51 protein-coding genes, 2 pseudogenes and 1 riboswitch are annotated in these 55,666 nt (G+C 72.9%); of the genes and pseudogenes, 23 read left to right on the top strand and 30 right to left on the bottom strand.

Annotated elements, in window-relative coordinates:
• Positions 1-254 precede the first annotated feature (254 nt).
• From MET2598_RS0107645 to thiC, 3 genes are all read right to left on the bottom strand, one after another.
• Positions 255-512 (bottom strand): hypothetical protein, encoded by a 258-nt coding sequence (locus MET2598_RS0107645; protein WP_018260422.1) that lies wholly within the window; start codon positions 510-512, stop codon positions 255-257.
• Positions 513-609: 97 nt separating this feature from the next.
• Positions 610-735 carry a hypothetical protein gene (locus MET2598_RS43350; protein ID WP_265576625.1) on the bottom strand — a complete coding sequence of 42 codons (126 nt, stop codon included), beginning with the start codon at positions 733-735 and terminating at the stop codon, positions 610-612.
• Positions 736-824: 89 nt separating this feature from the next.
• Positions 825-2,708, bottom strand: coding sequence for a phosphomethylpyrimidine synthase ThiC (gene thiC / locus MET2598_RS0107635; protein ID WP_012333012.1), 1,884 nt, complete (start codon positions 2,706-2,708; stop codon positions 825-827).
• Between the two features lie 57 nt (positions 2,709-2,765).
• Positions 2,766-2,873: riboswitch (TPP riboswitch) on the bottom strand.
• Between the two features lie 134 nt (positions 2,874-3,007).
• Here thiC and MET2598_RS0107630 point away from each other — a divergent pair.
• Together MET2598_RS0107630 and MET2598_RS0107625 are read left to right on the top strand one after the other, a co-directional pair.
• On the top strand, positions 3,008-3,376 hold the full coding sequence (locus tag MET2598_RS0107630) for a restriction endonuclease (protein ID WP_018260421.1): 369 nt from the start codon (positions 3,008-3,010) through the stop codon (positions 3,374-3,376).
• Positions 3,377-3,473: 97 nt separating this feature from the next.
• Complete coding sequence (locus tag MET2598_RS0107625) at positions 3,474-4,565, top strand: acyltransferase family protein (protein ID WP_012333014.1); 1,092 nt, start codon at positions 3,474-3,476, stop codon at positions 4,563-4,565.
• Positions 4,566-4,594: 29 nt separating this feature from the next.
• Here the strand turns inward: MET2598_RS0107625 and MET2598_RS0107620 are convergent, their stop codons facing one another.
• Positions 4,595-5,053 carry a GatB/YqeY domain-containing protein gene (locus tag MET2598_RS0107620; RefSeq protein WP_012333015.1) on the bottom strand — a complete coding sequence of 153 codons (459 nt, stop codon included), beginning with the start codon at positions 5,051-5,053 and terminating at the stop codon, positions 4,595-4,597.
• Between the two features lie 165 nt (positions 5,054-5,218).
• Between MET2598_RS0107620 and carA the strand changes: the two genes are divergently transcribed.
• On the top strand, positions 5,219-6,436 hold the full coding sequence (carA, locus tag MET2598_RS0107615) for a glutamine-hydrolyzing carbamoyl-phosphate synthase small subunit (RefSeq protein WP_012333016.1): 1,218 nt from the start codon (positions 5,219-5,221) through the stop codon (positions 6,434-6,436).
• Between the two features lie 75 nt (positions 6,437-6,511).
• On the opposite strand, the gene MET2598_RS0107610 is transcribed toward carA, so the two are convergent.
• Positions 6,512-7,564, bottom strand: coding sequence for an NAD-dependent epimerase/dehydratase family protein (locus MET2598_RS0107610; RefSeq protein ID WP_012333017.1), 1,053 nt, complete (start codon positions 7,562-7,564; stop codon positions 6,512-6,514).
• A 177-nt stretch (positions 7,565-7,741) separates the two neighbouring features.
• Between MET2598_RS0107610 and motA the strand changes: the two genes are divergently transcribed.
• From motA to MET2598_RS40820, 9 genes are all read left to right on the top strand, one after another.
• Positions 7,742-8,614 carry a flagellar motor stator protein MotA gene (motA, locus tag MET2598_RS0107605; protein ID WP_012333018.1) on the top strand — a complete coding sequence of 291 codons (873 nt, stop codon included), beginning with the start codon at positions 7,742-7,744 and terminating at the stop codon, positions 8,612-8,614.
• A gap of 2 nt (positions 8,615-8,616) precedes the next feature.
• Positions 8,617-9,528, top strand: a complete 912-nt coding sequence (locus tag MET2598_RS0107600) for a flagellar motor switch protein FliM (protein ID WP_012333019.1) — start codon at positions 8,617-8,619, stop codon at positions 9,526-9,528.
• The gene (locus MET2598_RS0107595; RefSeq protein WP_018260419.1) at positions 9,509-9,847 is read left to right on the top strand and encodes a hypothetical protein; all 339 of its coding nucleotides are present in this window, start codon (positions 9,509-9,511) and stop codon (positions 9,845-9,847) included. The genes MET2598_RS0107600 and MET2598_RS0107595 overlap by 20 nt, the downstream gene beginning before the upstream one ends.
• Positions 9,848-9,976: 129 nt before the next feature.
• Positions 9,977-10,276, top strand: coding sequence for a flagellar motor switch protein FliN (gene fliN / locus MET2598_RS0107590; protein ID WP_236728893.1), 300 nt, complete (start codon positions 9,977-9,979; stop codon positions 10,274-10,276).
• 15 nt (positions 10,277-10,291) lie between these two features.
• Positions 10,292-11,329, top strand: a complete 1,038-nt coding sequence (locus tag MET2598_RS0107585; RefSeq protein WP_012333022.1) for a flagellar motor switch protein FliG — start codon at positions 10,292-10,294, stop codon at positions 11,327-11,329.
• 58 nt (positions 11,330-11,387) lie between these two features.
• The gene (gene flhB / locus MET2598_RS0107580) at positions 11,388-12,452 is read left to right on the top strand and encodes a flagellar biosynthesis protein FlhB (RefSeq protein WP_018260418.1); all 1,065 of its coding nucleotides are present in this window, start codon (positions 11,388-11,390) and stop codon (positions 12,450-12,452) included.
• Complete coding sequence (locus tag MET2598_RS0107575) at positions 12,452-12,895, top strand: hypothetical protein (RefSeq protein WP_236728679.1); 444 nt, start codon at positions 12,452-12,454, stop codon at positions 12,893-12,895. The genes flhB and MET2598_RS0107575 overlap by 1 nt, the downstream gene beginning before the upstream one ends.
• Positions 12,896-13,135: 240 nt before the next feature.
• On the top strand, positions 13,136-13,810 hold the full coding sequence (locus MET2598_RS0107570) for a response regulator transcription factor (RefSeq protein WP_012333025.1): 675 nt from the start codon (positions 13,136-13,138) through the stop codon (positions 13,808-13,810).
• Between the two features lie 132 nt (positions 13,811-13,942).
• Positions 13,943-14,143, top strand: coding sequence for a hypothetical protein (locus MET2598_RS40820; protein ID WP_157182101.1), 201 nt, complete (start codon positions 13,943-13,945; stop codon positions 14,141-14,143).
• A 207-nt stretch (positions 14,144-14,350) separates the two neighbouring features.
• Here MET2598_RS40820 and MET2598_RS0107565 read toward each other — a convergent pair whose 3' ends face one another.
• From MET2598_RS0107565 to fliF, 6 genes are read right to left on the bottom strand one after another with little or no spacing between them, the layout of a single operon-like run.
• Complete coding sequence (locus tag MET2598_RS0107565; RefSeq protein WP_026190581.1) at positions 14,351-14,905, bottom strand: transglycosylase SLT domain-containing protein; 555 nt, start codon at positions 14,903-14,905, stop codon at positions 14,351-14,353.
• Positions 14,856-16,871, bottom strand: coding sequence for a flagellar hook-length control protein FliK (locus MET2598_RS0107560; protein ID WP_026190580.1), 2,016 nt, complete (start codon positions 16,869-16,871; stop codon positions 14,856-14,858). Before MET2598_RS0107560 ends, MET2598_RS0107565 begins: the two co-directional genes overlap by 50 nt.
• The gene (locus MET2598_RS0107555) at positions 16,868-18,205 is read right to left on the bottom strand and encodes a chemotaxis protein MotC (RefSeq protein WP_018260415.1); all 1,338 of its coding nucleotides are present in this window, start codon (positions 18,203-18,205) and stop codon (positions 16,868-16,870) included. The genes MET2598_RS0107560 and MET2598_RS0107555 overlap by 4 nt, the downstream gene beginning before the upstream one ends.
• Entirely contained in the window at positions 18,202-19,542 is a 1,341-nt protein-coding gene (locus MET2598_RS0107550; protein WP_018260414.1) for a MotB family protein, read from the bottom strand. Before MET2598_RS0107550 ends, MET2598_RS0107555 begins: the two co-directional genes overlap by 4 nt.
• Position 19,543: 1 nt before the next feature.
• Positions 19,544-20,206: a hypothetical protein gene (locus MET2598_RS0107545; protein ID WP_018260413.1), complete on the bottom strand. Its 663-nt coding sequence runs from the start codon at positions 20,204-20,206 to the stop codon at positions 19,544-19,546.
• Positions 20,206-21,924: a flagellar basal-body MS-ring/collar protein FliF gene (gene fliF, locus MET2598_RS0107540; protein ID WP_018260412.1), complete on the bottom strand. Its 1,719-nt coding sequence runs from the start codon at positions 21,922-21,924 to the stop codon at positions 20,206-20,208. The genes MET2598_RS0107545 and fliF overlap by 1 nt, the downstream gene beginning before the upstream one ends.
• A gap of 341 nt (positions 21,925-22,265) precedes the next feature.
• Between fliF and rimO the strand changes: the two genes are divergently transcribed.
• Entirely contained in the window at positions 22,266-23,591 is a 1,326-nt protein-coding gene (gene rimO, locus MET2598_RS0107535) for a 30S ribosomal protein S12 methylthiotransferase RimO (RefSeq protein ID WP_018260411.1), read from the top strand.
• A gap of 20 nt (positions 23,592-23,611) precedes the next feature.
• Here the strand turns inward: rimO and pncA are convergent.
• Together pncA and MET2598_RS0107530 are read right to left on the bottom strand one after the other, a co-directional pair.
• Positions 23,612-24,242, bottom strand: a pseudogene (gene pncA / locus MET2598_RS38790) (bifunctional nicotinamidase/pyrazinamidase).
• A complete protein-coding gene (locus MET2598_RS0107530) occupies positions 24,239-25,213 on the bottom strand; it encodes a quinone oxidoreductase family protein (RefSeq protein WP_012333034.1) in 975 nt (324 codons plus the stop codon). Before MET2598_RS0107530 ends, pncA begins: the two are co-directional and overlap by 4 nt.
• Before the next feature lie 121 nt (positions 25,214-25,334).
• On the opposite strand from MET2598_RS0107530, the gene MET2598_RS0107525 reads away from it, so the two are divergent.
• Positions 25,335-26,543, top strand: a complete 1,209-nt coding sequence (locus MET2598_RS0107525; protein ID WP_018260410.1) for a UbiH/UbiF family hydroxylase — start codon at positions 25,335-25,337, stop codon at positions 26,541-26,543.
• A gap of 283 nt (positions 26,544-26,826) precedes the next feature.
• Positions 26,827-27,885: a patatin-like phospholipase family protein gene (locus MET2598_RS0107520; RefSeq protein WP_018260409.1), complete on the top strand. Its 1,059-nt coding sequence runs from the start codon at positions 26,827-26,829 to the stop codon at positions 27,883-27,885.
• A 74-nt stretch (positions 27,886-27,959) separates the two neighbouring features.
• Here the strand turns inward: MET2598_RS0107520 and MET2598_RS0107515 are convergent, their stop codons facing one another.
• Positions 27,960-28,391 carry a CBS domain-containing protein gene (locus tag MET2598_RS0107515; protein WP_012333037.1) on the bottom strand — a complete coding sequence of 144 codons (432 nt, stop codon included), beginning with the start codon at positions 28,389-28,391 and terminating at the stop codon, positions 27,960-27,962.
• Between the two features lie 142 nt (positions 28,392-28,533).
• A complete protein-coding gene (locus MET2598_RS0107510) occupies positions 28,534-29,355 on the bottom strand; it encodes a rhomboid family intramembrane serine protease (protein ID WP_018260408.1) in 822 nt (273 codons plus the stop codon).
• Positions 29,356-29,820: 465 nt separating this feature from the next.
• On the opposite strand from MET2598_RS0107510, the gene MET2598_RS0107505 reads away from it, so the two are divergent.
• On the top strand, positions 29,821-30,411 hold the full coding sequence (locus tag MET2598_RS0107505) for a PAS domain-containing protein (RefSeq protein WP_012333039.1): 591 nt from the start codon (positions 29,821-29,823) through the stop codon (positions 30,409-30,411).
• An 82-nt stretch (positions 30,412-30,493) separates the two neighbouring features.
• Positions 30,494-31,123, top strand: coding sequence for a PilZ domain-containing protein (locus tag MET2598_RS0107500; protein ID WP_012333040.1), 630 nt, complete (start codon positions 30,494-30,496; stop codon positions 31,121-31,123).
• Between the two features lie 32 nt (positions 31,124-31,155).
• On the opposite strand, the pseudogene MET2598_RS38785 reads toward MET2598_RS0107500, so the two are convergent.
• From MET2598_RS38785 to MET2598_RS0107485, 3 genes and pseudogenes are all read right to left on the bottom strand, one after another.
• A pseudogene (locus MET2598_RS38785) lies at positions 31,156-31,379 on the bottom strand (transposase); the annotation flags it as partial.
• Between the two features lie 122 nt (positions 31,380-31,501).
• Positions 31,502-33,178, bottom strand: a complete 1,677-nt coding sequence (locus MET2598_RS0107490; protein WP_012333041.1) for a formate--tetrahydrofolate ligase — start codon at positions 33,176-33,178, stop codon at positions 31,502-31,504.
• A gap of 179 nt (positions 33,179-33,357) precedes the next feature.
• Positions 33,358-34,713: an aspartate aminotransferase family protein gene (locus MET2598_RS0107485; RefSeq protein ID WP_018260406.1), complete on the bottom strand. Its 1,356-nt coding sequence runs from the start codon at positions 34,711-34,713 to the stop codon at positions 33,358-33,360.
• A 155-nt stretch (positions 34,714-34,868) separates the two neighbouring features.
• Here MET2598_RS0107485 and MET2598_RS0107480 point away from each other — a divergent pair, with 155 nt between their 5' ends.
• The 3 genes from MET2598_RS0107480 to MET2598_RS36125 all read left to right on the top strand — a co-directional run bounded on the left by MET2598_RS0107480 (position 34,869) and on the right by MET2598_RS36125 (position 36,329).
• On the top strand, positions 34,869-35,171 hold the full coding sequence (locus MET2598_RS0107480) for a hypothetical protein (RefSeq protein ID WP_020493641.1): 303 nt from the start codon (positions 34,869-34,871) through the stop codon (positions 35,169-35,171).
• Between the two features lie 245 nt (positions 35,172-35,416).
• On the top strand, positions 35,417-35,647 hold the full coding sequence (locus MET2598_RS0107475; RefSeq protein ID WP_150108840.1) for a DUF6894 family protein: 231 nt from the start codon (positions 35,417-35,419) through the stop codon (positions 35,645-35,647).
• A 115-nt stretch (positions 35,648-35,762) separates the two neighbouring features.
• Positions 35,763-36,329, top strand: coding sequence for a hypothetical protein (locus tag MET2598_RS36125; protein ID WP_012333045.1), 567 nt, complete (start codon positions 35,763-35,765; stop codon positions 36,327-36,329).
• A gap of 31 nt (positions 36,330-36,360) precedes the next feature.
• Here the strand turns inward: MET2598_RS36125 and MET2598_RS0107460 are convergent, their stop codons facing one another.
• The 8 genes from MET2598_RS0107460 to MET2598_RS0107425 all read right to left on the bottom strand — a co-directional run bounded on the left by MET2598_RS0107460 (position 36,361) and on the right by MET2598_RS0107425 (position 44,257).
• Positions 36,361-36,792 (bottom strand): VOC family protein, encoded by a 432-nt coding sequence (locus tag MET2598_RS0107460; RefSeq protein WP_012333046.1) that lies wholly within the window; start codon positions 36,790-36,792, stop codon positions 36,361-36,363.
• 70 nt (positions 36,793-36,862) lie between these two features.
• The gene (locus tag MET2598_RS0107455; RefSeq protein WP_012333047.1) at positions 36,863-37,852 is read right to left on the bottom strand and encodes a branched-chain amino acid ABC transporter permease; all 990 of its coding nucleotides are present in this window, start codon (positions 37,850-37,852) and stop codon (positions 36,863-36,865) included.
• Between the two features lie 41 nt (positions 37,853-37,893).
• Entirely contained in the window at positions 37,894-38,781 is an 888-nt protein-coding gene (locus MET2598_RS0107450) for a branched-chain amino acid ABC transporter permease (RefSeq protein ID WP_012333048.1), read from the bottom strand.
• 110 nt (positions 38,782-38,891) lie between these two features.
• Positions 38,892-40,097 (bottom strand): ABC transporter substrate-binding protein, encoded by a 1,206-nt coding sequence (locus tag MET2598_RS0107445; protein WP_012333049.1) that lies wholly within the window; start codon positions 40,095-40,097, stop codon positions 38,892-38,894.
• A 286-nt stretch (positions 40,098-40,383) separates the two neighbouring features.
• Complete coding sequence (locus MET2598_RS0107440) at positions 40,384-41,124, bottom strand: ABC transporter ATP-binding protein (RefSeq protein ID WP_012333050.1); 741 nt, start codon at positions 41,122-41,124, stop codon at positions 40,384-40,386.
• Positions 41,117-41,905 carry an ABC transporter ATP-binding protein gene (locus MET2598_RS0107435; RefSeq protein ID WP_012333051.1) on the bottom strand — a complete coding sequence of 263 codons (789 nt, stop codon included), beginning with the start codon at positions 41,903-41,905 and terminating at the stop codon, positions 41,117-41,119. The genes MET2598_RS0107440 and MET2598_RS0107435 overlap by 8 nt, the downstream gene beginning before the upstream one ends.
• 114 nt (positions 41,906-42,019) lie before the next feature.
• Positions 42,020-43,369 (bottom strand): MFS transporter, encoded by a 1,350-nt coding sequence (locus MET2598_RS0107430; protein WP_012333052.1) that lies wholly within the window; start codon positions 43,367-43,369, stop codon positions 42,020-42,022.
• Positions 43,370-43,711: 342 nt separating this feature from the next.
• Complete coding sequence (locus tag MET2598_RS0107425; RefSeq protein WP_018260402.1) at positions 43,712-44,257, bottom strand: gamma-glutamylcyclotransferase; 546 nt, start codon at positions 44,255-44,257, stop codon at positions 43,712-43,714.
• Between the two features lie 82 nt (positions 44,258-44,339).
• Between MET2598_RS0107425 and MET2598_RS0107420 the strand changes: the two genes are divergently transcribed.
• Together MET2598_RS0107420 and MET2598_RS0107415 are read left to right on the top strand one after the other, a co-directional pair.
• Positions 44,340-45,437 (top strand): DUF2125 domain-containing protein, encoded by a 1,098-nt coding sequence (locus MET2598_RS0107420; RefSeq protein WP_018260401.1) that lies wholly within the window; start codon positions 44,340-44,342, stop codon positions 45,435-45,437.
• 55 nt (positions 45,438-45,492) lie between these two features.
• A complete protein-coding gene (locus tag MET2598_RS0107415) occupies positions 45,493-47,346 on the top strand; it encodes an aminopeptidase P family protein (protein WP_018260400.1) in 1,854 nt (617 codons plus the stop codon).
• 149 nt (positions 47,347-47,495) lie between these two features.
• On the opposite strand, the gene MET2598_RS0107410 is transcribed toward MET2598_RS0107415, so the two are convergent.
• The 4 genes from MET2598_RS0107410 to MET2598_RS0107395 form a co-directional block, all read right to left on the bottom strand.
• Positions 47,496-50,678 carry an efflux RND transporter permease subunit gene (locus MET2598_RS0107410; protein WP_018260399.1) on the bottom strand — a complete coding sequence of 1,061 codons (3,183 nt, stop codon included), beginning with the start codon at positions 50,676-50,678 and terminating at the stop codon, positions 47,496-47,498.
• Between the two features lie 8 nt (positions 50,679-50,686).
• Entirely contained in the window at positions 50,687-51,982 is a 1,296-nt protein-coding gene (locus MET2598_RS0107405) for an efflux RND transporter periplasmic adaptor subunit (protein ID WP_018260398.1), read from the bottom strand.
• Positions 51,979-52,596, bottom strand: a complete 618-nt coding sequence (locus MET2598_RS0107400) for a TetR/AcrR family transcriptional regulator (RefSeq protein ID WP_018260397.1) — start codon at positions 52,594-52,596, stop codon at positions 51,979-51,981. The genes MET2598_RS0107405 and MET2598_RS0107400 overlap by 4 nt, the downstream gene beginning before the upstream one ends.
• Positions 52,597-52,728: 132 nt before the next feature.
• Positions 52,729-53,901, bottom strand: coding sequence for a DUF2778 domain-containing protein (locus tag MET2598_RS0107395; RefSeq protein WP_018260396.1), 1,173 nt, complete (start codon positions 53,899-53,901; stop codon positions 52,729-52,731).
• Positions 53,902-54,424: 523 nt separating this feature from the next.
• On the opposite strand from MET2598_RS0107395, the gene MET2598_RS38075 reads away from it, so the two are divergent.
• A partial coding sequence (locus MET2598_RS38075; protein ID WP_442919005.1) for a PAS domain-containing protein occupies positions 54,425-55,666 on the top strand: 1,242 nt, incomplete at its 3' end.

Below are 55,666 nucleotides of genomic sequence, written 5' to 3'. Positions count from 1 at the left end.
TGGTGCGGCGCACGCTGCAATCATCCGAATGGGTGGTGCGGCGGAACGCTGCAAGAGGGGAACTTTCCGCTGGGTCTCCGGCGCTCGGCACGACGCGATCCCGGCGGAAGGCGGCTCCCGGGGAACCGGATCCGGAGGTCCGGCGGCCCGCGAGGGCGGGTTCCACCGACGTCACCATCGGGCCCGCCGGACAGGCGCGGCCCGCCGAACAGGCGCAGGCCCGCCGGACAGGCGGGCCCCTCATGCCGGTCCGCTCAGCCGAGGATGGCGAGGAGCACCGCCGTGCGCACAGCGAGGTGGCGGGCGGTGCGGCTCACCTCGGCGTCGTAGGCGACCATGTGGGCCCAGGGATGATCGAGGACGGCCGCGGCGATGTCGAGGATGACCCCGTCGGCGATGGTGCGGGGTCCCGGCGCCGGCGCGGCGAGGAAGTCCGAGACGGCGGCGTCGATCTGGTCACGGGTGATGAGGTCCGCCTTGCACAGGTCGGAGAGGGTGGGGGGTGTCGGCATCCCGCCCACATAGCGCGTCCGTACGGCCGAGCTATGCGCCCGCGGGCGGCCGGCCCTGCGGGAAGGGCTCTTCCCGGCCGCCGCGGGGCGGCGCGCCTCACTCGGCCAGGAAGGCGACGAGCGAGAAGAGCCCCGCGATGGCGAGGTTCGCGGCAGCCAGGATCGTCAGAAGCAGCATCGGAGCATCCCCCCGGTCATCGACCTTCGCCGGAAGAACGCGCACGCCCAAGCTCGGGTTTCCGCGCCGGATGCGGGCGCCGCGCCGTCGCGGCGCCGGATGCGGGCGCCGCCGCGTCGCGGCGCCCGCCGCGCTCACTCCGCGGCGTCGACGTAGAGCTTGCCGCCCTCGGCCAGGAACTCGGCCGACTTGGCCGCCATGCCGGCCGCCCGGTCCGCCTCGCTCATCGCGGGGGCGGCGCCCACCACGGTGCCGGCCGCCTCCATGGCCAGCACGTCCGCCCGCAGGTCCTGCGTGATCTTCATCGAGCAGAATTTCGGGCCGCACATCGAGCAGAAATGCGCGACCTTGTGGGCGTCCTTGGGCAGCGTCTCGTCGTGGTAGGCGCGGGCCGTGTCCGGGTCGAGGGAGAGGTTGAACTGGTCCTCCCAGCGGAAGTCGAACCGGGCCCGGGACAGGGCGTCGTCGCGCAGCTGCGCGGCCGGGTGGCCCTTGGCGAGGTCGGCGGCGTGGGCGGCGATCTTGTAGGTGATGACGCCGGTCTTCACGTCGTCGCGGTTCGGCAGGCCGAGATGCTCCTTGGGGGTCACGTAGCAGAGCATCGCAGTGCCGTACCAGCCGATCATCGCCGCGCCGATGCCGGAGGTGATGTGGTCGTAGCCGGGCGCCACGTCGGTGGTCAGCGGCCCGAGCGTGTAGAACGGCGCCTCGCCGCACTCGCGCAGCTGCTTCTCCATGTTGACCTTGATCTTGTGCATCGGCACGTGGCCGGGGCCCTCGATCATGACCTGGCAGCCCTTCTCCCAGGCGACCTTGGTGAGTTCGCCGAGGGTCTCGAGCTCGGCGAATTGCGCCGCGTCGTTGGCGTCGGCGATCGAGCCGGGCCGCAGGCCGTCCCCGAGCGAGAAGGAGACGTCGTAGGCGCGCATGATCTCGCAGATCTCGTCGAACCGCTCGTAGAGGAACGATTCCCGGTGGCCGGCGAGGCACCAGCGGGCCATGATCGAGCCGCCGCGCGAGACGATGCCGGTGACCCGCCGCGCGGTCAGCGGCACGTGGGCGAGCCGCACGCCCGCATGGATGGTGAAGTAGTCGACCCCCTGCTCGGCCTGCTCGATGAGCGTGTCCCTGAACACCTCCCAGTCGAGTTTCAGCGGGTCGCCCCCGACCTTCTCCAGGGCCTGGTAGATCGGCACGGTCCCGATCGGCACCGGCGCGTTGCGCAGGATCCAGCCGCGGATGTTGTGGATGTTGCGGCCCGTCGACAGGTCCATGACGGTGTCGGCGCCCCAGCGGGTCGCCCAGACCATCTTCTCGACCTCCTCGGCCGCCGAGGAGGTCACGGCCGAGTTGCCGATATTGGCGTTGATCTTGACCAGGAAGTTGCGGCCGATGGCCATCGGCTCGAGTTCGGTGTGGTTGATGTTGGCCGGGATGATGGCGCGGCCGCGGGCGATCTCGTCGCGCACGAATTCCGGGGTGATGAAGGGCGGAATCGCCGCGCCGAAGCTCTCGCCGTCGGCGAGCTTGGCCTCGGCCTGGTCCAGCATCGCCCGGCGGCCGAGATTCTCCCGGTGGGCGACGTAGATCATCTCCTCGGTGACGATCCCGGCCCGGGCGAACTCGTACTGGGTCACCATCTGGCCGGGAGCGGCCCTGCGGATCGTGCGCGCGGCCGGGCAGGGGGCGACCAGCCTGTCCTCGGCCGCGAAGCCGTTATCCTCCGGCTTGACCGCGCGGGGCGTCACCGCGGCGTAGCCGCGGCCGGCGATCCAGGGATCGCGCAGCTGGGGCAGGCCGGCCGCGAGGTCGACCTTGGCGTCGCTCTCCGTGTAGGGGCCCGAGGGATCGTAGACGCGCACCGGCGCCTCGGCCGGATCGCTGAGGGCGATCTCGCGCAGCGGCACCCGGATGTCAGGCCGCCCCTCGGGACTGGCATAGACCTTGACGGAGCCGGCGATCGGTCCCGTGGTCACGCTCTGCGGCAGGCCTTTGGGGGGAATGACGGGGGCGTTCATGGATCTCTCCCGGTTCGAGGAGATCCGGACAGTGACCGTGGCGTACGGGGGAGCGTCTCGCGTGGTGGTTCCCGTCCCTCCGCCGGTATGACCCGGATCAGGTTCAAGGGTCAGGGCGCACGAAACCCACTCTCAGCCCCATGCGGGGCCCCCCTCGGAACGCCCGAACTGTCTGCGCCGCCGACGGGTTTGTCAATTGCGCGCGATCCGCCGCAGCGCGCGGCCCTCGCCCGCCCGCCGGGCGCATCCCAGATCGGGGCGGCGCGAGGGGCCGGGGGCGGCGGGCGGGGGAGGACGGGGTGGGACGGCGAGGCCGGCGCTGGCGGGGCGACGATGCGGCGACGCCGGGCGCCTCCGCCCCCGCGACATGCCCCCTCTGCGAGCGGCCGATCCCGCCCGGCGCGCGCCAGAGCCGCCACCACCTCACGCCGAAGCTCAAGGGCGGCACCCACGGGCGGACCGTGCAGCTGCACCAGATCTGCCACTCGGCGATCCACGCCCGCTACAGCGAGGCGGAGATCGCCCGCCGCCTCGCCGACGTGGAGAGCCTGCGCGCCGATCCGGAGATCGCCCGCTTCCTCGCCTGGGTGCGCACCAAGCCCGACGATTTCCACGCGGCGACGCGGCTGACGCGCGCGCGGCGCGCCACAAAGCGCGAGCCCCGTTAACCTGCCGTCAAGGCTTTCCCGCGCTCGGCCCGCGCCGAGACGCGGCCTTTACCGCCGATGGGCTCAACTCGGCGGCGAAGACAGCCAGGAGGCCCCGATGTCCGCCCCCTCCCCCGCCGCGCCGTCCCGCCTCGCCTGGGTCGACGTCGCCAAGGGCATCTGCATCCTCCTCGTGGTGATGATGCACGCGACCCTCGGCACCGGCGAGGCGATGGGCGGCGAGGGCTTCCTCCACCCGGTCGTGGCCTTCGCCAAGCCGTTCCGGATCCCGGACTTCTTCCTGCTCTCGGGCCTCTTCGTCGGGCGCGTCCTCGACCGGGACTGGCGCCTGTTCGCGGACCGGCGCGTCGTGCACTTCGCCTATTTCTACGGATTGTGGACGCTGATCCAGTCGGCCGCGAAGTACGGCCAGATCACCGCGGGGGCGGGCCCCGGGGCCTTCCTGCTCCACCTCGCGCACGCCCTCGTCGAGCCCTACTCGACGCTGTGGTTCATCTACCTGCTGGCGCTGTTCTCGGTCGCGACCAAGCTCCTGCGGCGGGTGCCGTGGCCGGTCCTGCTCGGCGCGGCGGCCGCGCTGGAGATCCTGCCGATCGAGACCGGCTGGCTGGCGGTGGACGAGTTCTGCGCGCGCTACGTCTACTTCCTCGGAGGCGCGCTGTTCGCCGAGCGGATCTTCGCCCTGGCCGACTTCGCCCGCCGCCGCCCGGCCCCGGCCCTGGCGGGGCTGGCGGCCTGGGCGCTCCTCGACGGCGTCCTCGCCTTCACACCCTCCGGGCTGGCCGGGCATCCGACGCTCGCGAGCCTGCCGGTGGTGGGTCTGCTGCTCGGGGCGGCCGGGGCGCTCGCCATCGTCGCGGCGGCGGCCCTCCTCACCCGGGCCGGCGGCCCGGTCACGGCGGCGCTCCGGCACTGCGGCGAGCGCTCGATCGTGATCTACCTCGCCTTCTTCCTGCCGATGGCGGCGACCCGCATCCTGATCGCGAGGACCGGGGTGATCGCGGATGTCGGCCTCGCCTCGCTGGCGGTGACGGTCGCGGCCGCGAGCGTGCCGCTCCTCATCGCGCGCGCGGTGCGGCACACGCCCCTGCGCGTGCTGTTCGTGCGGCCCCGGGCGTTCCGGATCGTGCCGGACCGCCCGGAAGCGGACGGCCCGGCGGGCGCGATCGGCTCCCTGCGCGGCGCCTGACCCCGGCCGCCGGGGCGGTCGGGGGCCCGTCAGCCCCCCGCCAGCATCCCCTTCACGAGCCCGCTCGCCCTGGCAAAGTCCATCCGTCCGGCATATTTCGCCTTCAGGGCGCCGATCACCCTGCCCATGTCCTTGGGGCCGGCGGCGCCGGTCTCGGCGATGGCGGCCTCGATCGCGGCCCGGGTCTCGGCCTCGTCCATCTGCTGGGGCAGGAAGGTGGCGATGATCGCCGCCTCGGCCCGCTCGGCGGAGGCGAGTTCCGGGCGCTCGCCCTGCTCGTAGAGCGCGGCGGATTCGTTGCGCTGCTTGATCATCTTCTGCAGCACGGCGAGGATCTCCTCGTCGGCGAGCGGCCCCTTGCCGAGGCCGCGGGCCTCGATGTCCTTGTCCTTGAGGGCGGCCTGGATGAGGCGGACGGTGGCGAGCTTCGCCTTGTCGCCGGCCTTCATGGCCTCCTTCATCTCGGCGGTGAGGCGCTCGCGCAGCATGGTGGTCGGATCTCCGTTTGGAACGAGGAACTTGAGCCGCCGGCGCGGGATCCCCACATTGACCCGGCGAGGGGGCGCCCCTTAAAGACGCCCTGCCGGACACTTCCCGCGCGCGCCACCCCCCGGGCGGTCGGCCGTCCGCGCGACATAAGCGAGATCACGATCATGCTGCAAGACGACGCCGCGGGCGCCCCCGCGTCCTCCGACGGCTGGGCCGAGCCCGTCGCCACCGCCCTGCTGGTGCTGGCGGACGGCACCATCCTCGAAGGCTTCGGCATCGGGGCGACCGGCGAGGCGGCGGGCGAGGTCTGCTTCAACACCGCCATGACCGGCTACCAGGAGATCCTGACCGATCCCTCCTACGCGGGCCAGATCGTCACCTTCACCTTCCCGCATATCGGCAATGTCGGCACCAACGACGAGGACCTGGAGAGCCTGGAGCAGGCCCCGGCCTCGGGCGTGCGCGGCGCGGTGATCGCCGCCGCGGTGACGAACCCGTCGAACTGGCGCTCGTCCGACCACCTCGACGGCTGGCTGCGGGCCCGCGGCATCATCGGCATCACCGGCGTCGACACGCGGGCGCTCACCGCGCTGATCCGCGAGCGCGGCATGCCGAACGCCGTCATCGCCCACGACCCGCAGGGGCGCTTCGACCGCGAGGGCCTGAGGGCCAGGGCGCGGGACCTGCCCTCCATGGAGGGGCTCGACCTGGTCCCGCCGGTGACGAGCCGCGCCACCGCCGCCTGGGGCGAGACCGTGTGGGAGCGCGGCCAGGGCTACGGCCGGAAGGCGCCCGGCGAGGGCCTGCGGGTCGTGGCGATCGATTACGGGGTCAAGCGCAACATCCTGCGGCTGCTCACCCGGGCGGGCTGCGACGTCACCGTGGTGCCGGCCACCGCGACGGCCGAGGACATCCTGGCCTTGAAGCCCGACGGGGTCTTCCTGTCGAACGGCCCGGGCGACCCGGCCGCGACCGGCGCGTACGCGGTGCCGGTAATCCGCCAGCTCCTCGACCGCAAGGTGCCGACCTTCGGCATCTGCCTCGGCCACCAGCTGATGGGCCTCGCCCTCGGTGGCAGGACCGTGAAGATGGGCCAGGGTCACCACGGCGCGAACCACCCGGTGAAGGACAAGACCACCGGCAAGGTCGAGATCGTGTCGATGAATCACGGATTCGCGGTCGATCCGCAGAGCCTGCCCGGCACGGCGGTCGAGACGCACGTCTCGCTGTTCGACGGCTCGAATTGCGGGCTCGCGCTCACCGACCGCCCGGCCTTCTCGGTGCAGTACCACCCGGAGGCCTCGCCGGGACCGCGCGACAGCCACTACCTCTTCGACCGCTTCGTCTCGCTGATCCGCCAGGCGAAGGGCGGCAACGCCTGACCGGCGGGCCGCGCCGCCGCCATGCCGACGGTCATTTCCGATGGCCGTTGGTTCCGTTCTCGACGTGCCGCCACGCTATTCGCTCGTGTCGACCCTTCGAGAGGCTCGAAGGCCCGCGGCGTCAGCGTCCGGGCCGTTCGCATGATACGCCCGGTACCAGTCCACGAAGGCGGCGACGCCCTCGCGCAGGGGCGTCGCGGGCGCGTAGCCGATGAGGTCGCGCAGCAGGCCGGTCTCGGCCTGGGTGAGCGGCACGTCGCCGGGCGGCAGGTCGCGCAGCAGGCGCGTCGCCCGCCGCCCCAGCGCCGCCTCCAGGCCGTCCAGCAGGTCCGACACGGTGGCGGGGTTGCCGCCCCCGATATTCACCACCCGGAAGGGCGCGACGGGGCTGAGCGAGTCGGATTCCGAGACCGGCGCGCCTCCCGGCGGCCGGTCGATCAGCCGCACGATGCTCTCGATCAGGTCGTCGATGTAGGTGAAGTCGCGCGCGGCCCGGCCGTGGTCGAACACCTCGACCGGCTCGCCCGCCAGGATCCGCTTCGTGAAGACGAACACGGCCATGTCCGGACGGCCCCACGGCCCGTAGACCGTGAAGAACCGGAAGGCGGTGGTCGGGATCCGCCACAGATGCGCGTAGGCATGCGCCATGGATTCTCCCGCCACCTTGGAGGCGGCGTAGAGGCTGACCGGCCGCGCCACCGGGTCGGTCTCGCGGAAGGGGACGCGGTCGTTGCCGCCGTAGACCGAGGAGGTCGAGGCGAGGAGCGCGTGGCGCACCGGATGCGCCCGCAGGCCCTCCAGCACCTCGAAGGTGCCCACCACGTTGGCGGCGACGTAGCTCGCCGGGTTCTCGAGGCTGTAGCGCACGCCCGCCTGGGCGGCGAGGTGGACGAGGATGTCGGGCCTCGCCTGGTCCATCACGCGGGCGAAGAAGCCGGGCTCCTCCAGGAGGCCGACGTGGTTGGCAAAGCCCGGCCCTTCGAGGGCGCGCAGCCGCGCCCGCTTCAGGCCGACGTCGTAATAGTCGGTGAGGCCGTCGATCCCGGTGACGCGGTGTCCGTCGGCGAGGAGGCGCCGGGCGAGGTGGAATCCGATGAAGCCGGCCGCCCCGGTCACGACACAATGCATCTCGACTGATCTCCGTGCGGCCCGGCGCACCTTGCGCGCGGCGCGGCATTCGTCAACGCTCCGGGCCCCGATCCCGCACCCGGGTCGCCCGCCCGCCATCCTCCCGCTCTTCAGCCCCGCGCAAGCCTGCGGTCCTATCCCACGACCATCGGCGACTGTCCCAGGGGAGCGAGGATCGTGGGTGTACTGATCGGCTTGGTCATCGCGCTCGGGGCGATGATCGGCGGGTTCCTCGCCGAGGGCGGGCACCTCGCGGTGATCTGGCAGCCCTGGGAATTCGTCATCATCGGCGGAATGGCGATCGGCACCTTCGTGATCGCCAACCCGATGAAGACGGTGGTCGATTCGGGCAAGGGCCTGCTCGAGGCGGTCACCGACCGGGTGCCCAAGCGCAAGGATTACCTCTCGCTCCTCGGCCTGCTCCACGCCCTCATGCGCGAGCTCAAGGCCAAGCCGCGCAACGAGGTCGAGCCGCACCTCGACGACCCGGCGAACTCGTCGATCTTCAAGAACTATCCCGACATCCTGAAGAACCTCGAACTGACGATGTTCATCTGCGACTACGCCCGGCTGATCCTGATCGGCAACGCGCGGCCGCACGAGATCGAGGCGCTGATGGACGAGGAGATCGGCACCCACAAGCGGGACGCGCTCAAGCCCTACGCCTCGATCAGCACGGTCGCGGAGGCGCTCCCGGCCCTCGGCATCGTGGCGGCGGTGCTCGGCATCGTGAACGCCATGGGCGCCCTGGACCAGCCGCCGCACGTGCTGGGCCACCTGATCGGCGCCGCGCTGATCGGCACGCTCGGCGGCATCACGCTCTCCTACGGCATCCTCGCGCCCCTCGCCAGCAAGGTGAAGATGGTGCGCGACAAGCAGACGAGGGTCTACGTCATCGTGAAGCAGAGCCTCATCGCCTACATGAACGGCGCCCTGCCGCAGATCGCGGTCGAGCACGGCCGCAAGGGCATCTCGCTCGCGGACCGCCCGACCATCGACGAGGTCGAGACCGCCACCGTGGGCGGCGGCCAGCAGCGCGAGGCGGCCTGACCATGATGGACGTCCGCGACCGCCTGCTCGACGCCTCCGGCCTGTCCCCGGACAGGCTGCCGATGCTCAACGTCATCTTCGACCGGCTGGCCACCGCCTGCGCCGACAACCTCAAGCACCTCGCCGTCTCGCCGATCTTCTACTCGCTGATGAGCGTCGAGAGCGGCCTGTTCGGCGACCTGCTCGAGCCCTACGAGGCCAACGCGGTGGTCGGCATCTTCTACTCGCCGCAATGGGACGGGCACCTCCTGGTCGGGCTCGACCGCGACTTCGTCTTCACCATGGTGGAGGTGCTGCTCGGGGCCGACGGCTCGGAGCCGCCCGTCGAGGAGGCGCGCAACTTCTCCAGCATCGAGCTGCGCATCGCCCAGATGACCTTCGAGCAGATCGGTAAGGCGCTCGAAGCCGCCTTCGCGCTGGTCTCGGTGGCGACGCTGAAGCTGGAGCGGACCGAGACGCGCATGGACTTCGCCATCATCGGCCGGCGCTCGAACAAGGCGGTGGCGGCGAAATTCCTGCTTCAGGCACTCAACCGGGGCGGCGAAATGTTCCTCATCATCCCGCAGGCGGTGCTCAACCCGATGCGCCAGAGCCTGTCCAAGGTCCTCACCGGCGAATCGACCAGCCGGGACCCGCGCTGGGAGAAGCAGATCTCGACCGAGGTCCGCAAGACGGAGGTCACGCTGCGGGCGGTGCTGGAGGAGCGCACCCTGACGCTCGGCGAGATCGCCGACCTGAAGGTCGGCCAGGTCCTCACCCTGGACGCGACGCCGCGCAGCCGGGTGAAACTCCAAGGCAACGATCAGGCGCTCTTCTGGTGCCAGGTCGGCCAGGCGAACGGCGCCTACGTGCTGCGCGTCGAAGACCAGATCGATCAGGATAAGGAATTCATGGATGGCGTCCTCGCTCGTTGACGGCGTCCTGCTCGGCGCCCTCGTGCTCACCTGCCTGTGCGTCGTGCCGATGTACCTCAAGCTCAAGCGCCTCGACCGCGTCCAGGCCGAGTACGGGCGCGCCTTCGCGCAGACGAGCCAGGCCCTCACCCAGGCGGGCGAGGCTTTGCGCGGCTTCACCGGCGAGGGCCGGGAGATCCTGGAGGCGCTCTCGGCCAAGATCGACGAGGCCCGCCGCACCCTCGCCGACCTCGATGCCCGGCAGCGCCCCCCCTCCCCTCAAGACCTTCGCCAAGATCTCCGCCCAGACCGCCGCCAAGACCGCCGCCCGGCGCCCTGACGGACGCCGCGCCGCCCCCGACCCCACGCCCCCGCCGCGAGACCCGTTCCGATGAGCAAGAACCCGTTCGACGACGCCCCCGACCTGTCGGCGAGCCACGCCGAGGCCCTGTTCGGCACGGCCGCCACCATGGCGCCGCCCCGGGCGGAGGAGACGGTCGGCGCCGGCCGCAACCTCGACTCGGTGCTGCGCATCCCGGTCCTGATCCAGGTCGTCCTCGGCTCGGCCACGATGCCGGTCGCCAACCTGATGAAGCTCGGCCGCGGGGCCATCGTCCCCCTCGACCACCGGGTCGGCGAGCCCGTCGACATCATGGTCAACGGCCGGGTGATCGCCCGCGGCGAGGTCGTGGTGGTCGAGGAGGACAATTCCCGCTTCGGCGTCTCGCTGACCGAGATCGTCGGGCCCAGCAGCAACGAAGCCGCGTAAGGCGGAGAGGGCGGGATGACGGCGGCACCCCTGGCGGTTCGAGGCGGCGCGCCGCGCCGCCTGCGTGCGGTGGACGAGGTCGCGACGCTGCTGCTCGCCATGGGCAAGCCGGCGGCCGGCCGCCTCCTCAAGTACTTCGACGAGGACGAGATCAAGCTCATCACCCGGGCGGCGGTGAAGCTCGGCCCCGTCAGCGCCGACACCCTGGAAGGCCTCGTCGACGCGTTCGTGTCCGAATTCTCGCAGGGCGCGAACCTGCTCGGCACCGTGCAGGAGGTGGAGAAGCTCCTCAGCGGCCTGCTTCCCCCCGAGCAGATCGCCGACATCCTCGCCGAGGTGCGCGGCAACAACTCGAAGCGCTCGGTCTGGGAGCGGCTGTCGGGCGTGTCCGAGACCGTGCTGGCGAGCTACCTCGTCAAGGAGCACCCGCAGACGGCGGCCCTGATCCTGTCCAAGATCAAGCCGGCGGCCGCCGCCAAGGTGATGACCCACCTGCCCCAGCCCCTGCGCAACGGATTGATGCGGCGGATGCTCGCCTTCAAGCCGATCGTCGACGACACGCTGCGCTCGATCGAGAAGATCATCAACGACGACCTGATGGTGAACTTCGCGCGCAACGCCGGCGCCGACACCCACGCCAAGATCGCCGACATCATCAACAAGATGGAGCGCGAGCACATGGACGACGTGCTGTCGAGCCTGTCGGAGTCGCGGCCGAAATCCGCCGAGATCCTCAAGGGCCTGCTGTTCACCTTCGAGGACATCGTCAAGCTGGCACCGCGGTCGCGGACCGCCCTGTTCGACGCGGTGCCGAACGACCGCCTCGTCCTCTCCCTCAAGGGCACGCCGGCCGATTTCCGCGACACGGTGCTCTCCTCGCTCTCGGCCCGCGTGCGCCGCATGATCGAGCACGAACTCAACGGCGGCGAGCCGGCGGCCCAGCGCGACGTCCTCGACGCCCGCCGCGCCATCACGGACCTCGCCCTCGACATGGCCGGGCGCGGCGAGATCGAGATCAACGGCGAGGGCGAGGATGACACCTTCATCCGCTGACGGCCGCACCGTTCGCCCGCCCCCTCCCCCGACCCGCGGCGCGGGAGCGTGACGCCGCATGGCCGACGAGACCGATCAGGAGAGCAAGACCGAGAGCCCGACCGAGCGCCGCGTCCGCGAGGCGATCGAGAAGGGCGACGTTCCGGTCTCCCGGGAGGCGTCGGTGCTCGCCTCGGTGATCGGCCTGCTGATCGCCCTGACCCTGTTCGTGCGCGGGCAGGCGGCCACGCTCGCCCGCGAGTTCGTGCCCCTGATCGATCAGCCCCGGGGCTTCACCCTGGAGAATGCGCGCGACGCCACGCTGCTGCTGCAGAGCGTCGCCATCGCCGCCGGCCGCTTCCTGCTGCCGGTCCTGGCCATCCTGGCGGTCTGCGGGCTCGCCGCCTCCATGCTGCAGAACCTGCCCCGCTTCGTCGGCGACCGCATCCAGCCGAAATGGTCGCGGGTCTCGCCCGCCTCCGGCTGGAGCCGCATCTTCGGCCGCTCGGGCCAGGTCGAGTTCCTGAAATCGCTCTTTAAGTTCCTCACGATCACTGTGGTCTCCCTGCTGCTGCTGCGCTCCGAGCGGCACAAAGTGCTGAACGCCATGACCGTCGATCCGAGCCAGGTACCGGAACTGATCCTGTCGATGGCGATCCGCCTCGTCTCGGCGGTCAGCATCGCCACGATCGTCCTCGTCGCCGCCGACCTGATCTGGGCCCGGCTGCGCTGGCAGCGCTCGCTGCGGATGTCCCGCCAGGAGATCAAGGACGAGCACAAGCAGATCGAGGGCGATCCGCTGGTCAAGGCCCGCCTGCGCTCGCTGGCGCAGGACCGCACCCGCAAGCGGATGCTGGCGGCGGTGCCGCGCGCGACCGTGGTGATCGCCAACCCGACCCACTTCGCGGTGGCCCTGCGCTACGAGCGCGACGAGAACCCCGCCCCGCTGGTCGTCGCCAAGGGGCAGGACCTGATCGCCCTCAAGATCCGCGAGATCGCCGAGGCCAACGGCATCCCGGTGATCGAAGACAAGCCTCTGGCAAGATCGCTCTATGATAGTGTGCAAGTGGATCAGTTGATCCCGGCTGAGTTTTACCGCGCTGTGGCTCAGATCCTGTTCTACGTGTTCGCGAGGTCGCGATGATGGCCCAAGCCTCTGACATGCCTGCCGGGATGCCGGCCGCGGCCAGCCTGCTCCAGGCGGCGGAGTGCATCTTCGCGCACGAGATCCGCGACTTCATCGCCGAGTTCTGCCTGCTCGACGGCGGCGTGCTGATCGGCTGGGTGCGCGACGACCGCCACGGCAACATCGCCGACCTCGTCGCCTCCTCGGCCGAGCCGTTCTTCAAGGAATCCACCCTCACCTACGCCGACGCGGCCGACGTGAGCTTCTCCTGGGGCCGCTCGCCCACCGTCGTCCTCGACATGGAGTTCGGCAGCGAGGCGATGACGGTCTTCTTCAAGCTCGTCCTCGACGGCACCTACGTGGGCGTGGCGATCGACCGGATCCTGGCCGGCCCGGGCCTCGGCCTCGACCTGGAGCGCTTCGCCGAGGTGCTGACCCGGGCGCGGCTCGCGCCCGCCTGAGCCCTGGGGCGATGCCCCTGTGGCAGCTTTGCCCCGTTGTTGCATCGCTGCCATTGACCGAATCACCCACCCCGGACATGATCGTTCAAGAAGGGTTTGCAGCCTCCTTCGACCGACCATTTCCCCGCCGGAGAAGTTCTCGCCGTGGCCGCCCCAAAGGGGCCGGGCCCGCGTGCCGAGCTGCCGCCGGGACATGGACGGAGGATGACTGCCGAAAACGATGCACCGGGTCCCCGATCCATGTACATTTTCGTCGATGACCGGCCGACGGTGACGAGCGGCTACGCGGCGAGTTTCGAGCGGGAGGGCGTTTCGTCCCTCGGGCTGATGGGCGAGGAGTTCAAGAACTGGTTCAGCGCCGCCTCGGCCTGCGACCTCGACGCCATCCAGGGCTTCCTGCTCGGGGATTTCGCCGACCGCATGGCCTGCGCGAGCCTGATCCGGCGGCAGTCCCGCGCGCCGATCATCGCGCTGAGCGACGTGAGGACCCTCGAGACGACCCTGCAGCTCTTCACCGCGGGCATCGACGACGTGCTCGGCAAGCCGGTGCACGTCCGGGAGATCCTGGCCCGCTCCGAGGCGATCTGGCGCCGGGTCAACGGCGAGACGCAGCCGGCCGGCGAGCAGGGCGAGCGCCTGAAGGTGCATTTCGACGGGCGCGACCCTGAGGTCGACGGCGAGACCCTGCCCCTGCCCCGGCGCGAGCGCAGCATCCTCGAGTACCTCGTCCGCAACCGCGGCCGCCGCCTGACGAAGGCGCAGATCTTCAACGCGATCTACGGCGTCTACAGCAACGAGGTCGAGGAGAGCGTGGTCGAGGGCCACGTCAGCAAGCTGCGCAAGAAGCTCCGGGAGCGGCTCGGCTACGACCCGATCGAGGCCAAGCGCTACATCGGCTACACGTTCGTCGGCTGAGCGCGGCCCCGCGCGAAGGGGTCTCGCCTGATCGGTTCAGCGCCGCGATCCCGCAAGGCCGACATCGGCTGCCCGGGCTCTGGCCGCGCGGGTCCGGCCTGGGGAGGGGAGCCTGGGGACCCCGGATGGGCGATGACGGCATCGGCGGGTTTTCATGCCGGCCCGATCACCGGGAAGCCGCGCGACGCCGATCCCGCGCCGATCCGACCGGAAGCCCCGGAAGTCGAGGTGACCGCCAAGCTCCGTCCGATTCTGCGCGGATCGGGCGGAAACCCCATCACGCGCCGTGCGGTCCGCGTGCTTGGCGCCCGCGGTGATCCGGGATCGGCTTGACCCAAGCGGATCCCGGATCACGCGCCTGCGCGGCGCCTGAGCGCGGCGCCTGGGCGAAGCCGACATCCGCATGGCCGAAACGGGAGATGGCGAAGCCATCAACCGGATGGCGTATGACGGACCGCGTCCGCCAGCACCCCGGGCCCGGTCCTCCGGGCTCGCCGCGCGTGAGGGGAGCGCGCCGCTCGCGGGCGCGCCGGGCGGGCCCTACTGGCAGAAGGCCCGCGCCTGAGGCGTCCAGGTGCCGAAGCCGGTCGCCACCATGTTGGTGATGACTTGGCAGACATACTGCTTCTGGGCGGGGTTGTTGTTCGGGCCGGCGTGATAGCGCGCCACCGCGAGCGTCCAGGTGCCCTCGCGGGCCTTCAGCTCCTTGAGGAACTGCGTCGCGTATTCGACATTCGCTTTCGGATCCAGCATCGCCTCGACGGAGCCGAACTTGGCCCCGTGGAAGTGATGGTTGATCTGCATGCAGCCGAGATCGATCAGCCGGGCGCCGCGGCGCCGGGCCTCGTCGAACTTGGCGCGCACGTCCGCGACGCTGCTGCCGAAATACGGCTTCCCCTCGATGTTCATGGCGAAGGGCTGCAGCGAGCCGCGCTTGCCGCTCTCGGTGAGCCCCACCGCGTAGAGCATGCCGAGCGGCACGCCGTGCCGCGTCGCCGCCTGCGCCATCTCGCGCTCGCAGACATTGGCGGCGACCGGCCCGGCGCTAGAGATAAACGCCGCTGCGGCCAGAATTGGACTGCGAACCCGTCTCATCCTGCGTGTTCCCTCGCGCTCCGGCGCGCTGGTCGGCACCCGCCTCCTGGTGGCGGCGGGCCGGGTGGTCGGACCCTTCGGCGAAGGAAGGCTGTCCGCCGCCCGGCGCGCCGAACCCTCCGCTCCCTGCCGGGGACGCGAAGCCCTGCGGGCCGCTGCCCCGGGAATCCGCCGCCTGGATGCCGATGCTGTCGGGCCGGTATCCGGCCTCCCGCAGCAGCCCGGCGAGGAGGTCCGCATCCTTGCGCAGCATCTCCGCCGTCTCGGCACGGCTGGTCTTGAGACTCATGTCGAGCTGCCCGTCGCGCAGGCGCATCGTCACCGTGACCGAGCCGAGATCGGCCGGTCTCAGCTGGAGCGTCAGGATGCGCAGCGGTCCGGCCGCCATCGCGGTGCTCGGTCCGCCCTGCGCGTCGAGAGAGGCCACGAGGTGCGGCAGCGTGGCGGAGGGCAGGGCGCCCGAGGGCGGCGCGCCCGGAGGAGGTGCGGATGACGGCCTCGCGGCCGCACCGGCCGCATTCACCGGCAGGGCGAGCGCCCCCGGATCGCCCGCGTCGCCCGGGCGCGGCGCCTCGGCCGGGAACCCGGAAGCCGGCATTCCCGCGGCAGGTTCGGCGGCCACCGTCGGCGTCCCGGCATGCGCGCGGATCGGCGCACGGGCCTCCTGGCGCCCGCCCTCGGCGGCCGCCGGCGCGACAGGACCGGCCTTGGCCGGCCCGGGCGCGTCCGTGCCGCCGAACCCGTCCCCTGCCCGATCGCCGACGGCCCGGTCCTCGCCCGTGGCGCCGGAGTCGCGGCCGGCCCGACCGCCGGGCCCGAGGGGCCGCGGGGCGATCCCCGCCCGGGCCGACGGGCCCGCCACCGGCTGCGACGCGGCGGGCGCGGAAGCTGCCGGCCGCGCGCCCGCGTCGCCCGCCGGAGCCGACGCGAGGGCGGCCTGCGGCGACGAGGAGGATCCCGCCGCCTGCCTGCTCGCGGGCAGCTCGGGGACCGGCGCCGCGGAGGCCAGGAGGGCGGCCGAGCCGGCCGCATCCGGCCGGGGCGCCGTCGCGGGCGCTGCCGCATCGCGGGCGGGTGCGGAGGAATCCTGGACCCGGTTCGGCCACCCGGTCGTCGCGGTGGCGCTCGGCGTGGCGAGGGCCCTCGCCGGCCCCCCTGCGGCCCAGGTCGGGTCGGTCGAAGGCGCGTCCGCGCGCTGCGGGCGCGACGGCCCGCTCGCCGCCCCGGTCGGACCGGAGGGCCGCGGGGCGACCACGCCGGCGCGTCCGCCCGCGGCACCGGACGCAGCGAGGGCGTCGGGCCGGAGCAGGCGCGGCGCGGCCTCCCCGGCCGGAGGCGGCTCGGCCTCCTGGGTGAGGGCGGCGAGCGCCGCGACGGGATCCCCGCCGGCCTCGGGCCCGGCCGCCAGCAGCTGCGGCATGACCGGGTTGAAGTGGGTTTCCTGCGCCAGGACCGTCGCAGGCGGCAGGACGGTCGCGACCGGCGCCGGCCCGGTGCCGGGCGCGAGCAGCGCCGGAGGCTGAGCGGGGACCGCCGGCGCAGCCGTCTGATCCGCGGCGGCGACCGAGGCGGACGCGCCGAACGCGCCGAGCTGGGCCGCGAGGGCGGCCACGGCTTCCTGCGCGAGCGCGGCGGTGAGGGCATTCGCGACATCCGGCCGCTCCGGCGCCGTCGCGGGTGCGGGGCCCGGGGCCTCGGTCGAGGCGGCGCCGTCCCCCTCGCCGGCCGCCAGCGCGCTGAGGCGCTGCAGGAGCGCGGCGGCCCGTTCCTGCTTCGGCGGCGCCGGCGCGATGAGGGCGGCCGGGCCCCGGGCCGGCGCGTCGCGGCGCTCGTCCAGGGCATCGAGCACCGTGTCGAAGCTGTCCTGGCCGGAGGGGGCCCGGCCGTCCCCGTCCGAGGATCCCCGGCCGGACGTCGCGTCGACGGCGATCCGGATCAGGCCGTGGAGGCTGTCGAGGGCGTTCATGGGCGCGTCCTCCGCATCATGTCGTCGATCTGTTCGATCGCCTCCTGGGCGCGGGCGATCGTCTTGGCCTGGGGGACGGGCCGCTTGCCGTCGGCGGCCTCCTCGGGAGGAGTCGCGGGAGCGGGCGGCAGGTCGCGGCGGATCTGCGCCGCCGTCGACAGGGCGGCGTCGAGCAGACCGGCATCCGCGCTCGGCAGGGCCGCGCGGTCCAGGCTGCGCAGCACCGCGTAGGCGCCGTCGAACCCGTCCGGCGTGGCGATCGCGGCCGCCGCCCGGTAGAGCCGGGCCTGGGCCGCCCTCACGCTGCCGGCCTCGACCAGGGCCGCCGCGCGGTTGGCCGCGAAGACCGCGGCCCGCATCTCCCCCTGCTCCACCGCCGCCCGGGCGACGAGCAGGTAGAGGTCGCCCCGCCCCTCGGGCTCGATCTCGGCCAGCATCGCTTCCAGGCGCCCGATCCGGACCGGGTCGTCGCCGTATCTGAGGCGGGTGAGCGCCGCGGCGAAGCGCTGGCGGAAATTGCCCGCGTAGACCGAGTGCCGGAAGCGCCGCAGGTACTGGATCGAGAGCGCCTCGAAGCGCGGGATGTTGCCCGCCGGGGCGAGGACGAACACCTCGCGGCGCAGCGCCCCCTCCTCCACCAGCGTGCCCGGGGCGAGCAGCCGGGCGAGATCGAGGAGCCGGAGCGCCTGATCGGGATTCTCGCGCACCACCAGGGCGGATTGCGCGAGGGCGACCTGGCCGGCGAGGCTGGCCGGAAGGGTCTGCGCGTCGAGCTTGGTGAGCACCGTGCGGGCGTCCCTCTCGCGCCCCTCCAGGAAGGCGAGGGCTCCCTGCAGGAGCGGCGCCTCGGAATCCGGCAGGCTGCCGGCCTCGATCACGCGCCGGAGCACGCCCGGCCCGCCGCCGGCGAGCGCGAAGGTCACGGCGGCCTGCACGTTGGCGGGCTTGCCCCAGGTCTCCGGTTCGAGCCCGATCAGGCGCTGCTCGATATGCGCGATGAGCTGGCGCTGGGCGAGGTGGGCCTGGGTGCCGCCGCGGGCGATGCGGTCCTGAAGGAGTTGCAGCGTGCGCACGAGCTCGACCGGCAGGCTGCGCGGCGCGACCGGCAGCGGCTCGACGACCGCCGTGGCGGCGGAACCGCCGTGCCCGCCACCGCCGCCCGCCGCCGGAGGGCTCGCCGCGTGGCCGGAACCGGCTGCGCTCTCGGCCTTGCCGTCGCCGTGGCCGCCCGCCCCGCCCCCCTCCGCCCGCGCGGCGCCGGCGAGGACCAGGCCGCAGAGCAGGGCCAGCGCGACGGGCCGCCCGAGGGCGCGCGGGACCCTCTGGCCCGTCACTCGGGCTTCTCCCGCAGCAGGATCTCGATGCGCCGGTTCTCGGCGGCCATCGGATCGGAGGGATTGCGCGGCTGCCGGTCGGCGTGGCCCTCGATCCGGACGATGCGGCGCTCCGCGACACCGCCGCGGATCAGCATGTAGGCCGCCATCTGCGCCCGGGCGCTCGACAGGCGCCAGTTGTCGTAGCTCTCCGACTTGAACGGGCGCGCATCCGTGTGGCCGCGCAGGACGATCTGGCCCGGCCGGCTGCTCAGCACCTTGGCGATGCGCTCCAGGGCCTTGACCACCTTCGCCTGCGGCTCGGCCGAACCGACGTTGAACATGCTGAAATTGAGCTCGTCCGTGATGCTGATGAGCGTGCCTTCGCCGGTGCGGCGCACCTCGACCTTCGGGGCCGGTGCTCCGGTCGCGAGGGGCTGGACCGCCTTCAGGACCTCCGCCTTGAGCTCGGCCAGGGCGGCGTTCTCGCCCGGCTCCGCGGCCTTGGCGTCGACCGGCGCGACGGCCGCGGGCTTGACCTCCGCGGGCTTGACCTCCGCGGGCTTGGCCTCCGCGGGCTTGGCCTCCGCGGGCTTGGCCTCCGCAGGCTTGGCCTCGGCGGGTTTGGCCTCGGCGGGTTTGGCCTCGGTCCGCTCCGGCTTCGCGCCCGGCGGCTTGAGCAGGTCGGCGATCTCCTTCGGCACCAGGTCCAGCCCCGTCCGACCCTCGCGCGCCGCATTCGGCAGCGCCGCCCTGGCATCGACGCGGCTGGGGGTCTTCGCCACGGTGTTGATCGGGCCGGGCGTCTCGCTGCGCGCCTGCGGCAGCGGGGCGACCTGCCAGTAGAGCGGGTCGAAGGGGTCGCGGGCCGCCTCGCCGCCGGTCACGCCCGGCTTGCCCTCCTGGACGGTGACCGCGTCGGCCGAGGAGGCGTCGCCGGGCCGCTCCGCATCGGCCTCGGCGGCGAGCTTCGCCAGGACCGCGTAGGGATCCTGGAACAGGGCCGCCTCCTTGGCGCGGCTGGCGGAGCCGCTCGTCGAGGAATCCTTGCCCTTGCCCTCGCCGCCCTTGCTCTCGCCGGTCTTGCCGGGCTCGCCGCTGTCGCTCGGCGCGTTGGTCGGATCGCGCAGCCCCTTCTTCTCGGGGGACATCTCGGCGAGGCGGATCGGGTTGAAGTAGTCGGCGATCGCGCTCTTCGTCTCCTTGCTGGTCGAGTTGACCAGCCACAGCACCAGGAAGAGCGACATCATGGCGGTCATGAAGTCGGCGAGCGCGATCTTCCAGGCGGCGCTGTGATGGCCGTCCTCGTCGTCGCCGCGGCGACGGACGATGATGATCTCGTGGGCCTCGTCCGCCATCTCAGGCCTCCGTCACCGCCGCCGAGAGCAGGCCGGTCCAGGCGGCGAGCTGCGACTCGATCACCGCGTCCTCCGCCGTCACGGTCACGTCCGCCCCCTGCGCGGGCGCGAAGGCGATCCCCTGCGCCTGCGGGCCGAGCGCCGCCGCGAGCGCGTCGAGCAGGTCCTGCGGGCCGCTCACCCGGACGGCCGGCTTGGCGGCATCCGCGAGGAGCCGCGCGATCGCGTCGCGCAACTCGGCGACGGCGCGGGCGCGCACCGCCTCGCCGAGAACCGGCAGGAGCAGGTGGGCCAGGCGCGCGGCCAGCCGGGCCTCGATCTCGCCCGTCGCCCGGATCAGCGCCGCCGCGAGGACCTGGCCCTCCTCCTCGGCCCAGGCCCGGCGGGATTCGCGCATCTGCGCGTCGGCGACGGCCTGGGATTCGGCGAGGGCGGCTTCCAGGGCGGCGGCGGTCTCGGCCGCCGCCTGGGCCCGGCCGAGCCTCCGGCCGCGCTCCTCGGCCTCCCGCAGCAGGGCCTCGCGGTCCTCCGCCGGGGGCGGGGGCGGGGGCGGCTCCGCCGAGCGGCGCGCGGAGCGCAGCAGGACGGCGAGGGGCTCGGCCTCGCCGGCGGCGGAGGTCTCCGCCGAGAAATCGGGCAGGTAGCGGGCGAAGATCGCGGTCATCAGGCCGGCTCCTCACGCATCAGCCAGCGCTTGAGGATGTTGGCGGCCTGCTCCTCGTCGAACTCGATCATCTGCTCCAGCTTCTTCTGCGGCGAGGAGTTCATGCGGTTGGTGAGATCGTCGATCAGGCTCGCCATGACGGGCGGGCCGAGCTGCGCGGGCCCCGGCGTGCCGCCCGCGGCCGCGAGGGCCGCCGCCTCCGGCGAGCCTTCGAGCAGGCCCGCGGCGGCACTCCCGGCCTCGGCGCCCGGCAGCGCCGGCACCGCGCCCGCCGCGCCCTCGGCCGCGAGGGCCGCGATCTCCTGCTCGGCCGCCGGGACTTCCAGGATGGCCCGGAGGGCCGGGCGCAGGCCGAACCAGATCAGCAGGGAGGCGACGACCAGGATGGTGGCGGCGTTGATCAGCGTCGCCGACTGGCGCATCAGCACCTCGGTCAGGCTGAGCGGCGGCACCGGCTCGAGGGGCGCCCCGTCGTTGACGAAGCCCACCGCCGCGACCTTGACGTGGTCGCCGCGCTCCTTGCTGAAGCCGGCCGCCGAGGCGACGAGCTGCTCGATCTCGCCGATCTGCTGGTCGATCGCGGCGGGCGGCGCGTTGGGGCCGGCGAGCGAGGACAGGCGAGACTTGTTCACCAGCACCGCCACCGAGATCTGCTTGATCCCGTAGCCGTCGCTCACCGTCTGGATGGTCTTCGAGGAGATCTCGTAATTGGTGAGGTCCTCGCGCTTCTGGGTCTCGCTGCTCGACGTGTCGTTCCCGTCCGAGCGCGTGCGCTGGTCGGGCAGGTTCTGCTGGGCCGTGGTCGGCCGCTGCGAGGAGCGGTTCTGCGAGTTCTCGGTCTCCCGCGTCGCCTTGACGGAGCGCTCGACCCGCTGGTCGGGGTTGAAGATCGTCTCGTTGGTGCTCGTCTTGTCGGTGTTGAGCCGGGCCGCGACGCTGACCTCGAAGTTGCCGACGCCCAGATAGGGCGTCAGGGTGCGGCGGATGTTGTCCTGGATCTCGCGGTTCACGAGCTTCTCCAGGTTCGCCATCTTGCCGGTCGGGGCGTTGCCGACGTCGTCGCCGGAGAGGAGCAGCGTCCCGTCGGTGCCGATCACGGTGACGCGCTCGGGCTTCATGCCCGGGATCGCCGAGGCGACGAGGTGGCGGATCGCCTGGGCGCCGCTGCCGTCGTCGGCCGGCTCGGTGCGCACCACCACCGAGGCGGAGGGCGGCTGCTGCTCGCGCCGGAACGAGCCGCGATCCGGCAGCACGATGTGGACCCGCGCCGCCTTCACGCCCTTCATGGTCTGGATGGTGCGGGCGATCTCGCCCTCCAGGGCGCGCACCCGCGTCACCTCCTGCATGAAGGAGGTGAGGCCGAGGGAGCCGAGGTCGTTGAACAGCTCGTAGCCGGATTTCGAGCTCTGCGGCAGGCCCTTCTCGGCGAGCAGCATGCGCGCCTGGGCGGTGTGCCCGTAGGGGACCAGCACGGCGGTGCCGTCGGTGCTGACGTCGAAGGGGATGTTGGCGTCCTTCAGCACCGAGCCGATGCGGCCGACATCGTCGCGGCTCAATCCCCCGTAGAGGGTCTCCTGGGCGGGGCGGCTGAGGTAATAGGCGCCGAGCCCGACCGCGAGGAACACCGTCAGCCCGATGATGCCGAGCGCCGCGAGGCGCCGGGCGCCGAGCTCGATGATGTTGTTCCAGAGCCTCTCGGCCTGTTCGCGACCTGACATCGATGAACCGCCCTCGGGGTGAGACGATGGGAGCCTGATCGCGCCCCATGTTGGGGGTCAGCCTTGTGCGGAGGTTGCGCGGATCCCCCGGCGGCAGAGGGCGGCCGGCGGGTGCGCCCCGCCGGGGCTTGCCACGGGCCCTGCGGGGCTTGCCGCGGCCCTGCGGGGCTTGCCGCGGCGGCCCTGCGGGGCTTGCCGCGGGCCTGCGGGGCCCGCCGCGCGGGTGCGCGCTCGGGCCTCGCGTGACGCGCGCGCGCCCTCGTGCTATGGCGCCGCCCCGAACACCCTCCCTCCCCCGATCAGGCCTGCTCGCGCTCCTCCCGCCGCGGGGCGGGCGAGCGATGCATCCCCTGATGAGTGCTGCCCCCAAGATCTCCTTCGTGTCGCTCGGCTGCCCGAAGGCCCTCGTCGATTCCGAGCGGATCCTCACGCACCTGCGCGCGGAGGGGTACGAACTCGCCCGCAAGCACGACGGCGCCGACGTCGTCATCGTCAACACCTGCGGCTTCCTCGATTCCGCCAAGGCGGAATCCCTGCAGGCGATCGGCGAGGCGATGGCCGAGAACGGCCGGGTGATCGTCACCGGCTGCATGGGGGCGCAGCCCGAGGAGATCCGCGAGCGCTACCCGAACCTGCTCGCGGTCACCGGCCCGCAGGCCTACGAATCCGTGGTCGCGGCCGTGCACGAGGCGGTGCCGCCCGCGCACGATCCCTACCTCGACCTCGTGCCGCCCCAGGGCGTGAAGCTGACGCCGCGCCACTACGCCTACCTGAAGATTTCCGAGGGCTGCAACAACCGCTGCACGTTCTGCATCATCCCGTCCCTGCGCGGCGACCTCGTCAGCCGCCCGGCCGGCGACGTGCTGCGCGAGGCCGAGAAGCTGGTGAAGGCGGGCGTCAAGGAACTCCTCGTCATCTCCCAGGACACCAGCGCCTACGGGGTCGACCTGCGCTACGCGGCGAGCCCCTGGCGCGACGGCGAGGTGCGGGCGCGCTTCGTCGACCTCGCCCGGGCCCTCGGCGAGCTCGGCGCCTGGGTGCGCCTGCACTACGTCTATCCCTACCCGCACGTGGACGAGGTCATCCCGCTCATGGCGGAGGGCAAGGTGCTGCCCTACCTCGACATGCCGCTCCAGCACGCGAGCCCCTCGGTGCTGCGGCGCATGCGCCGCCCCGCCAACCAGGAGAAGATGCTGGAGCGCATCCGCGGCTGGCGCTCGGTCTGCCCCGACCTCGCCATCCGCTCGACCTTCATCGTCGGCTTCCCGGGCGAGACCGAGGCCGAGTTCGAGGAGCTGCTGTCCTGGCTCGCCGAGGCGAAGCTGGAGCGGGTCGGCTGCTTCCCCTACGAGCCGGTCCGGGGCGCCGCCGCGAACGAGGTCGCGCCCCCGGTCCCCGACGAGGTCAAGGCGGAGCGCTACCGCCGCTTCATGGAGGCCCAGGCCGCCGTGTCGCTGCGGCTGCAGAGGGCCAAGGTCGGCAAGCGCCTGCCGGTGATCATCGACGAGGCCGGGCCGACCGTCGCCAGGGGCCGCTCCAAATCCGACGCGCCGGAGATCGACGGCAGCGTCCACGTCGCCTCCCGGCGCCCGGTGCGGGCGGGCGACATCGTCACGGTGAAGATCGAGCGCGCCGACACCTACGACCTGCACGGGATCGCGGTCTGAGCCGCGAGAACCGCGGCGGCTCAGCCGCCGATCGCCGCGAGGGACACCCGCGCGACACCCGCGCGCCATCGCCTCCCAGGCGCGCGCGAGCGAGCCCGCCTGATCGATCCCCCGGCAGGCCTCCTCGACGACCACGGCCTCGAACCCGGCCGCCCGCGCGTCGAGGGCGCTCCAGCCGACGCAGAAATCCGTGGCGAGCCCGCACAGCACGACCCGCGCGAGGCCGCGCTCGCGCAGGTAGCCCGCGAGCCCGGTCGTCGTGCGCCGGTCCGCCTCAAGGAAGGCCGAGTAGCTGTCGATGCCGGGCCGGTAGCCCTTGCGGATCACCAGTTCGGCCCCGGCGAGATCGAGCCCGTCCGCCAGCGCCGCGCCGGGCGTGCCCATGACGCAATGGTCCGGCCACAGCACCTGCGGGCCGTAGGCGAGGTCCAGGCTCTCGAAGGGCGCGCGGCCCGGGTGGCTCGACGCGAAGGAGGCGTGGCCGGGCGGGTGCCAGTCCTGGGTGAGGACGACGTGCCGGAAACGCCGTCCGAGGTCGTTGATCGGCCCGAGCACCGCGTCCCCGTCCGGCACCGCGAGGGCGCCGCCGGGGAGGAAGTCGCGCTGGACGTCCACCACCAGGAGGACGTCGGTCTCGGCCGGAACGATCACGGGATCAGCACGGTGGCGCCGGTGGTCTGGCGGCCGGCGAGGTCGCGGTGGACCTGCGCGGCCTCGGCCAGCGGCACCCGGCTGTGGACCGGGATCCTCACCGCGCCGCTCCCGACGACCCCGAACAGGTCATCCGCCATCGCCTCCAGGCTCGCCCGCTCGGCCACGTGCGTGAACAGCGTCGGCCGGGTGGCGTAGAGCGAGCCCTTGGGCCCGAGCAGCCCGATGTTGAAATTCTCGATCACGCCCGAGGCGTTGCCGAAGCTCACGAACATGCCGAAGGGCCGCAGGCAGTCGAGGGAGGCCGGGTAGGTCGCCTGGCCGACGCCGTCGTAGACCACCGCGCAGCCCTTGCCGCCGGTGATCTCCTTGACCCGGGCCGCGAAATCCTCGTCGCGGTAGAGGATGACGTGGTCGCAGCCGTGCTGCTTGGCGAGTTCCGCCTTGTCCCGGGAGCCCACCGTGCCGATCACCGTCGCGCCGAGATGCTTGGCCCATTGCGTGGCGATGAGGCCGACGCCGCCCGCCGCGGCGTGGAACAGGATCGTGTCGCCGGGCTGCACCCGATAGGTCTTGCGCAGCAGGTACTGGGCGGTGAGCCCCTTGAGCATCATGGCGGCGGCCGTGGCGTCGTCGATGCCGTCCGGCACCTTGACGGCCATCCGGGCCTCGATCACCGCCTCCTGCGCGTAGGTCTGCGCGGCCGAGCCGTAGGCGACCCGGTCGCCGACCGCGAGGCCGGCGACGCCCTCGCCCACCGCCACCACCTCGCCGGTCCCCTCGTTGCCGGGGGTGAAGGGCAGCTGCGGCGCCTTGTAGAGGCCGGAGCGGAAGTAGATGTCGATGAAGTTGACGCCCACCGCCCGCTGCCGCACGCGGATCTGGCCCGGGCCGGGCGCCGGGAGGTCGACCTCCTCGTAGCGCATCACCTCGGGGCCGCCATATTCGTGCACCCGGATCGCCTTCGGCATCGGATCCTCCCGCCCTCGTCTCTCGAGCCGGGCGGATCATAGGTGCCGCGACGGTTTCGGCAATGGCGCCGGGCGCGGACCGCCCCCATCTTGCCCGCAAGTCATCCTGGGGAGTGTCGGCGTGGGCGAGGCAGAGAATCCCGACTTCGAGGTCGCCGTGGTGGGGGCGGGGGCGGCCGGCCTGGCCGCGGCCCTCGCCCTGTCCCGCGACGGGCTGCGCACCGCCCTCCTCGGCCGGCACGCCCCGGTGGCGGACGGGCGCACCGTCGCGCTGCTCGACGGGTCGGTGCGCTTCCTCGGGGCGCTGGGAGCCTGGGAGGCGATCGCGCCCTCCGCCGCCGCCCTGGCCGAGCTGCACCTCATCGACGACACCGGCAGCCTGTTCCGACCGCCGCCGGCCCGCTTCGTCGCGGCGGAGATCGGCCTCGGCGCCTTCGGCTGGAACGTCGAGAGCGCGCGCCTGGTCGAGGCCCTGCGCGCCTGCGCCCGCGCGGCGCCGGGCCTGACCCTGATCGAGGAGGACGTGGCCGGCGCCGCGCCCGCGGGCGGGGCCGCGACCGTCACGCTCGAAGGGGGGGCGCAGGTGCGGGCCCGGCTCGTCGTCGCCGCGGACGGCGCCCGCTCGCCCCTGCGCGAGGCGGCCGGGATCCCGGTGCGGCGCTGGGACTACCCGCAGGCGGCGCTCACCACCATCCTGTCCCACGCCCGCGACCACCGCGAGATCTCGACCGAGTTCCACACCCGGCAGGGGCCCTTCACCCTGGTGCCGCTCCCGGGCGGGCGCCGGTCGAGCCTGGTCTGGGTGACGGCGGCCGAGAAGGCGGAGCGGCTGCGCGGCCTCGACGACGCGGCCCTCGCCGCCGCCGTGGAGCGGCGGGCCCAGGCCCTGCTCGGCCGCATGGCGATCGACGGGCCGCGCGGGGTCGTGCCGATGCGGGGCCTCCTCGCGACGCGCCCGGTCGCGCGACGCCTCGCCCTGGTCGGCGAGGCCGCCCACGTCTTCCCGCCGATCGGCGCGCAGGGCCTGAATCTCGGGCTGCGCGACGCCGCGGCCCTGCGCGACCTGCTGGTCGAGGCGCGGCAGGGCGGCGCGGATCCCGGCGGCGAGGCGCTGCTCGGGCGCTTCGCCCGCGGCCGGGCGCTCGATGCCCGCCTGCGCAGCGGCGCCGTCGACGCCCTCAACCGCAGCCTGCTCTCGGGCCTGCTCCCGGCCGACCTCCTGCGCGGCGCCGGACTCCTCGCCCTCTCGACCATCGCCCCCCTGCGCCGCGCGGTGATGCGCGAGGGCATCCTGCCCCGCTTCGGCACGCCCCGGCTGATGCGGGCCTGACGCCGCCCCCTCCGCTCCTTGCCCCCCGCTCCTTGCCGCCGCGCCTTGCCGCTCGCTCCATGCCCCGCCGCGAGCGCCCTGCGCGGCCGGGCCGGGCGCCCGCCAGGACGGCCCGGCCGGCACGGGTGAGCCGGCAAAAAATCCCGCGCCGAAAGTCTAGGACGGAGCGATGAAACCCCTGTCGTTGAGAATCGATTGATAGATCCGGCGCAGACTGGTTTCCAGTAATGCCCGCTTGGCACGGGTTCCGCAGGGCAAGCGGACGTCACGGGAGTCGAACGTCATGATGTGGGACGGCCTGGGTCTCTTTTCGGCAGGGCCGACCCGTCGCCTCGCGGATGCGGGCGGCGGGGGCGGGGGCGCGAGCCTCTCGGACGAGCCGCCCCGGCCCGCGCCCCGCCCCCGCCGCCCCAAGCTCGGCCTCGCCCTCGGAGGCGGCGCCGCCCGGGGCTGGTCGCATATCGGCGTGATCGAAGCTCTGGAGGAAGCGGGATTCGGGATCGACGTGGTGGCGGGCTGCTCGATCGGCGCCGCCGTCGGGGCCTGCTACGCGGGCGGCAAGCTCGCCGCCCTCAAGGAGTTCGCCCTCTCGCTGACGAAGCGCCGGGTGATGGGCCTGCTCGACTTCCACCTGAGCGGCTCCGGCCTGATCGCGGGCGAGCGGCTGCGCCAGTTGCTGGAGCGCGACCTCGGCGGGCAGTGCATCGAGGCCCTGCCCGTCACCTTCGCGACCGTCGCGACCGAACTCGGCAGCGGCCACGAGATCTGGCTCACCCGCGGCGGCGTCGTCGAGGCGGTGCGCGCCTCCTACGCGCTCCCGGGCATCTTCGACCCGGTCAAGGTCGGCGGCCGCTGGCTGATGGACGGGGCGCTCGTGAACCCGGTGCCGGTGACGGTGGCCCGCGCCCTGGGCGCGGACGTCGTCCTGTGCGTGAACCTCAACGGCGACATCCGCATCCGCGGGACCGTGATCCAGGCGCATGGCGGCGACGCGAGCGTGGTCGAGGCGGCCGCGAACGAGGCCGTGGAGACCCTGACCGAGGCGCCGCGCCGCTGGCCGCGGCTGCGCGCCCAGCGCGCGCCCAAGCCCCGGCTCGACCCCGGCATGCCGGGGGGCATCGCCAGCGTGATGGTGGACGCCTTCAACATCACGCAGGACCGGATCTCGCGCTCGCGCCTCGCGGGCGACCCGCCCGACGTGATGATCAACCCGAAGCTCGCCCAGATGGGCCTGTTCGAGTTCCACCGGGCCGAGGAGTGCATCGAGCTCGGGCGTCAGGCCGCCCGCAAGATGCTCCCGGAGATCCGCGAAGTCGTGGCGGCCGCAGCCCTTCCGGGCTGACGGCCGCCCGCCGCGGCCCTCCCGGGCCGCCCGCCGGACGCGCTTCCGGCGCGGCGGCCGGCGCGGCGCGGGCGTCAGGCGGTGGCGATGTATTCCCGCAGGGCCTGCTGCTCGGCCTCGACCAGGGCGATGCGGTGCTTCACGACGTCGCCGATCGAGACGAGGCCGACGAGGCGGTCCTCCTCCACGACCGGAACGTGGCGGAAGCGCCCGTCCGTCATCAGCTCCATCACCTCCTCGATGGCGGTGCCGCGGGTGCAGGTGACGACGCGCCCGGTCATGTGGCGCGAGATGGAGTGATCGAGCGCCTCCGCGCCGTGGCGGGCGACCGCCCGGATGATGTCGCGCTCCGAGATGATGCCCAGCACCGAGAGGCCGGCATCGCTCACCACGAGGGCGCCGATGCCCTTCTCGGCGAGCAGGGTCGCCGCCTCGGAGAGCGTGCGGTGGGGCTGCACCGTCACCACGGTGCGCCCCTTCTGGGACAGGATACGCGCAACGGTCATCGCTTCCTCCTCGTCCGGATCCGGCCTTCCCTCGCCGCCTCGCCGGGCGGCCGGGCCGGATTGTCGTTCCACCCCGAGTGTGTGGTCAGCCGCGTCACCTTGCAACCTCGACTTCCCGACAGGCCGCGCTCCTCCGCAGCGTTCAGCGGCGCCGGGGCTCCAGCAGCGGCAGCAGGACGAAGCCGGCCAGGAACCCGCCGAGATGCGCGTCCCAGGCGACGCTCGCGTCGCTGATGCCGAGGGGCACCGCGAGCAGGCCGAAGAGCAGGTTGGTGACGAACCAGATCACGAGGAACAGGGCGGCGGCGCGGTTGCGCAGGAGTTCCGGGATGGTCTGCAGACGGGACGGGACCGGGCGCTGCCAGGGCAGCAGCCCCGGCGCCGCGCCCGCATCGGGCACGGGCTGGAAGACGAAGCGGGTCGCGGCCGCCATCAGCCCGGAGACGCCCGCCGAGGCGCCGACGAGGGGCAGCGAACTGAGCGGATCGAGCAGCACGTGCAGCGCCCCGCCCGCGACCGTCGCGGCGAGCGCGATGGCGCAGAAGCGCCACGCGCCGCAGCGCCGCGCCACCGGGGTGCCGAAGGCCGCCAGCCAGAGGCCGTTGAGGAGGACGTGCGCCCAGGAGCCGTGCAGCAGCCCGTAGGTCACGAAGGTCCAGGGCATCGCGGCGTTCTCGGCCACGATGTAGTTGGCGAAGGCCGCGCGCGCCTGCACCTCCAGGGGGCTGCCGGGCCAGGAGGCGGCGGCCCGCACCACCTCGTCCGCCCGGCCGGGATCGAGCGCGAGGGTCGCGCGGGCCGGCACCAGCGCGAGGTCGACGAGGAGCGTGATGTCCCAGGCGTCGGGGATCAGCACCCGGCCCGCCTGGATCAGGACGAGCAGGCCGACCGCGGCCGAGACCACGCCCGGCATGTTGAAGACCGGCACCCGGGGCGGGCGCGGCAGATCGGGGGTCGCATCCATTCCGCCACCGTGACCGGCCGGCGGCGCCGCCGCAAGCCGGCGCGACGACGGAGCGCCGGACAAAAAGGGAAGCCGGCGCGACGGCGCGCCGGACAAAAAGAAGGGAGAGCGTTGCCGCTCTCCCTTGATCGGGGCGGTCGCGCGGGGAATACCCCGCGTGGACGATGTCCGGACCGTGACGACGCGGGCCGAATCGGCCCCCGCCCCTGCTGCGGCAACCCATAGGGCGAGGCAGGCCGCCGCGCCAGCCCCACGGCGCCCGTCCGCGTCGAAATTGTGGCAGCGCGCGCCCGAGATCACATCGGCGCGGCGTTAACCTTACGAGAACGTTGCGCTCCATCCCGCCTGAGGCGCGGCATAGGCTCTGCTCCATCGAATCAGGCTTGGCCGCGCCCGCCTCACGTCGCGCCAAGTCATCCCGAAGCCGACAGGGCCGGATCCGGGCCTGTGCCACGACGAGACACCATGAAGCACCCGACCAGCGCCCTGCTCCACGCCTACTGGAACGGCCTGCGCGGCGCCCGCGCGGCGCCGGAGCGCGCCGAGATCGAGCCGGGGGAGATCCGCCACATCCTGGCCGACAGCCTGATCCTGGAGATCGAGCCGGCGCTGCAGCTGGCGACGATCCGCCTCGCCGGAACCCGCCTCTGCGCGCTGTTCGGGGGCGAGCTGCGCGGCCGGCGCTTCCAGAGCCTGTGGGGGCCCGGGGCGGCCTCCGATCCGTGGCGCCTCGTCGACGTGGTGGTGCAGGAGACGGTCGGGGTGGTGGTCGGCCTCGTCGGCACCACGGACGAGGGCGACGCGGTCGATCTCGAATTGCTGCTCCTGCCCCTGCGCCACCGCGGCAAGACCCAGGCGCGGGTGATCGGCTCCCTCTCGGCGGGGAAGTCGCCGAGCTGGCTCGGCCTGCGGCCGATCACGGCGCTGCGCACCGTCTCGCTGCGCGTCCTCACCGGGGCGGAGCGGCAGGACCCGGACCACCCGCCCGAGCCGGCCAACGACCACGATCAGGCGCGCCGGCCGCGGCTCGTCCTGCATCGGGGCGGCCGTCACTGACCGGGCTCCGGGCATTTCGTTAAGGTTTGGGGCTCACAAAAGCGAGGGTTCCAAGGCCGATTTCCCGCAGGTCACCTCGACCATGAGCACCGTTGCGAGCCCGTCCGTCTCCCGTGCCCGGCTGCTCGCCGCGCAGGCGTCGGATCGGCGCCGCCACCACCGGGTGACCGTCTCGCTCCTGGGGCGGTACATGCTGTCCGACCGCCGGGAATATCCCTGCCAGACCGTGGACATCTCCCCGGGCGGGGTGCGGCTGGTCTGCGCCGTGACCGGCGAGGTCGGCGAGCGGACGGTGATCTACCTGGAGCATCTCGGCCGGATCGAGGGGACGATCGCGCGGGTGCTGCCGGACGGGTTCGCGGTGGCGATCAGCGCGACCGCGCACAAGCGGGAGAAGATCGCCTCGCAGCTGACCTGGCTGGCCAACCGCGCGAGTCTCGGCCTGCCGGAGGACCGGCGCCACGAGCGCGTGGTGCCGCGCCAGACCGCCGTCACGCTCCGGCTCGACACCGGGGTCGAGGTGCCCGCGCGCCTGATCGACGTGTCGCTGTCGGGGGCCGCCCTCGCCTGCGACCTGCCGCTCGCGATCGATTCCGCTCTCCTCGTCGGGCGCACGCCCTGCCGGGTGGTGCGCCAGTTCAGGGGCGGCATCGCGGTGGAGTTCCGCCTGCCGATCTCGCCCGACCGCTTCGACGAGAACCTCGTCCTCTAGGGTCTCAACTCATTCAAGATATTATGATTTCCGCCCGTCGCCTCGACGAGGTCATCGACGGACGGGGGCGAGACCCCGTGCATGTCGGCCTCCGGGATCACGGCCGTGAGCGCCTTCTCGGCCGTGCGGCGCGGCTCCAGGAAGCTCGGCAAGGAGCTGCCCTTGCGCACGGCTGCCCTTGCGCACGGCTGCCCTTGCGCAGCTTGGGGATCGCAAGCGCGATGCGCCCGGCCCGCGCCTCCCACGCCCGCTCGCGGGTCGCTGGTGCGGTGGGGGAGACGCTGTCCGGACGATCACGTCCGGACAGCACGTTCGCCCGACGGCCCGCCGCGACGCAGAGACCGGCCCCGCCCGCGACGGGCGGGGCCTGCCCCGGGCTCAGAACAGGCCCTCGATCTGCCCGTTCGCGTCGAGGTAGATGCCCTCGGAGGCCGGCACCTTGGGCAGGCCCGGCATGGTCATGATCTCCCCGCAGATCACCACCACGAAGCCGGCCCCGGCCGAGAGGCGCACGTCGCGCACCGCCACCACGTGGCCGCTCGGCGCCCCGATCAGGCCGGGATCGGTCGAGAACGAGTACTGGGTCTTGGCCATGCAGACCGGGAGCCTGCCGTAGCCGTCCTTCTCGAACTGGGCGAGCTTGGCGGCGGCCTTCGACTCGACCTGGATGTCCGCCGCCCCGTACAGCGTCTGGGCGATGGTGCGGATCTTGTCGGTGAGCTTGGCCTCTTCCGGGTAGACGAAGTTCGGGGTCGCGGGCGCGCCGCCCTCGGCGAGGGACACCACCGCCCGGGCGAGATCCTCCGCCCCCGCGCCGCCCTCCGCCCAGTGGCGGCAGGTGATCGCCTGGACGTCGAGCCTGTCGCGGCACAGGGCCTTGAGGGCGGCGTGCTCGGCCTCCGTGTCGGCGTGGAAGTGGTTCACCGCCACCACCACCGGGAGTCCGAAGCGGCGCACGTTCTCGACGTGGCGCTGGAGGTTGGCGAAGCCCTTCTCCAGGGCCGCGACGTTCTCCCCGCCGAGCGCCTTCTTCTCGACGCCGCCGTGCATCTTGAGGGCCCGCACCGTGGCCACGATGACCACGGCGCTCGGCGACAGGCCGGTCTGGCGGCACTTGATGTCGATGAACTTCTCGGCGCCGAGATCGGCCCCGAACCCAGCCTCCGTGACCGCGTACTCGCCGAGGCGCAGGCCCGAGCGGGTCGCGATCACCGAGTTGCAGCCATGCGCGATGTTGGCGAAGGGGCCGCCATGGATCAGCGCCGGGCTCCCCTCCAGGGTCTGGACGAGGTTCGGCTGCAGCGCGTCCTTGAGCAGCACCGTCATGGCGCCCGTCGCCTTCAGGTCGGCGAGGGTCACGGGCTTGCGCTCGCGGCTCTCGGCGACGACGATCCGGCCGAGCCGCGCCTCCAGATCCGCGAGGTCGCGGGCGAGGCAGAACACCGCCATCACCTCGGAGGCGACCGTGATGTCGAACCCGTCCTCGCGCGGGTAGCCGTTGGCGACGCCGCCGAGCGACTGCACGATCGAGCGCAGCGACCGGTCGTTCATGTCGACGACGCGCCGCCACGCGACCCGGCGCGGGTCGATGCCGAGTGCGTTGCCCCAGTAGATGTGGTTGTCGATCAGCGCCGCCGCGAGGCTGTGGGCCGAGGTGATGGCGTGGAAATCGCCCGTGAAGTGGAGGTTGATCGCCTCCATGGGCACGACCTGGGACCTGCCGCCGCCGGCCGCGCCGCCCTTCATGCCGAAGCAGGGGCCGAGCGAGGGCTCGCGCAGGCAGATCACCGTCCGCTTGCCGATCCGGTTCAGCGCGTCGCCGAGACCGACGGTGGTGGTGGTCTTGCCCTCGCCCGCGGGGGTCGGGCTGATCGCCGTCACCAGGACCAGCTTGCCCTCGGGCTTGGCCTCCAGCGAGGCGATGTGGGCATGGTCGATCTTGGCGATGTGCCGCCCGTAGGGGTGCAGGGCCTCGTCCGGGATGCCGAGCGTCTCGGCGATGGCGCTGATCGGCTGCAGGGTGGCCGCGCGGGCAATCTCGATGTCAGTCGGCATGGAACCCGAGTGTTGTTCTGGAGAAGTCGGCGTGGCGTTCGCCATAGCGGCACCTTATGCTGCTGCGGTGACTTCGGGCCAGACTAAATCGGTTGATCACCCGCGTCAGAAATTTCTAACGTGGGCGCGGCAAACTTGGACTTTGGTCCGAGATCGCCCCCGCGCGGCGGGGGCGGGGCTCAGGCCACCGCCCGGATCACCCGGCCGAGCTTGTCCACGAGTTCCCCGATCTGGTCCTCGCCGATGACAAGGGGCGGGGTCACCGCGATGGTCTCGCCGGTGATGCGCACCATCAGGCCGAATTCCTGGAAGGCCCGGTCCATGGCCTCGAAGGCCCGCGCCCCGGCCGCGTCCGGGCGGGAGGCGAGGTCGATCGCACCGACGAGGCCGAGGGTGCGGATGTCGAGCACGTTGGGCAGGTCGCGCAGGCTCATCAGGCCCTCGGCCAGCACCGGCTCCAGGCGCCGGGCCCGGGCGAAGAGATCCTCGTCGCGGTAGAGGTCGAGCGTCGCCAGCGCCGCCGCGCAGGCGAGCGGATGCGCCGAGTAGGTGTAGCCGTGGAACAGCTCGATGGTGCGCTCGGGCCCCTGCATGAAGGCGTCGTAGATGCCCTTGCGCACGAGGACGCCGCCCATCGGCACCGTGCCGGAATTCACCGCCTTGGCGAAGGTGATCATGTCCGGCACCACGCCGTAGCGCTCGGCCGCGAAGGCGTGGCCGAGCCGGCCGAAGCCCGAGATGACCTCGTCGAAGATCAGCAGGATGCCGTGCCGGTCGCAGATCTGCCGCAGGCGCTGCAGGTAGCCCTTGGGCGGCGGCAGCACGCCGGTCGAGCCGGCCATCGGCTCCACGATCACCGCCGCGATCGTCGAGGCGTCGTGCAGGGCCACGATCCGCTCCAGATCGTCGGCGAGATGCGCCCCCCATTCCGGCTCGCCCACCGTGAAGGCCTGGTGCTCGCGCGCGTAGGTGTGCGGCAGGTGGTCGACGCCCGCCAGCAGCGTGCCGAACATCCTGCGGTTGGTAACGATGCCGCCCACCGAGATGCCGCCGAAGCCGACGCCGTGATAGCCGCGCTCGCGGCCGATCAGGCGCGTGCGCCCCCCCTGCCCGCGGGCGTTCCAGTAGGCGAGCGCGACCTTGAGCGCGGTGTCGACCGCCTCCGAGCCCGAATTGCAGAAGAAGACGTGGTCGAGGTCGCCCGGCGCGAGGGCGGCGATGCGCGAGGCGAGCGCGAAGCCCCCGGCATGGCCGAACTGGAAGGCGGGGGAGAAGTCGAGTTCCGCCGCCTGCGCCTGGATCGCCGCCACGATCGGGTCGCGGTTGTGGCCGGCATTGCAGCACCACAGGCCGGCGACGCCGTCGAGGATCGCGCGTCCGTCCGGCGTGTAGTAGTGCATGTCCTTCGCGCGGGCGACCATGCGGGGCTTGCGCTTGAAGGCGCGGTTCGCCGTGAAGGGCAGCCACCAGGCGTCGAGGTCGTTCGGCGCCAGCGCGTCGTTCGCCGCTCTCAGGGTCGCCGCGTTCGTCGTCATCCACCTTCTCCCGCGTGTTCGCCCGGGACGCTACCAGGGGCGCCGCGGCGACGCAAAAGCCCTGCCGTTAAGCATCCGGGCCGATCCGCGGCGCGCGGTCAGGCGGCGTTGAGGTTTGGCGGCGAGGCTCGGCCCCGGGGATCTCGGAGGGCCGGATGGGGTTTGTGCTGCGCGCCGGGCTGGTGATCGGCCTCATCGCCTACGCCTCGGCGCCCGACCGCCCGGAGCGGCCCGGCACCGCGGCGGCGGAGGCCGGAAAGCTCCTCGACGCCCTGCCTGCCGACCTGCGCGCCCGAGTCGCGCGCGAGGCGCAGGCCGGCCTCGCCCGCGCCGCCGCCGACCAGCTCCAGGCCCACCTGCAGGCCCGGCCGCGCGAGGCGCCCCCGGCCCGCGACGAGCCGGCATCCCCCGTCCCGGCCCCCGCAGCGCCGCACCCGGCCCCGATGCGGGCATACTGATATATCAGCCGACTGCCAGATTTTCCTGGTTGTGGCCCGGCGCGGTTATGCCAAATACCAGATATACACTCGCCGGGCGTGCCCCAACGGCGGTTTGCCGCCGTCGCTTGGCGAAGATCCTTACTTATGTCAGGGTAGATCCGAACCCGAAGGTCGTGAGGACGCGCTGCCGGGTCCGCCCGACCGGGTCGGAAAGCAGGCAGCCGCGGCCGACGGGCCTGGGTTGGATGATCAAGCCGGTTTCCGTGCCCCGCTATTTCTTCGACGTGAAGGACTCGACGCTGAGCGTTCCCGACGAGGCCGGGCTGGAATGCCGCGACCTCGGCGACGCGCACCGGCAGGCCTGCGCCCTGATCGTCGACGCCATGACCGGCCCCGAACCCCTCGCCCTCGAATGGCAGAACTGGCGCGTCGAGGTGCGCGACGAGGCGCGCAGCCTCCTGTTCAGCGTGCCCTTCCCGGGCGAACGCGCCTGAATCCGGGGCAGAAACCCGTTCACCCTCTCGCAAAGGATCGCAACTCGGCGAGTTGCGTTATACTGTGGGGGAGTTATCTGGTGAGCGTGGGTTGCGTAGGTCGGGAATGGCGTCAATGGGGGAAGCCGGGGAGCAGGTCGGCGACGAGACGGTGAGGAGCGCGCTCGACACGGTGCTGCGCACGCCGTGCTTCGCCCGCTCCCCGAAACTGGCGAGTTTCCTGCGCTTCGTGGTCGAGGAGGAACTGGCCGGGCGGGGCGCCGCCCTGAAGGCCTACACGATCGCGACCCGCGCCCTGGGCCGCGGCGGCGACTTCGACCCGAGCCTCGATCCGAGCGTGCGGGTCGAGGCGGGGCGCCTGCGCCGCACCCTCGAGGAGGCGCATGCCCTCGCCGGACCGGGTCTCGGGGTGCGGATCCGCATCCCGGTCGGGACCTACCGGCCGCAATTCGAGCCGGTCGACGTCCCCCGGCCGGTCCCGGCCGCGGAGCTCCCGGAGGAGGCGGTGCCGCCGCCCCGCCTGGTCATCGCCTTCAGCCCGCGCGGTCAGGCCGCGATCATCGCGCTGCTCTCCGGCATCCTGCTCCTGCTCTGCATCGAGGTCGGGCTGATGCTCGGCGGGGCCGCCTCCCCGGACCGCGGCGCCGGGCGCGCGACGAGCCTCGCCGAGCGCCTGCGCTGACGCGGCCCGGTCACCGCGCGCCCGTCAGCGCTCAGGCTAGTTCATTTGGGCCGGTTCGTTTGGGCTGGTTCATCGCCCAGGTGACGCCGAACGGGTCGCGCAGCTGGCCGTAGAGGTCGCCCCAGAACATCTCGGCGACCGGAGTCACCACCTCGGCCCCCGCGGCGACCGCCCGCTCCCACCAGGCGGCGATGTCGTCGACCGGCAGCAGGAGGTGGAAGCCCTGCGGGGCGCGCCAGGGATGGCCGTGCTCCGGATAGGGATCGCACAGCATCAGCGAGGCGCCGTGGAGATGCAGGTGCACGTGCATGGTGCGGCCCTTCTCGTCGGCGGGATGGGACGCGACGATCTCGGCCCCGAAGGCGCGCGCGTAGAACGACGCGGCCGCCATCGCCCCCTCGACGGTCAGGTAGGCCACGATCCCGCCCTTCACGGCCGGGGCCGTCCTCTCTGGCGTGCTCATCGCTCCGGCCTCCTCCCGGGGGACGCGGCCCGGCGGCCTCCCCGCGCCGCGGCGGCGGGCGCCCGGCCCCTCACAGCGGCTTCTTCAGCATCCGGGCGAACAGCCCGACGATGCCCTCGCGGAACAGCAGCACGCAGATCACGAAGACGATGCCCTGGATGATCGTCACCCAGGCGCCGAACTGCGCGAGGTAGTTCTCCATCGCGACGATCACGAAGGCGCCGATGATCGGACCGAACACCGTGCCCATGCCGCCGACCAGCGTCATCAGCACCACCTCGCCCGACATCGACCAGTGCACGTCGGTGAGCGAGGCGAGCTGGAAGACGATGGCCTTGGTCGCGCCGGCGAGGCCCGCGAGCGTCGTCGAGAGCACGAAGACCGCGAGCTTGTACTGGCTCGCCCGGTAGCCGAGCGAGATCGCCCGGGGCTCGTTGTCCCGGATCGCCTTCAGCACCTGGCCGAAGGGCGAGTGGATGATGCGGTAGATCAGCAGCAGGCCGCCGAGGAAGATCAGCGCCACCAGCCCGTAGAGCACGCGGTCGTCCGCGAGGCTGACCACGCCGAACAGGCTGCCGCGGGGCACCGCCTGGATGCCGTCCTCGCCGCCGGTGAACTTCGCCTGGAGCGAGAAGAAGAACACCATCTGGGCGAGCGCCAGGGTGATCATCGAGAAGTAGATGCCCTGGCGCCGGATCGCCAGCGCGCCAAAGACGAGGCCGAGCAGGGCCGCCGTCGCGGTTCCGGCCAGGATCGCGAGTTCCGGGGAGAGGCCCCAGACCTTGGCCCCGTAGGCGCAGACGTAGGAGGCCATGCCGAAATAGGCGGCGTGGCCGAACGACAGCAGGCCGCCGTACCCGAGCAGGAGGTTGAAGGCCAGCGCGAACAGCGCGAAGCACAGCACCTTCATCAGGAAGACCGGGTACAGGACGAGCGGCAGCAGCGCGAGCGCGACCGCGATGCCGATGAACACGAGGCGGTGCAGCGCCTTGGCGTCCTTGCCCTCGGGGATGGCGGCGGGATTGGCGGCGTCGGACGCCGCGGCGGCGGAATGGGCCATCTCAGGCGGTCCTCACGTGCGGATCAGCGGAGTGTAGGGCATCAGGCCGTGCGCCCGAAGAGGCCGGCGGGTTTCACCAGCAGGACCAGCACCATGATAACGAAGATCACGGTCGAGGACGCCTCCGGGTAGAACACCTTGGTGAGGCCCTCCACGAGGCCGAGGGCGAAGCCGGTCACGATCGAGCCGAGGATCGAGCCCATGCCGCCGATCACCACCACGGCGAAGACCACGATGATGATGTCGGCGCCCATGTTGGGGTTCACCGAGTAGACCGGCGCGGCGAGCACCCCCGCGAAGGCCGCGAGCGCCACGCCGAACCCGTAGGTGAGCGTGAGCAGCAGCGGCACGTTCACGCCGAAGGCCTGGACCAGGGTCGGGTTCTCGGTCGCGGCGCGCAGGTAGGCCCCGAGCTTGGTCTTCTCGATCACCAGCCAGGTGGCGATGCAGACGACGAGGGAGGCCACCACGACCCAGCCGCGGTAGTTCGGCAGGAACATGAAGGGGAGCCGCTGGCCGCCCGAGAGCTCCTGCGGGATCGCGTAGGGCAGGCCCGACACGCCGTACTCGTTGCGGAACAGCCCCTGGATGATCAGGGCGAGGCCGAAGGTCAGCAGCAGGCCGTAGAGGTGGTCGAGCTTGTAGAGCCGCGCGATCAGCAGGCGCTCCAGGATCACGCCGAACAGCCCGACCGCCAGGGGCGCCAGCAGCAGCGCCCACCAGTAGCCGATCCCGGCGTAGTTCAGCAGCATCCAGGCCACGAAGGCGCCCATCATGTACTGGGCGCCGTGCGTGAAGTTGATGATGTTGAGGAGCCCGAAGATGATGGCGAGGCCGAGCGAGAGGATCGCGTAGAACGAGCCGTTGATGAGGCCGAGCAGGAGCTGGCCGAACAGCGCCTGCATGGGAACGCCGAAGATCGTGGTCATGGGATCAGCGACTCGCGCGGGGGGAAGCCGGGAGGGCGGGGCCGGAGCGGCCCCGCCGGGTCAGGACGCGGGTCGGCGCTGGCCGACCGGGTCAGCTCCTGCCGACCGGGTCAGCTCTTGCCGACCAGCGGGCAGCCGCCCTCGCTCATCGGGCGGAACGCCTCGTTGCCGGGGATCGTCGCGAGGGTCTTGTAGAGGTCCCACTCGCCCTTCGACTCGGCCGGCTTCTTGACCTCGAACAGGTACATGTCGTGGATCTTGCGGCCGTCCGCCCGGATCGTGCCCTTGCCGAAGAGCGGGTCGTCGGTCGGGATCTCCTTCATCTTGGCGACCACCTGGCCGCCGTCCTTGGCCGATTTCAGCGCCTCGACCGCCTTGAGGTAGTGGATCACCCCCGCGTAGACGCCCGCCTGGACGGCGGTCGGCTTCTTGCCGCCGAAGGCCTTGGCGAAGCGGTCCGAGAAGGCCCGGGTCGCGTCGTTGAGGTCCCAGTAGAAGGGCTCGGTCAGGACCAGCCCCTGCGCGGTCTTCGGGGTCAGCGAGTGCACGTCGGAGGAGAAGATCAGCAGGCCGGCGATCGCCTGGCCGCCCTCGGTGATGCCGAACTCGGCTGCCTGCTTGATGGCGTTGATCGTGTCGCCGCCCGCATTGGCGAGGCCGATGACCTTGGCGCCCGAGCCCTGGGCCTGGAGCAGGAAGGAGGAGAAATCCGCGGTCGGGAACGGCGTCTTGACCGAGCCCACCACCTTGCCGCCGTTCTTGACCACGACCGCGGTGGTGTCGCGCTGCAGCGCCTGCCCGAAGGCGTAGTCGGCAGTGAGGAAGAACCAAGTGGTGCCGCCGCGCTTGACCATGGCGCCGCCGGTGCCGTTGCCGAGCGCCACCGTGTCGTAGGTCCAGTGCACGGTGTTGGGCGAGCATTGCGCGCCGGTGAGGTCGGCGGTGCCGGCGCCCGAATTCACGAAGGCCTTGTTCTTCTCGCGGGTGACCTGGCTGACCGCCAGGGCGACCGAGGAGGTCGGCACGTCGATGATCATGTCGACGCCGTCGCGGTCGTACCACTGGCGGGCCAGGGAGGCGCCGACGTCGGGCTTGTTCTGATGGTCGGACGAGACGATCTCGACCTTGAGGCCCTTGTCGGCGGCCTTGTAGTCCTCGACGGCCATGCGGGCGGCGACGACCGAGCCCTCCCCCGAGATGTCGGCGTAGACGCCCGAGCGGTCGTTGAGCACGCCGATCTTCACCGGCGTCTGGGCGAGGGCGGGGGCCGCGGCGAGCGCGGCGAGCGCCGTGGCGGCGAGCAATCGTGTCAGCATGGGTCTCTCCTCCGATGGGCACCGTCGCGACGGCGCTCCGATTGTCGTTCCGTGCCTCCGCCGGCGCGACCGCCGCCGGAACCGCGCCGCCCCGCTTGCCGCGCGGGGGCCTCCCCGCCGCGGGAGGAGGCTCGCGGGGAGCGCCGGTACGGCCCGAGGGCCGCGCCCGCCTGCCCGTCCCTGGCGGGACTCGCCTGCTCGGCGGGACCTGCCCGCCCGGCGGGACCTGCCCGCCCGGCGGGCCGCGCCCGCACCGGGCGAGGCCCGGCGCTCCCGCCCGCCGCCCTCACACCCCCAGATAGGCGTGCAGCTTGTCGATGTTGGCGTCGAGTTCGGCGTTCGGGATCATGTCGATCACCCGCCCCTGCTCGACCACGAAGTGCCGGTCCGCCACCGTCTGGGCGAAGCGGAAATTCTGTTCCACCAGCACGATCGTGTAGCCCTCGGTCTTGAGCCGCGCCAGCGTCCGCCCGATCTGCTGCACGATCACCGGGGCGAGCCCCTCCGTGGGCTCGTCGAGGAGGATCAGCTTCGCGCCGGTGCGCAGGATGCGGCCGATGGCCAGCATCTGCTGCTCGCCGCCGGAGAGCTTGGTGCCCTGGCTGCCCGAGCGCTCCTTGAGGTTCGGGAACAGGGTGTAGATCTGCTCCACGCTGAGGCCGCCGGGCTTCACCCGCGGCGGCAGCATCAGGTTCTCGTAGACCGAGAGGCTCGAGAAGATGCCGCGCTCCTCCGGCACGTAGCCGAGCCCGAGCCGGGCGATGCTGCGCGAGGGCATGCCGATCGTCTCGACCCCGTCGTAGACGATCGAGCCCCGGCGCTTGCCCAGGATGCCGATGATGGCGCGCAGCGTCGTGGTCTTGCCCGCGCCGTTGCGGCCGAGCAGCGTGACCACCTCGCCGGGCTTGACGTCGAAGCTGATGCCGTGGAGCACGTGGCTCTCGCCGTACCAGCCCTCCAGTCCCTGCACCGTCAGGAGCGGCGCCGTGGCGCCCGCGGGGGAGATCTTGAGCGCCGCCTCAGCCATGTCCGGCTCCGATATAGGCCTCGATCACGCGGGGATCCTTCGACACGGTGGCGTAGTCGCCCTCCGCCAGCACCTGGCCGCGGGCCAGAACGGTGATGCGGTCCGACAGCGAGGCCACGACCGAGAGGTTGTGCTCGACCATCAGAATGGTGCGGTTCGCCGAGACCCGCCGGATCAGGGCGGCGGTGCGGTCGACGTCCTCGTGGCCCATCCCGGCCATCGGCTCGTCGAGGAGCAGCATCTCCGGATCGAGGGCCAGCGTGGTGGCGATCTCCAGCGCCCGCTTGCGGCCGTAGGAGAGTTCGACCGCCGGCACCTCGGCGAAATCCGACAGGCCCACCGCCTCGACCAGGGCCAGGGCCTCGTCGTTGAGGGCGCGCAGCACCCGCTCCGAGCGCCAGAAGTCGAAGGAATCGCCGCGCTTGCGCCGCTGCAGGGCGATGCGGACGTTCTCCTTCACGCTGAGGTGGGGGAACACGGCCGAGATCTGAAAGGACCGCACGAGGCCGAGCCGGGCCACGTCGGCGGGCTTCATCCGGGTAATGTCGCGGCCGTTGTAGCGGATCGAGCCCGCCGTCGGGGTCAGGAACTTGGTGAGGAGATTGAAGCAGGTCGTCTTGCCGGCCCCGTTCGGGCCGATGAGCGCGTGGATCGACCCGCGCTGCACCTGAAGCGCGACGCCGTTGACGGCGCGGAAGCCCTTGAACTCCATCGTGAGGCCCTCGGTGGCCAGCACGATGTCCGGCGGCGCGGCCGCGTTCCGGGCGGCAATGTCAGCCATCGCGATCCATCACCCCTGCGTTTCCTCGAAGGTGCTTATGCACCTTTGGTATGCCTCACAGCATGGCCCAAGGGGGGAGTCAACAGCCGGAGCGCCGGCGGCCGGGAATCCCGACTAATCCGTTCGAATAGGCCGGAAGATGCCGGCCCGGCCCTCGCCTAGGCCGAGCGATCCAGGCAACCGGGGGCTTTCCGGCCCGACCGGGCGGGACGGGGTCCCGCGGGCCGGGCGCGGCGGGGCCGACCCGGTGCTGCAGGGAGTCCCGGCCGCGTCGCGCCCGCCCGGGGCGCAGCTCTCCTCCAGCCAGAGGGCGAGGCCGAGGGCCCCGAGGGCCGGCAGGGCCAGGGTCGCGAAGGTCCAGGTCCAGCCGAGATGCATGGCGAGCAGCCCGCCCACCCAGCCCGACAGGGCGCCGCCGATCCCCTGCACGGCCGAGACCGTGCCGAGCGCCGTCTGGGTGCGGCCCGAGCCCCAGGTGAGGTCCGCCACCACGACCGGCATCGCGACGCCGATCACCCCGGAGGCGACCCCGTCCAGCACCTCGGCGAGGATCAGCCAGGCCGGGTCGTCGAGGAAGGCCGACAGGAGCGCGCGCAGCGGCAGCACCGCGCAGGCGGCGACGAGGAGCTGGCGGCGCCCGCGGCGATCCGCCAGGGAGCCGGCGAGCAGGGCCACGGGGATCATGGTGAGCTGCGCCACCATCACGTAGCGGGCGGTCCAGGCGGTGCCGTCCTGGCCGGCCGCCACGAGCTTCTGGCCGAGCAGGCTCAGCATCGAGCCGTTGGCGAGGTTGAACAGGGCGAGCGCCGCCGAGAGCAGCAGCAGCCGCCGGTCGGCGAGCACGGCGCGGATCGGCGAGCGGGTCGGCGCGTCGTCCGGATCGTCCTCCTTCCAGCCGACCGCCCGGCGCGGATTCCAGGCGCCCTTCGGCGTGGCGAGGGCCGCGGCGATCGCCGCGGCGGCGAGGAGCCCGAGCACCCAGAAGGCGATGGCCGGGCCGAAGAGCGGCGTGCCGAAGCTGATCGCCAGGGCGGCCCCGAGTATGCCCACGTGGTTGAAGGCCTGGTTGCGCCCCTGCTGGCGCGGGAAGGCCTGCTTGCCGACCGTGCCGAGGGTGAGCGCGGCCACCGCCGGCACCACGAGCGTGCCGCCGAGGGCGGCCACGAACTGCGCCGCGAGCACCGCCGGGAAGGAGCGCGCCGGCAGCAGCAGCACGGTGCCGCCGAGGATCGCCCCGCAGGCGAGCGCGATCAGCAGGCGCGGTCGCCCGACCCGGTCGACCAGAGCCCCGAGCGGCCCGCTCAGCGCGAGGGTGGCGAGGCCGACCACCGTGGTGACGAGCCCGACCCGGCCCGGGCTCCACTGCGCGCTCGCGGCGAGCCACGTGCCCAGGAAGGGTCCGAGCCCGCCCTGGATGTCGCCGACGAAGACGTTGATGAGCGCGAGGTGGGTTGTGGCCTGCATCGGCGCGAGCACTCCTGGCGCCGGGCCGGCGCGGGCACCGCCGGGCCCGAGAGGCAAGCCCGGCGGTTCGAGGGTCAAGAACGCGCGAGGCAGCGATTCGGATCACCGCGGCCAAGCAGAATTGCCCCGTGCCATCCTGCTCGGTCTCTTGCTCACGCATCACCTTTCGCTGACGCGGTCCCTCGGTGCGCCGCCGAACCGCTGACCCCTTCGGCAGCGGCCGGTCCCGGCCGGCGGCAGGAGGCTCAGGCCGCATCGGGCGCGGGGCCGCGCCCGTCCCGGGCGAGCGAGGCCCGGGGCCCGGCCCGCGGGCGGGCCGGAACCGCCCCGAGGCGCCTCCGGTCAGGGGCTCGGCACCGCACAGGCCGCGGCGATGCGCGCCAGCAGCGGGTCGGCCACGCCCATGGCGATCAGGTGCTGGTGGGTGTTGCGGACGTAGTCCGGATTGGCGCCCGAGCGGCCGCGCCCCTGGCGCACCAGGCGCAGGAGCTCGGCCTCGGGCAGCCGGCCGGCATATTGCGGATGGGTGCGGTCGACCGCGTAGGTCACCGCCGTCACCCGCCGCCCGTCCTCGACCGTGACGCCGAGCCGGCGCTCCACGTAGACGGCGGTCACTTGCTCGCGGGCACGCAGGTAGGCGAGCGTCGCCTCGGCCTGCGCCCCGGCGACCCGGAAGGCGACGCCGCGGCAGCTGCCGCACCGGTCGAGGCCGAGCACGAGGCCGGGGCTCTCGGGCGTGCCGCGATGGACGTGGGAGAGCACGCAGAGCGCCCGGTGATAGCCGCGCAGGCGGGCCTGCCGCCGCTCGACCACCGGGAAACCCGGGTTCCACATCAGCGACCCGTAGCCGAACACCCACAGGTCGCCGGGTGCGTCGCCATCGCCCACGCCGTGCCCTCCCCCCTTCCTTGCCGGCCGCGGCGGGTAGCAGCTAGGGAGGCCCGGTACAATCGCGAGCGGAGGCCGGCCGATGGCGCAGCAGAGCGGGACGGGCGGGGGCGCGAGGCGACCCGGGCGGCTGGGGCTGTTCGCCCCCTTCATCCTGCTCCTGGTGATCGCGGCCCTGTGGTCGGCGGGCTGGGTCTGGCTGCGGGGCCGGGCCGAGCGGGAGATCGACGGCTGGTTCGCCCGCGAGGCCCGGGCCGGCCGGACCTGGACCTGCACCGACCGCCGCATCGGCGGCTACCCGTTCCGGCTGGAACTGCGCTGCGCCGGGCTCGGCTTCGCGCGCCGGGACGTCGCCTTCACGGCCGGGCCGGTCGTGGCCGTGGCGCAGATCTACCAGCCGCGCCACCTCATCGTCGAGGCGAGCGGGCCGTTCCACGTCGAGCAGGAGGGCAAGGTCGGGGACGTGACCTGGCGGCTCCTCGAAGGCTCGCTCCACCTCACCGAGGGCGGCTTCCAGCGCGTGTCGGTGGTCGCGGACGGGCTCGACGGCCGGGTCTCGGGGGTCGAGCCCGAGCCGATCGCCTTCGCGGTGAACCACCTGGAACTGCACGCGCGGCCGACGCCGGGCCGCTTCGAGGCGGAGGGCGCCATCGACCTCAGCGCCCGCGTCGAGAAGGCGGCGGTGCCGCGCCTCGATTCCCTCCTGGCCAGCGCCGAGCCCGCCGACATCGTCCTCGACGCCACGGTTACCCGCGCCGCCGGGATCCGCACGCGGCCGCTCGCGGAGGAGCTCGAGCGCTGGCGCGCGGCGCAGGGCAGCGTCGATCTCGGGCGGCTCTCGGTCGAGAAGGGCCGCGGCCGGCTCCAGGCCCAGGGCAGCCTGCACCTCGACGAGGCGCACCGGCCCGCCGGGCAGTTCGAGGTCCGCACCGCCGGGCTCGACACGGTGATCGCGCCCCTGGTGAGCGACCACCTGGAGGGGCGGATCGGCGGGGCGAACGCCGCCCTGATCGGCAAGCTCGTCGGCCAGTTCCTCGGCGGCGGGCGGGCCCGGGAGCCGGCGCCGGAGCAGCCGGCCGGAGCGGCCCTCAAGCCCCTGCCGCCGGTGCGGCTCGTCGACGGCCGGGTCGCGGTCGGGCCCTTCGCGCTGCCGAACCTGCGGCTCGACCCTCTCTATTGACGGGCCCGGCGGCCGGACCGTTGCGCGGCCGGGCCGCCCCGATTAGGCCTTGCCCATGACGCCCATGACGCGCACCCGATTCCAGACCTTCGACGATCCGAGCCACCGCGCCGGCGCGCAGCGCCTCGCCGCCCTGCGCGCCGCGATGCTCCAGAAGGGGTTCTCCGGCTTCGTGGTGCCGCGGGCCGACGAGCATCAGTCGGAATACGTGCCGCCCCGGGCTGAGAGGCTCGCCTGGCTCACGGGCTTCACCGGTTCGGCCGGCACCGCCGTGATCCTGGCCGACCGGGCCGCCCTGGTGGTCGACGGCCGCTACACCCTGCAGGCGGCGAGCCAGGTCGACACCGCGCTCGTCACCCCGGTGCCCCTGGCCGAGACCAGCGTCGAGGCCTGGATCGAGGCCAACCTGCCGGCGGGGGGCGTGCTCGCCTACGATCCCTGGCTGCACACGCCGGACGGCGTCGCCCGGCTGGAGAAGGCCGCCGCGGCGGCGGGCGGGCGGCTCGAACCGGCGGGGATGAACCTCGTCGATCAGGTCTGGATCGACCGGCCGCCGGCGCCGCGGGCGCCCGTCCTCCCCTACCCCGAGGCGCTGGCCGGGGAGACCGCCGCGCGCAAGCTGGAACGCGTGCGCGAGGCGCTGGCGAAGGCCAGGGCCGACGCGCTCGTCGTCTCCGACCCGCACAACCTCGCCTGGGCGTTCAACCTGCGCGGCAGCGACGTCGCCCACACGCCCCTGCCCCTGGGCTACGCGGTGATCCCGCGCGAGGCGCCCGCGACGCTGTTCCTCGATCCGGGCAAGCTCACCGCGGAGGCCTCGGCCGCCCTCGACGGCCTCGCCGCGTGCGTGGACCCGGCCGGGCTGCCGGCCTGCCTCGACGCGCTCGGGCGGGCGGGGGCGCGGGTGCGGCTCGACGCCGCCACGGGCGCCGTCGCGCTCAAGCGGCGCATCGAGGAGGCGGGCGGCCGCGCGGATGTCGGGCCGGATCCGATCACCGCCATGAAGGCCGTGAAGAACGCGGCCGAGATCGCGGGCGCGCGCGAGGCGCATCGCCGCGATGGGGCCGCGGTGGCGCGCTTCCTGGCCTGGCTCGCCCGGGAGGCGCCGGGCGGCGGCGTGAGCGAGATCGCCGCGGTGGAGCGCCTCGAAGCCTTCCGGGCCGAGGGGGGCGAGTTGCGGGAGATCTCCTTCCCGACCATCTCGGGCAGCGGGCCGAACGGGGCGATCGTCCATTACCGGGTCACCGCGGCGACGGACCGGGTCGTGCGGCCGGGCGAATTGTTCCTGATCGATTCCGGCGCGCAGTACCTCGACGGCACCACCGACATCACCCGGACCGTGGCGGTGGGCCCGCCGAGCGACGAGATGCGCGACCGCTTCACCCGGGTGCTCAAGGGCCACATCGCGATCGCCACGGCGCTGTTCCCCCGCGGCACGACGGGGGCGCAGCTCGACAGCTTCGCGCGGCGCCCGCTCTGGGAGGCGGGCCTCGATTTCGACCACGGCACCGGCCACGGCGTCGGCGCCTTCCTGTCGGTGCACGAGGGGCCGCAGCGGATCGCCAAGACCGGCACCACGGCCCTGCAGCCGGGGATGATCGTCTCGAACGAGCCCGGCTATTACCGGGCCGGCGCCTACGGCATCCGGATCGAGAACCTGGTCCTGGTGGAGGAGCGCGCGCTCGCGGGCGCCGAGCGCCCGATGCTCGGCTTCGAGACCCTGACCCTGGCGCCGATCGACCGGGCGCTGATCGCGCGCGACCTGCTCACGCCCGGGGAGGCGGCGTGGCTCGACGCCTATCACGCGCGGGTGCGGGAGGCGCTCTCGCCCCTCCTCGACGGCGCGACGCGGGACTGGCTCGCCGCGGCGACGCGGCCGCTCGCCGGGGACGGACCGGCGGGGTCGTGAGCGTCGTTCGCCCACGTCCCGGTGCGCGGGTCGGGGTCGCCGCCGGGCACGGCCATCATCGGCTGCGCGGTGCGGACACCGCGGCCTGAGCCGGACTCCTCCGCGCGAGGCCTCCGCACTCCTCCGCGCGAGGCCTCCGCGCGAGGCCCCTACTCCGCCGGCACGCGCCCGGTCCGCGGACCGCGCAGGCGCCCGCGGCGCAGGGCGAGGAGCAGACGCGTCGTCCCCGAGGCGAGCCGGTCCATCGCGAGGTAGAGGACCGGGGTGATGAAGAGGGTGAGGAGCTGCGACACGAGCAGCCCGCCCACCACCGCCACGCCGAGGGGCTGGCGCAGCTCCGCGCTGGCCCCGTGGCCGATGGCGATCGGCAGCGTGCCCATCACCGCCGCGGCGGTCGTCATCATGATCGGGCGGAAGCGCAGCAGGCAGGCCTCGCGGATCGCCGCCCTCGGCGTCCAACCCTGCTCGCGCTGCAGCACCAGGGCCACGTCGATCATCATGATGGCGTTCTTCTTGACGATGCCGATCAGCATCAGCACGCCGATGATGGCGATGACCGAGAGGTCCATCCCGAAGAGCTGGAGCGCGCCCAGCGCCCCCACGGCCGCCGCCGGCAGGCCGGTCAGGATCGTGATCGGGTGGATGAAGCTCTCGTACAGGATGCCGAGCACGAGGTAGATCGTCAGCACCGCCGCGGCGAGCAGCAGGCCCTGGTTGGCCAGCGCGTCCTGGAAGACCTGCGCGGTGCCCGCGAAGGTGGTCGAGAGCGTGCCCGGCAGGCCGAGCGACTGCTTGATCTCGGCGATCCGGGAGACCGCCTGGCCGAGCGCCACGCCGGGCGGCACGTCGAACGAGATGGTGACGGCGGGCAGGAGCCCGAGCTGGTTGATCGAGAGCGGGCCGGGCGTGCGCGCGACCGTGGCGACCGCCGAGAGCGGCACCAGCTTGCCGCTCGCGGCGCGCAGCCGGATCTCGTCCAGGCGGTCGGCCGTCCATTGCAGGCGCGGATCGAACTCGGTGATCACCTGGTAGCTGTCCGCGGTGCTGTAGATGGTCGAGATCTGGCGCGTGCCGAAGCCGGTATAGAGGGTCTGGCGGATCTGGTCCGAGGTGATGCCGAGGGCCTGCGCCTTGTCGGTGTCGACCGTGATGGTGGCCTGCAGGGCGGCGTTCTGGAGGTCGTTGGTCACGCCCGTGAAGGTGGCGCGGTCCAAGGTGGCGCGATCCTGGGCCATCGCGTCCGTGAGCCTGACCGTCCAGCGCTCCAGCTCGGCCCGGTCGAGCCCCTGCACCACGTACTGGTACTGCGACTTCGACTGGCGCCCGCCGAGGCGCAGGTTCTGGACCGGGGTGATGAAGGCCGAGAGGCCCGGCACCTCGGCGAGGTCGCGGCGCAGCTCCGCCACCGTCCGGGCGAGCGGCGGGCGCGCGCCGCGCTCCACGAGCTCCACGAAAAAGGCGCCCTGGTTGAGCGTGCCCGTGAAGCCGTTCGAGCCCGCCCGGTTGACCACGTGGGCGACGGCCGGGTTGCGGGCGATCACCCGCTCGGCCTCGTGCTGGAGCGCCGCCACCGCCTCGAAGGAGATGTCCTGGCGCGCCTCCGTGGCGATCTGCAGCTGCCCGATATCCTCCGAGGGGAAGAACCCCTTCGGGATCGCCGCGAACATCGCCGCGGTGAGCGCGACCGAGCCGAGGAAGACCAGCATCACCGCGCCCTGGTGGCGCAGGCAGAGGTCGACGCCGCGCTCGTAGCCCGCCTGGAGCCGGGCGAAGCCGCGCTCGAACAGGTTCCTGCGCGCGCCGTGGCCCTCGGCCCCGGCGCCGTGGCCCTCGGTCCCGGCGCCGTGGCCCGCCGCCCCGGCGGGCAGGCGGGCCGCCAGCATCGGCGTCAGGGTCACGGAGATCACCGCCGAGGCCACGATGGCGATGGTCACCACGATCGCGAACTCGTTGAAGATCCGGCCGACCACCCCGCCCATCAGCAGGACCGGGATGAACACGGCGACGAGCGAGACCGTGATCGACAGGATGGTGAAGCCGATCTCGCCCGCGCCCTTCAGGGCCGCCTCGAAGGGCTTCTCCCCCTGCTCCACGTGCCGGACGATGTTCTCCAGCATCACGATGGCGTCGTCGACGACGAGGCCGACCGCCAGCGTCAGGCCGAGCAGCGAGATGTTGTCGATCGAGTAGCCGAGCAGGTACATCGCGCCGAACGTGGCGATGATCGAGATCGGCACCGCGATCGAGGGGATCAGCGTCGCGGCGAGCCGGCCGAGGAAGAGGTAGATCACCACCACGACGAGGCCGATGGTCAGCAGCAGGGTGAACTGCACGTCGTGGACGGCCTCGCGGATCGAGACCGAGCGGTCGTTGACGACCGCGATCGTGCCGGCGCCGCCGAGCTGCTCCTCGAATCTCGGCAGCATGGCGCGGACGCGGTCGACCACCTCGACGGTGTTGGCGTCGGGCTGGCGCTGGACGGCGAGGACGAGGGCGCGCCGGCCGTCCTTCCAGGAGGCGATGCGGTTGTTCTCGACCGAGTCGATCACCCGCGCGACCTCGCCGAGGCGCACGGGCCGGCCGTTGCGCACGGCCACGATGATGTCGCGGAAGGCGTCCGCGTTCATCAGCTGGGTGTTGGTCTGGATGGTGAGGTTCTGCCCCCTGCCCTCCACCACGCCGACCGGGGTCGAGGTGTTGGCGTTCGAGATCGCCGCCTGGACCTCGTCGACGCCGATGCCGCGGGCGGCGAGCACGTTCGGGTCGAACTGGATCCGCACCGCGAATTTCTGGCTGCCGTAGACGAAGACCTGGCCGACGCCCGTGATGGTCGAGAGCGAGGGCGAGATCACCGTCTGGGCGAAGGCGTCGAGGGTCGGCAGCGGGGTCGTGTCGCTCGACACCGCGAGCAGGATCACCGGCGCGTCGGCCGGGTTGAGCTTGCGGAAGCTCGGCGGGATGGTGAGTTCGACGGGCAGGCGCCGCAGCGTGCGGGTGATCGCCGCCTGCACGTCCGCCGCCGCCTGGTCGATGTTGCGGGACAGTTCGAACTCGATCGTGATCGAGGTGAAGCCCTGATAGTTCGTCGCCGAGATCGTGGCGATGGCCGGGATGGTCGAGAATTCCTTGATCAGCGGCGTCGCCACCGAGGCCGCCATGGACTCCGGCGAGGCGCCCGGCAGCTGCGCGGTGACCGAGATGGTCGGGAAATCGACGGTCGGCAGGGCCGCGACCGGCAGCAGCCGGTAGGCGAAGAGGCCCGACAGGGTGAGGGCGAGCGAGAGCAGGATCGTGGCGACCGGGCGCCGGATGAAGGGGGCCGAGAGGTTCATGGCCGGCCCTACTTGATCACGGTCCGGGCGCCCGCCGCGGCCCGGGTCTCCGGCTGGCCGCGAATCTCGGCCTGACCTCTGGTCTCGGCCTGACCTCCGGGCTCGGCCTGCGGGCGCTCCGCCACGGCAGCGCCCTCGCGCAGGCGCAGCATGCCCTCGACGACGACGTGCTCGCCCGCCCGCACGCCGCGCGCCAGGGCGGCGACGCCGGCGGCGGCCGAGATCACCTCGACCCCGCGCCGCTCGGCGAGGCCGTCCGGGCGCACCACCCAGACGAAGCTGCCGTCCTGGCCGGGCTGCACCGCGACCTGCGGCACCGTCACGGTGCCGGGCCGCCGGCCGAGATCGACCTCCACGCGGACGTACTGGCCGGGCCAGAGCCGCTCGTCCTCGTTGGGAAACGACGCCCAGGCAGTCACCGTGCCGGAGGCCTGGTCGACGCTCGAATCCACGAAGGAGAGCCGCCCGGTGGCCAGCGCCCCGTCGCCGGTCCCGGCATAGACCCGCACCGGCGCCGCCTCCGGGCGGGCGAGCGCCGCGCGCAGGCGGTCGAGTTCGCGCTCGGGCAGCGAGAAGGTCGCCCGCAGGGGCTTCATCTGGGTGATGGTGACGAGGCCGGTCCCGGTCGATTCGTTGCCCTTGACGAGGTTGCCGGCGGTCACCCGCACGGTCCCGAGCCGGCCCGCGATCGGGGCCCGGATGGTCGCGTGGTCGAGCCGCACCCGGTCGGCCTCCAGGGCGGCCTTGGCGGCCTCGACATTGGCCGCCGCCACTTTCGACTCGGCGGTGGCGAGGTCGAGCTGCGCCTGGGAGGCGGAGTTGCGGGCGAACAGTTCCGTGACGCGCCGCACGTCGTTCTGGGTGCGGGTGCGGGTCGCCTCGTCGCGGGCCAGGGCGGCCTCGTCGCGGGCGATCTGGGCGCGCAGCTCGCGGTCGTCGAGCCGGTAGAGCACGTCCCCCGCCTTGACCACCTGCCCGTCGCGGGCGAGCTGCTCGGTGATCACGCCGTCGATGCGCGGGCGCAGCACCACCGTGGCGATGGGCTCGATCCAGCCGACGGTGGCCCGGGTGATGGGCAGGTCCGCGCTGCCCGCCAGGGCGGTGCCGACGGCGATGCGCGGCGCGGCCGGCGCGCTCGCCGGCACCGGCGGCACGAAGGCGGCCGGCAGGTGCTGGGCCAGCGCCGGCGGCAGGGCCGCGCGGGTCTCCATCCAGGCGGCGCGGGCATCCCCCCCGTGGCGGTGGAGCATGACGCCCGCCGCGGCGGCGAGCGCGGCCGCGAGCAGCAGGACGAGGCGGGTCATGCGACGGCTCCGAGATGGGCCGGACGCGGCGCGGCGGCGCCGGCCTGGAGCCCGGTGAGGAAGAAGGCGGCGACGTCGCGGGTGGAGGGGGCGGCGCGGCCGCTGCCGTGGGCGGCCATGCGGATGCCGCCGAGGATCATCATGGCGGCGAGGTCCACGTCCGCCACGCGGAAGCGGCCGGCGGCGATGCCGTCGCGCAGGAGCGCGGCCAGGGCCTCGCGCAGGCCATCGAACCCCTCGCGCAGCACCCGGCGGCTGCGCTCGCCGAACTCGCTGCTGCGGCTCTCGATGGCGTGCAGGGCGGGCGAGAGCTGCCCCACCCGCTCCAGCACCAGGGTCACCGCCGCCTCGAGCCGGGCGGCCTCGTCCCCGCCCGCGGCCCGCGTCGCCCCGATCCCCTCGCGCAGGTCGGACAGGGTCCAGGCCAGCCCGGCGATGAACAGGGCCTCCTTGGTCGGGACGTAGCGGTAGAGGGTGGGCTTGGCGACGCCGGCGGCCGCCGCGACCGCGTCCATGTGGACGTCCGCGTAGGGCATGCGCGCGAAGAGCCGCATCCCGGCCTCCAGGATGCGGCGGCTGCGGTCCGGATCGAGGGGGCGGGCGGGCTCGCTCATGCGCACCGACTGAACGCGACGGTTCAGTCGCGGCGACTGAACTCGTGGGTTCAGTCTCGCGGGCTCCGGCAACGACACAAGGCGGCGCTCCCGCGGCGTGGTGCCGCAGGACGGCCGCCGGCCGGGTCCGCCCTATCCCCGCCCCGCCACCACGACCATGCGGCGGACCTCGCCGCGCAGGAAGGCCTGCAGGAAGCGGTCGTAGTGGCGGAACGAGACGCAGCCGTTCGAGGCGCCGCTCGGGCCGAGCATGTAGGTGTGGGCGAGGAGCCCGACCCGGCCGTGGATCGCCGCGGGCCCGCCGACCGGGTTCAGGCGGATCGCCCGCACGCCGTGGAAGAGCCGCTCGCGCTCGGTGAGGTCGTAGGTGCCGGGCGGGGTGGCGCCGCGCATCGGCACGTGGACGAAGCGGGGATCGTCCATCTTGTCGCCGAGCCCGGAATGGGCCTCCAGCCGCTCGCCGCTCGGCAGCGTCACGATGCGGGCGCTGATGTCGTAGATCGCCGTCGCCCGCGCCGCGTCGGGGCCCGGCATCGGGGCGACGAGCCGCCGGCTCGGCGCCGGGGCGGGGCTGGTCTCCAGGGCCGCGTAGGCGAGGCCGGGGCCCGCGGAGGGGCTGGCCGGGAGGCCGAACAGCTTCTCGAACAGGTTGCGGGTGTCCTCGGCCGGGGTCGCCGGGGCCGAGGCGGGACGGGCCGCGCGGCGCGCGGCGCGCTCTGCGAGGCGGCCGTCCCGCGGCCGGCGCAGCTCCGGCGGGCGCGGCACCGGCAGCGGCACCGGCTCGGCGAGCCTCGCCGCCTCCTGCGCGGGCGCCTCCTGGGCGGGCGTTGGTTCCGCCGCCGCGTCGGCGATGTCGGACGGCGCCTCGGCCGGGTCGGCGGGCCTGTCCGGGCTGGGGCGCAGCAGGGGATCGAGGAGGGCGGTCTGCCACGCGGCGGGGTTCGGTGCGGCGAGCAGCGGCAGCGGATCGCGCCTCGCCGCCCAGGCCGCGGGCGCCGGCAGCGCCGCTCCGGGTTCCGGCAGCGCCGCCTCCGACAGCGCAGCCTCCGGCGGCGGCGCGACGGGCGCCGGGTCGGCAGCCTCCCCCGAGGTCATCTCCCCCGAGGCCAGCACCGGCGGCGCCGGGGAGGCCTGGGCCGGGGAGGCCTGGGCCAGGACGGGCGCTTCGGCGCGCCGGGCATCCGCGACCGCGAGACCCGCGAGCGCGATCACGGCGGCGGCCAGGGGCCCGGAGCGGCGTCCGGGTGACGACAACGCCGCCCAAGGAAAGGCCGCGGACTCGAGAACCATCTTCACGCCGCCCACCTGCTCGCCTCCCCTGACACGCCCGAGGGCTCCGGGTGCAGGAGAGAGCGCAGCTGTCCCGGCATTTCTGGGGCGAGACTATGGTCAATCGAAGGAGAGTTTCGCAGTGTTGCGAACGTGTGACGTATTGATCGAACAAGCCCGGAGTGATCGCGCTCCTGTTTGCAGGACAAGCTTGGCCATAAGAGGGCATGCGGGATGCCGAATGCTATGCTCAAGCTTCGGCGGCGGGTGCCGGCAGGGGGACTCACGGCAGCCGTCGCGCGCCGTGCGGGCGGCCTTCGGCTCCGGCCGGCCCCGCCGCTCCCGTTTAACCCTCCCTCACCCCGCCGCGCGCGACCACTCACGACAGGAAGGCAGAGGGGGATGTTTCGCCGGTCGGACCGGCCGCGTTGCTGGGTCCGGGCCCGCGGTGCGGCGAGGCGGGACCATCGGGGATCGACCGTTTCCCTCTTAACATTTTACATGAGCGGAGCGATACGCCAGGGTCCGCGCGGCCGGATCCGGGGGCCGGCGCGCCGGGATCGCCCGGGCGGGCCGGTATCCCGTCCGCTCGGCTGCGCTACATAAGCGTCGTTACGCCCGGGAGGCCATCATCGATCGCGCCGCCACGACTCACTCCGCCACGGTACACGGCGAGAGATCCGACGGCCCGCCCTTCCTCCTCAGGGACGCGCGGCGCCTCGCGGCGCTGCGCAGCTACGCCATCCTCGACACGCCGCCCGAGGCCGAGTTCGACGACATCGCCCAGATGGCGGCCCAGGCCTGCGGCACGCCGATGGCCCATATCAACTTCATCGACGCGGAGCGGCAGTGGATCAAGGCGGCGGTCGGGCACGACCGGCGGGAGATGCCGCTCGACCTCGGGTTCTGCGCCGAGGTGCTGCGGGCACCCGACGTGGTGGAGCTCACCGACCTCGACCGTGATCCCGCCCGCGCCGCCAACCCGCTGGTGGCCGAGACCCCGCACCTGCGCTTCTACGCGGGCGTCCCGCTCCTCACGCCCGAGGGCTACGCCATCGGGACACTCTGCGTGCTCGACCGCGTGCCGCGGGAGCTGACCGAGCCGCAGCGCTTCATCCTGCGGGCGCTGGCCCGGACCGTGATGGCGCAGCTCGCCATGCGCCGCACCGACGCGGCCCTGCGGGTGAGCGAGGAGCGCTACCGCTCGCTGTTCAACTCGATCGATGCCGGGTTCTGCCTGATCGAGGTGCTCTTCGGCGACGGGGGCAAGGCGGAGGATTTCCGCATCCTGGAGGTGAACCCGGCCTTCGCGGGCCAGACCGGCCTCGCCGACCCGGTCGGGCGCAAGATGCGCGACCTCGCCCCGGAGAACGAGCCCTACTGGCCCGAACTGTTCGGCGAGGTGGCGCGGACCGGCCGGCCCGTCCGCGTCGAGAACGCCGCCAGGGCCCTCGGGCGCTGGTACGACGTGCATGCCTACCGGGTCGACCAGCCGGACCTCAACCGCGTCGCCGTGCTGTTCAACGACATCACCCCGCGCCGCGTCGGCGAACTCGCCCTGCGCGACAGCGAGGCGGAGCTGCGCCTCGTCGCCGACGCGATGCCGGTGCTCATCGCGGTGATCGACCGGTCCTTCACCTACCGCTTCGTGAACGCCGCCTACGAGACCTGGTTCGGGCATTCCCGCGACGCCGTGATCGGCCGCCACATGGGCGACCTCATCGGCGAGCAGGAATTCGCGATCCGCCGCCCCTCCGTGGAGCGGGCGCTGGCCGGCGAGGAGGTGCGCATCGAGCGCACC

It is taken from the genome of Methylobacterium sp. WSM2598, from assembly GCF_000379105.1.
GTDB lineage: Bacteria > Pseudomonadota > Alphaproteobacteria > Rhizobiales > Beijerinckiaceae > Methylobacterium.
The sequence above is the reverse complement of the archived record's forward strand: the minus strand, read 5'-3'. Positions and strand labels throughout refer to the sequence as shown.

Bases quoted from the DNA above. Each gene is read 5' to 3' on its own strand.
- MET2598_RS0107485 (WP_018260406.1), bottom strand. From the start codon at position 34,713: ATGACGACGAACGCGGCGACCCTGAGAGCGGCGAACGACGCGCTGGCG.
- MET2598_RS0107610 (WP_012333017.1), bottom strand. From the start codon at position 7,564: ATGCATTGTGTCGTGACCGGGGCGGCCGGCTTCATCGGATTCCACCTC.
- flhB (WP_018260418.1), top strand. From the start codon at position 11,388: ATGGCCGACGAGACCGATCAGGAGAGCAAGACCGAGAGCCCGACCGAG.
- fliN (WP_236728893.1), top strand. From the start codon at position 9,977: ATGGCGCCGCCCCGGGCGGAGGAGACGGTCGGCGCCGGCCGCAACCTC.
- MET2598_RS0107560 (WP_026190580.1), bottom strand. From the start codon at position 16,871: ATGAACGCCCTCGACAGCCTCCACGGCCTGATCCGGATCGCCGTCGAC.
- MET2598_RS0107405 (WP_018260398.1), bottom strand. From the start codon at position 51,982: ATGACCCGCCTCGTCCTGCTGCTCGCGGCCGCGCTCGCCGCCGCGGCG.
- MET2598_RS0107420 (WP_018260401.1), top strand. From the start codon at position 44,340: ATGGCGCAGCAGAGCGGGACGGGCGGGGGCGCGAGGCGACCCGGGCGG.
- rimO (WP_018260411.1), top strand. From the start codon at position 22,266: ATGCATCCCCTGATGAGTGCTGCCCCCAAGATCTCCTTCGTGTCGCTC.
- MET2598_RS0107480 (WP_020493641.1), top strand. From the start codon at position 34,869: ATGGGGTTTGTGCTGCGCGCCGGGCTGGTGATCGGCCTCATCGCCTAC.
- MET2598_RS0107565 (WP_026190581.1), bottom strand. From the start codon at position 14,905: ATGAGACGGGTTCGCAGTCCAATTCTGGCCGCAGCGGCGTTTATCTCT.
- MET2598_RS0107595 (WP_018260419.1), top strand. From the start codon at position 9,509: ATGGCGTCCTCGCTCGTTGACGGCGTCCTGCTCGGCGCCCTCGTGCTC.
- MET2598_RS0107415 (WP_018260400.1), top strand. From the start codon at position 45,493: ATGACGCCCATGACGCGCACCCGATTCCAGACCTTCGACGATCCGAGC.
- MET2598_RS36125 (WP_012333045.1), top strand. From the start codon at position 35,763: ATGGGGGAAGCCGGGGAGCAGGTCGGCGACGAGACGGTGAGGAGCGCG.
- fliF (WP_018260412.1), bottom strand. From the start codon at position 21,924: ATGTCAGGTCGCGAACAGGCCGAGAGGCTCTGGAACAACATCATCGAG.
- MET2598_RS0107510 (WP_018260408.1), bottom strand. From the start codon at position 29,355: ATGGATGCGACCCCCGATCTGCCGCGCCCGCCCCGGGTGCCGGTCTTC.
- MET2598_RS0107455 (WP_012333047.1), bottom strand. From the start codon at position 37,852: ATGGCCCATTCCGCCGCCGCGGCGTCCGACGCCGCCAATCCCGCCGCC.
- MET2598_RS0107445 (WP_012333049.1), bottom strand. From the start codon at position 40,097: ATGCTGACACGATTGCTCGCCGCCACGGCGCTCGCCGCGCTCGCCGCG.
- MET2598_RS0107570 (WP_012333025.1), top strand. From the start codon at position 13,136: ATGTACATTTTCGTCGATGACCGGCCGACGGTGACGAGCGGCTACGCG.
- MET2598_RS0107490 (WP_012333041.1), bottom strand. From the start codon at position 33,178: ATGCCGACTGACATCGAGATTGCCCGCGCGGCCACCCTGCAGCCGATC.
- MET2598_RS0107515 (WP_012333037.1), bottom strand. From the start codon at position 28,391: ATGACCGTTGCGCGTATCCTGTCCCAGAAGGGGCGCACCGTGGTGACG.
- carA (WP_012333016.1), top strand. From the start codon at position 5,219: ATGCTGCAAGACGACGCCGCGGGCGCCCCCGCGTCCTCCGACGGCTGG.
- MET2598_RS0107545 (WP_018260413.1), bottom strand. From the start codon at position 20,206: ATGACCGCGATCTTCGCCCGCTACCTGCCCGATTTCTCGGCGGAGACC.
- MET2598_RS0107460 (WP_012333046.1), bottom strand. From the start codon at position 36,792: ATGAGCACGCCAGAGAGGACGGCCCCGGCCGTGAAGGGCGGGATCGTG.
- MET2598_RS0107530 (WP_012333034.1), bottom strand. From the start codon at position 25,213: ATGCCGAAGGCGATCCGGGTGCACGAATATGGCGGCCCCGAGGTGATG.
- MET2598_RS0107500 (WP_012333040.1), top strand. From the start codon at position 30,494: ATGAGCACCGTTGCGAGCCCGTCCGTCTCCCGTGCCCGGCTGCTCGCC.
- MET2598_RS40820 (WP_157182101.1), top strand. From the start codon at position 13,943: ATGACGGCATCGGCGGGTTTTCATGCCGGCCCGATCACCGGGAAGCCG.
- MET2598_RS0107575 (WP_236728679.1), top strand. From the start codon at position 12,452: ATGGCCCAAGCCTCTGACATGCCTGCCGGGATGCCGGCCGCGGCCAGC.
- MET2598_RS0107435 (WP_012333051.1), bottom strand. From the start codon at position 41,905: ATGGCTGACATTGCCGCCCGGAACGCGGCCGCGCCGCCGGACATCGTG.
- MET2598_RS0107620 (WP_012333015.1), bottom strand. From the start codon at position 5,053: ATGCTGCGCGAGCGCCTCACCGCCGAGATGAAGGAGGCCATGAAGGCC.
- MET2598_RS0107410 (WP_018260399.1), bottom strand. From the start codon at position 50,678: ATGAACCTCTCGGCCCCCTTCATCCGGCGCCCGGTCGCCACGATCCTG.
- MET2598_RS0107550 (WP_018260414.1), bottom strand. From the start codon at position 19,542: ATGGCGGACGAGGCCCACGAGATCATCATCGTCCGTCGCCGCGGCGAC.
- MET2598_RS0107440 (WP_012333050.1), bottom strand. From the start codon at position 41,124: ATGGCTGAGGCGGCGCTCAAGATCTCCCCCGCGGGCGCCACGGCGCCG.
- MET2598_RS0107585 (WP_012333022.1), top strand. From the start codon at position 10,292: ATGACGGCGGCACCCCTGGCGGTTCGAGGCGGCGCGCCGCGCCGCCTG.
- MET2598_RS0107450 (WP_012333048.1), bottom strand. From the start codon at position 38,781: ATGACCACGATCTTCGGCGTTCCCATGCAGGCGCTGTTCGGCCAGCTC.
- MET2598_RS0107625 (WP_012333014.1), top strand. From the start codon at position 3,474: ATGTCCGCCCCCTCCCCCGCCGCGCCGTCCCGCCTCGCCTGGGTCGAC.
- MET2598_RS0107430 (WP_012333052.1), bottom strand. From the start codon at position 43,369: ATGCAGGCCACAACCCACCTCGCGCTCATCAACGTCTTCGTCGGCGAC.
- MET2598_RS0107400 (WP_018260397.1), bottom strand. From the start codon at position 52,596: ATGAGCGAGCCCGCCCGCCCCCTCGATCCGGACCGCAGCCGCCGCATC.
- MET2598_RS0107520 (WP_018260409.1), top strand. From the start codon at position 26,827: ATGATGTGGGACGGCCTGGGTCTCTTTTCGGCAGGGCCGACCCGTCGC.
- MET2598_RS0107645 (WP_018260422.1), bottom strand. From the start codon at position 512: ATGCCGACACCCCCCACCCTCTCCGACCTGTGCAAGGCGGACCTCATC.
- thiC (WP_012333012.1), bottom strand. From the start codon at position 2,708: ATGAACGCCCCCGTCATTCCCCCCAAAGGCCTGCCGCAGAGCGTGACC.
- MET2598_RS0107600 (WP_012333019.1), top strand. From the start codon at position 8,617: ATGATGGACGTCCGCGACCGCCTGCTCGACGCCTCCGGCCTGTCCCCG.
- MET2598_RS0107505 (WP_012333039.1), top strand. From the start codon at position 29,821: ATGAAGCACCCGACCAGCGCCCTGCTCCACGCCTACTGGAACGGCCTG.